General features: G+C 61.6%; 48 protein-coding genes and 2 pseudogenes. 23 read left to right on the forward strand and 27 right to left on the reverse strand.

What is annotated here, in order from left to right:
• The 3 genes and pseudogenes from B9A95_RS34465 to B9A95_RS04870 form a co-directional block, all read right to left on the reverse strand.
• Window positions 1-199: pseudogene (locus B9A95_RS34465) on the reverse strand (IS701 family transposase); the annotation flags it as partial.
• Between the two features lie 19 nt (window positions 200-218).
• A protein-coding gene (locus B9A95_RS04865; RefSeq protein WP_139806462.1) for an IS630 family transposase occupies window positions 219-1,173 on the reverse strand; the annotation gives its coding sequence in 2 pieces (ribosomal slippage) (window positions 219-821 and window positions 823-1,173; 954 coding nt in all).
• Complete coding sequence (locus tag B9A95_RS04870; RefSeq protein WP_084045837.1) at window positions 1,170-1,457, reverse strand: hypothetical protein; 288 nt, start codon at window positions 1,455-1,457, stop codon at window positions 1,170-1,172. Before B9A95_RS04870 ends, B9A95_RS04865 begins: the two co-directional genes overlap by 4 nt.
• 549 nt (window positions 1,458-2,006) lie before the next feature.
• On the opposite strand from B9A95_RS04870, the gene B9A95_RS04875 reads away from it, so the two are divergent.
• Entirely contained in the window at window positions 2,007-4,661 is a 2,655-nt protein-coding gene (locus B9A95_RS04875; RefSeq protein WP_084045838.1) for a DEAD/DEAH box helicase, read from the forward strand.
• Between the two features lie 2 nt (window positions 4,662-4,663).
• Here the strand turns inward: B9A95_RS04875 and B9A95_RS04880 are convergent, their stop codons facing one another.
• The 4 genes from B9A95_RS04880 to B9A95_RS04900 all read right to left on the reverse strand — a co-directional run bounded on the left by B9A95_RS04880 (window position 4,664) and on the right by B9A95_RS04900 (window position 15,251).
• Window positions 4,664-5,983, reverse strand: coding sequence for an McrC family protein (locus B9A95_RS04880; RefSeq protein WP_084045839.1), 1,320 nt, complete (start codon window positions 5,981-5,983; stop codon window positions 4,664-4,666).
• Window positions 5,980-8,325, reverse strand: coding sequence for an AAA family ATPase (locus B9A95_RS04885; RefSeq protein WP_245808146.1), 2,346 nt, complete (start codon window positions 8,323-8,325; stop codon window positions 5,980-5,982). Before B9A95_RS04885 ends, B9A95_RS04880 begins: the two co-directional genes overlap by 4 nt.
• A gap of 441 nt (window positions 8,326-8,766) precedes the next feature.
• On the reverse strand, window positions 8,767-13,608 hold the full coding sequence (locus B9A95_RS04890; RefSeq protein ID WP_139806463.1) for a RecQ family ATP-dependent DNA helicase: 4,842 nt from the start codon (window positions 13,606-13,608) through the stop codon (window positions 8,767-8,769).
• Between the two features lie 353 nt (window positions 13,609-13,961).
• On the reverse strand, window positions 13,962-15,251 hold the full coding sequence (locus tag B9A95_RS04900) for a hypothetical protein (RefSeq protein ID WP_245808147.1): 1,290 nt from the start codon (window positions 15,249-15,251) through the stop codon (window positions 13,962-13,964).
• Window positions 15,252-15,633: 382 nt separating this feature from the next.
• On the opposite strand from B9A95_RS04900, the gene B9A95_RS04905 reads away from it, so the two are divergent.
• From B9A95_RS04905 to B9A95_RS04925, 5 genes are all read left to right on the forward strand, one after another.
• On the forward strand, window positions 15,634-15,903 hold the full coding sequence (locus B9A95_RS04905) for a hypothetical protein (RefSeq protein WP_084045844.1): 270 nt from the start codon (window positions 15,634-15,636) through the stop codon (window positions 15,901-15,903).
• A gap of 349 nt (window positions 15,904-16,252) precedes the next feature.
• The gene (locus B9A95_RS04910) at window positions 16,253-17,041 is read left to right on the forward strand and encodes a hypothetical protein (RefSeq protein WP_139806464.1); all 789 of its coding nucleotides are present in this window, start codon (window positions 16,253-16,255) and stop codon (window positions 17,039-17,041) included.
• Window positions 17,038-18,342, forward strand: a complete 1,305-nt coding sequence (locus B9A95_RS04915) for a hypothetical protein (protein WP_084045846.1) — start codon at window positions 17,038-17,040, stop codon at window positions 18,340-18,342. The genes B9A95_RS04910 and B9A95_RS04915 overlap by 4 nt, the downstream gene beginning before the upstream one ends.
• A gap of 358 nt (window positions 18,343-18,700) precedes the next feature.
• Complete coding sequence (locus B9A95_RS04920) at window positions 18,701-19,270, forward strand: hypothetical protein (protein ID WP_084045847.1); 570 nt, start codon at window positions 18,701-18,703, stop codon at window positions 19,268-19,270.
• A gap of 328 nt (window positions 19,271-19,598) precedes the next feature.
• On the forward strand, window positions 19,599-19,856 hold the full coding sequence (locus tag B9A95_RS04925; RefSeq protein WP_084045848.1) for a helix-turn-helix domain-containing protein: 258 nt from the start codon (window positions 19,599-19,601) through the stop codon (window positions 19,854-19,856).
• Window positions 19,857-20,479: 623 nt separating this feature from the next.
• Here the strand turns inward: B9A95_RS04925 and B9A95_RS36745 are convergent.
• From B9A95_RS36745 to B9A95_RS31560, 3 genes are all read right to left on the reverse strand, one after another.
• Window positions 20,480-20,629: an MbcA/ParS/Xre antitoxin family protein gene (locus B9A95_RS36745; protein WP_084045849.1), complete on the reverse strand. Its 150-nt coding sequence runs from the start codon at window positions 20,627-20,629 to the stop codon at window positions 20,480-20,482.
• 431 nt (window positions 20,630-21,060) lie between these two features.
• The gene (locus B9A95_RS04935) at window positions 21,061-21,621 is read right to left on the reverse strand and encodes a hypothetical protein (RefSeq protein ID WP_212648251.1); all 561 of its coding nucleotides are present in this window, start codon (window positions 21,619-21,621) and stop codon (window positions 21,061-21,063) included.
• A 1,097-nt stretch (window positions 21,622-22,718) separates the two neighbouring features.
• Entirely contained in the window at window positions 22,719-22,919 is a 201-nt protein-coding gene (locus tag B9A95_RS31560) for a hypothetical protein (RefSeq protein WP_139806466.1), read from the reverse strand.
• A gap of 109 nt (window positions 22,920-23,028) precedes the next feature.
• On the opposite strand from B9A95_RS31560, the gene B9A95_RS04940 reads away from it, so the two are divergent.
• Window positions 23,029-23,983 (forward strand): IS630 family transposase gene (locus B9A95_RS04940; RefSeq protein ID WP_139806467.1). Its coding sequence is split into 2 segments (ribosomal slippage): window positions 23,029-23,379 and window positions 23,381-23,983, totalling 954 coding nucleotides; the frame shifts between segments, so codons are not numbered across the junction.
• On the opposite strand, the gene B9A95_RS33220 is transcribed toward B9A95_RS04940, so the two are convergent.
• The gene (locus tag B9A95_RS33220; RefSeq protein WP_170928424.1) at window positions 23,940-24,455 is read right to left on the reverse strand and encodes a hypothetical protein; all 516 of its coding nucleotides are present in this window, start codon (window positions 24,453-24,455) and stop codon (window positions 23,940-23,942) included. The two genes, B9A95_RS04940 and B9A95_RS33220, sit on opposite strands and share 44 nt — an antisense overlap.
• Window positions 24,456-24,484: 29 nt before the next feature.
• Here B9A95_RS33220 and B9A95_RS33225 point away from each other — a divergent pair, with 29 nt between their 5' ends.
• From B9A95_RS33225 to B9A95_RS34470, 3 genes are all read left to right on the forward strand, one after another.
• Complete coding sequence (locus tag B9A95_RS33225) at window positions 24,485-25,171, forward strand: UvrD-helicase domain-containing protein (RefSeq protein ID WP_084045851.1); 687 nt, start codon at window positions 24,485-24,487, stop codon at window positions 25,169-25,171.
• Window positions 25,172-25,487: 316 nt separating this feature from the next.
• Window positions 25,488-26,930 carry a TROVE domain-containing protein gene (locus B9A95_RS04960; RefSeq protein ID WP_212648252.1) on the forward strand — a complete coding sequence of 481 codons (1,443 nt, stop codon included), beginning with the start codon at window positions 25,488-25,490 and terminating at the stop codon, window positions 26,928-26,930.
• Entirely contained in the window at window positions 26,894-27,079 is a 186-nt protein-coding gene (locus B9A95_RS34470; RefSeq protein ID WP_212648253.1) for a hypothetical protein, read from the forward strand. The genes B9A95_RS04960 and B9A95_RS34470 overlap by 37 nt, the downstream gene beginning before the upstream one ends.
• A 478-nt stretch (window positions 27,080-27,557) precedes the next feature.
• Here B9A95_RS34470 and B9A95_RS04965 read toward each other — a convergent pair whose 3' ends face one another.
• On the reverse strand, window positions 27,558-27,920 hold the full coding sequence (locus tag B9A95_RS04965) for a hypothetical protein (protein ID WP_084045852.1): 363 nt from the start codon (window positions 27,918-27,920) through the stop codon (window positions 27,558-27,560).
• Window positions 27,921-28,379: 459 nt separating this feature from the next.
• On the opposite strand from B9A95_RS04965, the pseudogene B9A95_RS36750 reads away from it, so the two are divergent.
• Window positions 28,380-29,136: pseudogene (locus B9A95_RS36750) on the forward strand (IS5 family transposase); the annotation flags it as partial.
• A gap of 154 nt (window positions 29,137-29,290) precedes the next feature.
• Here B9A95_RS36750 and B9A95_RS04975 read toward each other — a convergent pair.
• Together B9A95_RS04975 and B9A95_RS04980 are read right to left on the reverse strand one after the other, a co-directional pair.
• Window positions 29,291-32,455 (reverse strand): glycoside hydrolase family 38 N-terminal domain-containing protein, encoded by a 3,165-nt coding sequence (locus B9A95_RS04975; protein WP_170928427.1) that lies wholly within the window; start codon window positions 32,453-32,455, stop codon window positions 29,291-29,293.
• A gap of 1,607 nt (window positions 32,456-34,062) precedes the next feature.
• Window positions 34,063-34,650: a TetR/AcrR family transcriptional regulator gene (locus B9A95_RS04980; RefSeq protein WP_084045855.1), complete on the reverse strand. Its 588-nt coding sequence runs from the start codon at window positions 34,648-34,650 to the stop codon at window positions 34,063-34,065.
• Between the two features lie 201 nt (window positions 34,651-34,851).
• On the opposite strand from B9A95_RS04980, the gene B9A95_RS04985 reads away from it, so the two are divergent.
• Together B9A95_RS04985 and B9A95_RS04990 are read left to right on the forward strand one after the other, a co-directional pair.
• Window positions 34,852-36,021: a zinc-binding alcohol dehydrogenase family protein gene (locus tag B9A95_RS04985; protein WP_084045856.1), complete on the forward strand. Its 1,170-nt coding sequence runs from the start codon at window positions 34,852-34,854 to the stop codon at window positions 36,019-36,021.
• Between the two features lie 50 nt (window positions 36,022-36,071).
• Window positions 36,072-36,386 carry a hypothetical protein gene (locus tag B9A95_RS04990; RefSeq protein WP_084045857.1) on the forward strand — a complete coding sequence of 105 codons (315 nt, stop codon included), beginning with the start codon at window positions 36,072-36,074 and terminating at the stop codon, window positions 36,384-36,386.
• Window positions 36,387-36,390: 4 nt separating this feature from the next.
• On the opposite strand, the gene B9A95_RS36755 is transcribed toward B9A95_RS04990, so the two are convergent.
• Window positions 36,391-36,702, reverse strand: coding sequence for a poly(ADP-ribose) glycohydrolase domain-containing protein (locus B9A95_RS36755; RefSeq protein WP_084045858.1), 312 nt, complete (start codon window positions 36,700-36,702; stop codon window positions 36,391-36,393).
• 165 nt (window positions 36,703-36,867) lie between these two features.
• Here B9A95_RS36755 and B9A95_RS05000 point away from each other — a divergent pair, with 165 nt between their 5' ends.
• Window positions 36,868-37,692: a MerR family transcriptional regulator gene (locus tag B9A95_RS05000; protein WP_084045859.1), complete on the forward strand. Its 825-nt coding sequence runs from the start codon at window positions 36,868-36,870 to the stop codon at window positions 37,690-37,692.
• Window positions 37,693-38,073: 381 nt separating this feature from the next.
• Here the strand turns inward: B9A95_RS05000 and B9A95_RS05005 are convergent, their stop codons facing one another.
• A complete protein-coding gene (locus tag B9A95_RS05005; RefSeq protein ID WP_342744562.1) occupies window positions 38,074-38,517 on the reverse strand; it encodes a hypothetical protein in 444 nt (147 codons plus the stop codon).
• A gap of 307 nt (window positions 38,518-38,824) precedes the next feature.
• On the opposite strand from B9A95_RS05005, the gene B9A95_RS05010 reads away from it, so the two are divergent.
• The 3 genes from B9A95_RS05010 to B9A95_RS05020 all read left to right on the forward strand — a co-directional run bounded on the left by B9A95_RS05010 (window position 38,825) and on the right by B9A95_RS05020 (window position 40,134).
• A complete protein-coding gene (locus B9A95_RS05010; RefSeq protein ID WP_084045069.1) occupies window positions 38,825-39,235 on the forward strand; it encodes a transposase family protein in 411 nt (136 codons plus the stop codon).
• Between the two features lie 8 nt (window positions 39,236-39,243).
• Entirely contained in the window at window positions 39,244-39,630 is a 387-nt protein-coding gene (locus B9A95_RS05015) for a transposase family protein (protein WP_245808063.1), read from the forward strand.
• 255 nt (window positions 39,631-39,885) lie between these two features.
• A complete protein-coding gene (locus tag B9A95_RS05020; RefSeq protein ID WP_084045861.1) occupies window positions 39,886-40,134 on the forward strand; it encodes a hypothetical protein in 249 nt (82 codons plus the stop codon).
• Here the strand turns inward: B9A95_RS05020 and B9A95_RS05025 are convergent.
• From B9A95_RS05025 to B9A95_RS05040, 4 genes are all read right to left on the reverse strand, one after another.
• The gene (locus B9A95_RS05025; protein WP_084045862.1) at window positions 40,131-40,934 is read right to left on the reverse strand and encodes a DUF421 domain-containing protein; all 804 of its coding nucleotides are present in this window, start codon (window positions 40,932-40,934) and stop codon (window positions 40,131-40,133) included. The two genes, B9A95_RS05020 and B9A95_RS05025, sit on opposite strands and share 4 nt — an antisense overlap.
• 1,157 nt (window positions 40,935-42,091) lie before the next feature.
• On the reverse strand, window positions 42,092-42,268 hold the full coding sequence (locus B9A95_RS31575; RefSeq protein WP_170928428.1) for an antitoxin Xre/MbcA/ParS toxin-binding domain-containing protein: 177 nt from the start codon (window positions 42,266-42,268) through the stop codon (window positions 42,092-42,094).
• Between the two features lie 359 nt (window positions 42,269-42,627).
• The gene (locus tag B9A95_RS05035; protein ID WP_139806470.1) at window positions 42,628-42,930 is read right to left on the reverse strand and encodes an antitoxin Xre/MbcA/ParS toxin-binding domain-containing protein; all 303 of its coding nucleotides are present in this window, start codon (window positions 42,928-42,930) and stop codon (window positions 42,628-42,630) included.
• A 142-nt stretch (window positions 42,931-43,072) separates the two neighbouring features.
• Window positions 43,073-43,381 (reverse strand): hypothetical protein, encoded by a 309-nt coding sequence (locus B9A95_RS05040; protein WP_084045865.1) that lies wholly within the window; start codon window positions 43,379-43,381, stop codon window positions 43,073-43,075.
• A gap of 70 nt (window positions 43,382-43,451) precedes the next feature.
• On the opposite strand from B9A95_RS05040, the gene B9A95_RS05045 reads away from it, so the two are divergent.
• The gene (locus B9A95_RS05045; RefSeq protein ID WP_084045866.1) at window positions 43,452-43,997 is read left to right on the forward strand and encodes a hypothetical protein; all 546 of its coding nucleotides are present in this window, start codon (window positions 43,452-43,454) and stop codon (window positions 43,995-43,997) included.
• A gap of 455 nt (window positions 43,998-44,452) precedes the next feature.
• On the forward strand, window positions 44,453-44,812 hold the full coding sequence (locus tag B9A95_RS31580) for a hypothetical protein (protein WP_139806471.1): 360 nt from the start codon (window positions 44,453-44,455) through the stop codon (window positions 44,810-44,812).
• Window positions 44,813-46,071: 1,259 nt separating this feature from the next.
• Here the strand turns inward: B9A95_RS31580 and B9A95_RS05050 are convergent.
• Window positions 46,072-46,824, reverse strand: coding sequence for an SDR family NAD(P)-dependent oxidoreductase (locus tag B9A95_RS05050; RefSeq protein WP_084045867.1), 753 nt, complete (start codon window positions 46,822-46,824; stop codon window positions 46,072-46,074).
• Window positions 46,825-47,196: 372 nt separating this feature from the next.
• Here B9A95_RS05050 and B9A95_RS05055 point away from each other — a divergent pair, with 372 nt between their 5' ends.
• Both B9A95_RS05055 and B9A95_RS05060 read left to right on the forward strand, forming a co-directional pair.
• Window positions 47,197-48,057: a helix-turn-helix transcriptional regulator gene (locus B9A95_RS05055; RefSeq protein WP_084046175.1), complete on the forward strand. Its 861-nt coding sequence runs from the start codon at window positions 47,197-47,199 to the stop codon at window positions 48,055-48,057.
• A gap of 395 nt (window positions 48,058-48,452) precedes the next feature.
• Complete coding sequence (locus B9A95_RS05060) at window positions 48,453-49,007, forward strand: hypothetical protein (RefSeq protein ID WP_084045868.1); 555 nt, start codon at window positions 48,453-48,455, stop codon at window positions 49,005-49,007.
• 728 nt (window positions 49,008-49,735) lie between these two features.
• Here the strand turns inward: B9A95_RS05060 and B9A95_RS05065 are convergent.
• From B9A95_RS05065 to B9A95_RS34475, 5 genes are read right to left on the reverse strand one after another with little or no spacing between them, the layout of a single operon-like run.
• Window positions 49,736-50,956: an ABC transporter permease gene (locus B9A95_RS05065; RefSeq protein ID WP_212648254.1), complete on the reverse strand. Its 1,221-nt coding sequence runs from the start codon at window positions 50,954-50,956 to the stop codon at window positions 49,736-49,738.
• Window positions 50,953-51,696, reverse strand: a complete 744-nt coding sequence (locus tag B9A95_RS05070; RefSeq protein ID WP_084045870.1) for an ABC transporter ATP-binding protein — start codon at window positions 51,694-51,696, stop codon at window positions 50,953-50,955. Before B9A95_RS05070 ends, B9A95_RS05065 begins: the two co-directional genes overlap by 4 nt.
• Window positions 51,693-52,769, reverse strand: a complete 1,077-nt coding sequence (locus B9A95_RS05075) for a peptidoglycan-binding protein (RefSeq protein ID WP_084045871.1) — start codon at window positions 52,767-52,769, stop codon at window positions 51,693-51,695. Before B9A95_RS05075 ends, B9A95_RS05070 begins: the two co-directional genes overlap by 4 nt.
• Window positions 52,769-53,287, reverse strand: a complete 519-nt coding sequence (locus tag B9A95_RS33235; RefSeq protein ID WP_084045872.1) for a hypothetical protein — start codon at window positions 53,285-53,287, stop codon at window positions 52,769-52,771. The genes B9A95_RS05075 and B9A95_RS33235 overlap by 1 nt, the downstream gene beginning before the upstream one ends.
• Before the next feature lie 56 nt (window positions 53,288-53,343).
• The gene (locus B9A95_RS34475; protein ID WP_212648255.1) at window positions 53,344-53,733 is read right to left on the reverse strand and encodes a M15 family metallopeptidase; all 390 of its coding nucleotides are present in this window, start codon (window positions 53,731-53,733) and stop codon (window positions 53,344-53,346) included.
• A gap of 407 nt (window positions 53,734-54,140) precedes the next feature.
• Between B9A95_RS34475 and B9A95_RS05090 the strand changes: the two genes are divergently transcribed.
• Both B9A95_RS05090 and B9A95_RS05095 read left to right on the forward strand, forming a co-directional pair.
• Window positions 54,141-54,836, forward strand: a complete 696-nt coding sequence (locus tag B9A95_RS05090) for a response regulator transcription factor (protein ID WP_084045873.1) — start codon at window positions 54,141-54,143, stop codon at window positions 54,834-54,836.
• Between the two features lie 55 nt (window positions 54,837-54,891).
• Window positions 54,892-55,932, forward strand: a complete 1,041-nt coding sequence (locus tag B9A95_RS05095; protein ID WP_281255814.1) for a sensor histidine kinase — start codon at window positions 54,892-54,894, stop codon at window positions 55,930-55,932.
• Window positions 55,933-56,816: 884 nt separating this feature from the next.
• Here B9A95_RS05095 and B9A95_RS05105 read toward each other — a convergent pair.
• Window positions 56,817-57,488: a response regulator transcription factor gene (locus B9A95_RS05105; protein ID WP_084045875.1), complete on the reverse strand. Its 672-nt coding sequence runs from the start codon at window positions 57,486-57,488 to the stop codon at window positions 56,817-56,819.
• Window positions 57,489-57,671 lie beyond the last annotated feature (183 nt).

Genomic DNA, 57,671 nt, shown 5'->3' on the forward strand with positions numbered 1-57,671 from the left:
TGGATCGTCGGGGAATACACCCGGCGATCTCCCTTCGAATCGCTGGTAGGGTCTCTCCGAACAGATCATCGGGTTGCGACAGGCGCAGCCATTGCAGGAAGAGGAGCGCCACCAGGCAGAGCACCGCATGATGATGGAGACCCTGCCAACTTCGGCCTTTGAAGTGATCCAGTCCCACCTCCTGTTTGAGCTCGCGGTGTCCCAACTTAGAGCATTTGTCATAAAGGCGCCGAAGGGTAGGCATGCCGGAACCAGGCAGTAATGTCCTGCGCGCGAACCGCCTGCAAAGCAGTTCCAAGAGTAGAGATGAGACTGTCGATGGTTCGGCAAGCCCTTGCTCTTACGACGGCTTTGATCTTGGAGAACATCATTTCAATGGGACCCAAGTCGGGACTATAGGGGGGAAGGAACAAGAGCTGACACCCCCGTGCCTCAATGAGCACGCGAACGGAGGCTCGATGATGAGAAGACAGATTGCCCATGACAACGACCTGTCCTGGCTGTAAGGCAGGACAGAGCAGGTGGCGGACGTACCATTCGAACGCTGAACCATGGACCGCCCCAGTCAGGACGAACGGGACCATGGGTCCCGTAAGTTGTCGGGCGCAAATCAACGTCTGATTGCGTCCGTGATCCCTGGGAACATGGCCCTGAGCGCGCTCAGAACGGTGAGCACGGGCGTACCCACGTGTCATTGCTGTATGAAAACCACGCTTGTCCAGGAAGACCAATTGTTCCGGATGCGTGAGATAGGGAGCCAGATCATTTAGAAACTGCTGTCTGTGCTCTTCACTTCGTTCGCTCGCGACCAGCGTTTTTTTTATGGGTGATGTGGTGCTTGCGAAACACCCGGTCCACTGTTTTAAAACTGACCTTTAATCCTGTCGCTTCTTCGAGCATGCGAGCATGCTCGACCAAGGTCGCGTCCCGATGCGTTTCGAGTTGCTTCAACAGTTGCTGTTCGTGGAGGAGGGTGACACGTGGAGGACGTCCAGAAGACCGACCCACTTCGTGGAGTGTTCCCAAGCGCTGCTTTTCCAGATATGTATCAACGGTTTCGACGCGCATTCGGTACAACCGGGCGACTTCTTGCCGGCTCTGTCCGCCTTCTACCGCCGCCACCACTCGTTCTCGCAAATCCAGACTGTATCCTCGACCCCCGACTGGCTTCATTCCTTTATGATGACAAATGCTCTAAGGGCACGAGCTCTTGCCAAAACCTTGTGCAGGTGCAGGCCTTCATCCACCAGGCCTTTGAGGCCCACGGCATCGCGCTGCCAGAAGTTGAATTCCAGGCGGTGGGTGCGGAGCGGCCAAGCCCTTTTCAAGTCTGGTTGCGGACCCCTGATCAGCGCTGCATCACCACGGCGCATTTCTCGAGATCCGCCCAGGAACTGCAGCTTGAGGGCATTGAGCCTGTCTGGCGGTACCGCTGCTGCCCCTATGGCTGCGTCCATTGGCGGCCCTGTTCAGGAGCAGCGCCTTCGCTGAGCTCGAGAGCCACTACAGGAGCGTGATACGGAATCAAAGTGATTCCTGTATACGGTTGGATTTATGATTAAAATACAGATTACGTCTGGGAAGGCATGGAGAGATATGACCTCATAACCGTATAATCGAGAATCATCCTTATTCCGTATGATTCAGCGGAGGAACTCATGATGCGGGCGGCAGGAGATTAGGGCCGAGGCCTTGACCGACGACAAGCTGAAGGAGATGGGGACGAACCCCCACAGGGAAACGAGAAAGGCTCAGCCAACGGGCAGGTAGGTTTCAGGTTGGCCTGGGAGCTGTACGCTTCGCGTCGATAGTGCGCCATGCTGCCCAGCGGGAGCACGCCCGTAAGGCAGATGTCATACGAAAACGCAAACACTTGCAGTATCCGCCAGCGCTGCGTCATCGACTGACACGGCGGCTGACACTTCGTCCGCGTCATTCGATGTCGCGGCTCTATCCCACACTGCGGGCACAACGGGAGCGGCCAGCGCCCCACAGGAGGTTCACCCATGACCACGATGCCCCAGCTTCCCCCCTATAACGGTGCTCAGACCTCCTCCTGGTCCGAAACCCACGTTCTTGAATTGCCAGAGCGCGAGGCCCGCACCGTGCCTCTGGGCGACCTGCCGAGCAGTGAAGTGGTAAAGCGTTACTTGCGTAGTGCCTTTCCAGGCGGCATCTATACCCACCAGGCCGACGCCGCGACCTGCGCTGCCAGCTACGAGGACTTCGCGGTCACCACCGGCACCGCCAGCGGAAAGACGCTGTGCTTCCACCTCGCCGCGCTCGAGGCCCTATCCACCCTTCCGGAAACGAAGGTGGTCGTCCTCTATCCTCAGAAAGCACTCGGAGCCGAGCAGGAAGGACGGTGGAAGGAGACGCTTCAGGCAGCAGGCGTTGATGCCCGAGTGGGCCGCATTGACGGTGCCGTGCCGGTCAGCCAGCGGGAGCTGATCCTCGACACCTGCCGCGTCGTCATCCTCACGCCGGACGTCTTGCACGCCTGGCTGCTCAGCAACCTCGCCCGCAAGTCTGTCCGCAACTTCATCCGTGCCACCCGCCTGATGATCATCGATGAGGTGCACACGTTCACCGGCGTGTTCGGGAGCAACGCCGCATTCCTGTTCAGGCGCTACGAGCACGCCCTGAAGACGTTGACCCGCAAACGGCTGCAGTACGTGTGCGCCTCGGCCACCATCCAGGATCCCGCCGAGCACCTCATGCTCCTGACCGGGCGAACCTTCACGCTGATCGGTCCGGACCGCGACGGCTCGCCCCGGCAGCCGGTCAGCCTTCACTTCCTGCGGCCCACTGAACCTGGCCGGGACCTGCTCACCGGAGCGGCGAGCCTACTGCACGACCTCGCGGCAGATGGCCAGAAGTTCCTGTGCTTCAGCGACTCGCGCAAGCAAACCGAGAACCTGGCGAGCATCATGGCCCGCCGCCCGGATGTGGACGACGCCGAGGACTCGGACGACCATCCGCTGGACAGCTCGCCCCTCGCCAAGCTGCGTGTCCTGCCGTACCGCAGCGGCTACGAGTCCCGGGACCGGACGGAGATCCAGGCGCGTCTTACCCGCGGCGACCTGGACGGCATCATCTCCACCAGTGCCCTGGAACTCGGCATGGACATTCCGCACCTCGACGCAGTCGTGCTGCTCGGCGTCCCAGCTTCCAGCACGTCGTTGCATCAGCGGATTGGCCGCGTGGGCCGCCGCCGGCCCGGCCGGGTGCTGATCCTCGATTCGGGTTCCGCCAGCGACGCCCTGCTGTTTGAACGGCCGGAAGAGGTGCTCACTCGGCCCCTCGCGGACGGCGCGCTGTACCTCGAGAACCAGAACATTCAGTGCATCCATGCCATCTGCCTTGCGCGCGCTGGCGGGGAACACGACGCCCTGATGACTGCTCTGGACCGTGAAACCGACTCGGAAATCGACACGCCGGTTACCTGGCCTGATGGATTCCTCGATCTGGTTGCCCGTGAGCGGTCGGGTACCCTGCCTCCAGCGCTTCACGTGCTGCGCGCCCAGGCAGGTGACCGGCCCAATCACGCCTTCCCACTCCGGGACGTGGAAACCAGCTATAAGGTTGAGCTGCGGCAGGGCAACGGCCCACAGGAACTCGGCACACTCTCTTACGGTCAGGTGATGCGCGAGGCCTACCCAGGTGCTGTGTATCTGTATGCCACCCGGGCATACCGGGTGACCCGCATCAATCCGCTGTCCCGCACCGTGCACGTCCGCCCTGAGAAACGCTTCTCCACCAAGCCCAGCTGCCTGCCCACCCTGGCTTTCCCGAACTTCGATGCCGGCAGTGTCTACCAGGCAGCCCAGCACGGACAGCTTCAGGCAGTGGACTGCGACGTCATGATTTCGGAGAACGTGGTTGGCTTCGATGAGCGCCGTGGACCGAATACCTTTCATAGCGCGTACCCACTTGATCCCCACCAGACCGGCATCTATTTCCAGCAACCGCGCTTCTCCCGCAACATGTACACCACCGGGATCGTCCTGCACCACGGTCTCCTGCAGGGAGACGTGCCTCGGGGCCGCCTTGCTGAGATCGTTCTCGACGCCTTCCAGCTCACGGTGCCCTTTGAGAGCCGCGATATTGGCGTCACCACGGATAAGCTCCGTGTGGAGCGCCCTGGCCTGCCCAAAGGAGACGGCGTGGTCGTTATCTATGACCAGACGTACGGTAGCCTGCGGCTTTCCGGCCGGCTGCTGGGTGACGACGTTCTTCCGCGTGTGCTGGAGACGGCCGCGAGCCTCGCCGCTTATGACCTTGAGATGGCTCCAGACGATGAAGGCCTCATGCGCGTTCACACCGCCTTACAGCAGCTTGCCCTGGAAGCTACGCGCACGCGGCGGACGCCCGCATGGGCCGAAACCGCTCCGCCCATTCCCGAGGACGGCGAGCGTGTCCAGGTCCTTTTGGAGGGCACGACCGGCATCTGCCTGCTGCACGACCACCGGGAGATGAAGATCGCGCAGGTGTACTACAGTCCTCGTTCCGGCCTGCAGTACAAGGGCAGGCTCTGCACGGACAATGCCTGGGATACCCACCTCACGGTCGTTCCCGTGGGAGGAGTGCAGGCGATTCCTGGGGTCAGCGAGCTCGGGTGGTATGACCTGGACCTCGGAGAGATCGTCGCAGATGGGTGAGTCTACCGTGCTTGAGCATCAAGCCCCGCTTCGCATGGAATCGAGGGAGAATCAGATTCAAGGTCAACGGTCAGCAGCGTGAGCTCCCGACCATCCCCGAGGATGATGGGGGCAGACAACCGGGGGAGGCCGTCGAGGTGCGGGTAAATCAACCAGAGCGGTTTCCGTGACTCTGATGACTGCTGATGGAACACATGGCTATACGCCAACATCTGATAAGCATCGGCGTTGGTGATGTCATAGGTGGGCCCGCCACCTGGTTTAAGCCTCTTCCACTTCGTATCGGCAATGACGACTTGCTTGTCGGGCATTGTGATGCGTAGATCAGGACGAAGGGGGAAGGCCCGTTGGCCATTCACTCGTCCCAACGCGTGGTCTGTCACCTGCGTCTCGATAAGCCAGTTCGGGTACTGCACGCGCAACAGGTGAGCGACATACCCTTCGTACACCTTGTTCATATCGAAGAGGACGGCGTGAGCCCTGGCTGTGATGCCGCCCACCAGCGGGTTGAGCTCGTACAACACCAAGCGGCAGAGGGCCTCCAGAGCAGCGAAGTGCGCGTGCCCACGCTCCAGCCGCCACGCCGAAAAATCACGCTGAATATCCTGGCTTGGGGACACACGCTCAAGCGCCACCAGGAGTTCTCGAGCCAGGTGCCGGGTGGGCTGCAGCCGCGTCATACGAGAGACCCGTTCCACAGTCAGGCGAGTCAGGCGGGTTTCCGGTCTGTCGGGCAAAAACTCGTCGTACACCACGTTCAGTCGATGCGCATGTTGAGGCGGCTGCCGCATCTGCCGGGGCAGGTCCAGCCGGCCCCGCAACGAAGCGCGTTCCTCATACACCGGCACGTAGGTGTGAGGAAGACCGCGCCTCACGGCGACTTTGATTCCCTCCAGAACAGAGCGGAGCAGGACTTCAAACAGGGGCATCCGCGTGGCGTCCAGGTCAGCAGGAGGGGCGACAAGAAAGCGCTCGTCCGTCGCCACCAGCATGCGCAAAAGAAGAGTGCGGCTGCGCCCAGGAGACGCCAGTGGGTCCGAGTGCCGAGTGCCCGGACGCTCATGGGTCTTTGGAAGGATCTCCACGGTGGTTCCGTCCGGAGTGCGGACCAGTCCAACCCATTGGGTGAGTTTCAAAGACGTCTGCCCGCCCACCCTCGTGGGGACAGCGACGGGATTCAGCTCCTGGGTTTTCTCGAGCACAAGAGCTTCGACAGCGTCGAAGGCCTCCTCGCTGAGGACGGTTATATTCCCGTCGCCCTGACTGCTGACCTTCCCCCGGACCAAAAAGTCATGTTCTCGGACGCTCAGGTGCACACTCACGCCCCAAATGGGAAGACGTCCGGCGACATGCGGCTGTAGACGAGGGTGAAGGCCTCCAGTTCTCCAAACGCAGCCTCATTGACGCGGTACCGGACCTCATCACCCACCTTGTCCTGGTGCACAAATTGAAGGTGCCGTTCTTTCCCTTGATCTGCGAGCACCTCGCGAATCCTGGCCCAATCATCGAAGAAGTACTCCTCGAGTTGTGGCAGGATGCGTTCCCGCAAGGCACTTGCGACGCCCTCGAGTGTGGCGGGCAGGCCCAGCAGATAGGCATGACCAATCACCTGTTCACGGCTGAGCAACTGCTGGATCCGGTCGTTGATGGCGTACAGGAACTTTCTCAGGTCAAGTTCGCGTCCATCAAGGTTGAGCACTGGTAGGACCGCAGGTTCAGGCCAGACGGGATGGAACACGAATCGCCGGCGCAGGGCCGTATCCAGCTGGGTCAGGCTCCGGTCGGCCGTATTCATGGTGCCGATGATGTAGAGCGAGTCTGGCACACTCAATTGCCGCCGGCTGAGAGGCAGCTTAACGGTTAATGCTTCTGGTCGCCCCGCGCGCTTCTCGGGCTCCAGCAAGGTAATGAGTTCACCGAAAATTTTAGCGACGTTGCCCCGGTTGATTTCGTCAATGATCAGGACGTGGCGAGATGCAGGACGGTTTGTGCGACTGGGCGAAGCTGTAGAGCCAAGGTGAAGGCGCTGCAGCACCTCCAGGGCAGTGGCCCCTGCAACGCGTTGCAGGGTAGGAGGCGCGAATTTCCGACCAGTGATGTCCTGAGCAGCAACGTCCAACTCCGTGGCCAGCCAGTGGACTGGTCTCGCGTGAGCGTAATCATCAGCGAACAGCGGGTCGCTGTTCGGGTCAAAGTGATAATCACCGTCAACGAGGCCTACAGCGCCAATACTGTCAGCACTCTTCGCCAGCAGAACCATATCCCCGAAGCGCATGGCATCCCGGAACAGCATCTGCGAGGGATTGGGTTCCTCCTCGCTCAGGGTGTTTAAATCCTGCGGACTCTTCTTCCAGCTACCGACGCGTATCTCTCCTCGTTCCAGACAGCGATCGCGTACAGGGCTGACCGTATTCGTACCGTCTATGTAAATCCGCCACACCTGGGCGTCGTGCCGCATGGCCTGATGGGCCTGTATAACTGGCTGTCTGGCTGCTGTGGGCCCAGCAGGAAGTAGAGTTCCGCCTGCGGCGCGAACAGCTTCCAAAAAGAGGCCGTCTTCCAGCTGGTAGTTTAGCTGCCCGTCATGCATGACTGGCTTGATGCCTTCGATAAAGTCTTCGTAGCCGAAGGACTGATGAAAAGTTACAAACGAAATAGCGCCTGCAGCGAACCATTTATCGTAACGGGCTTTAAGAGCTGCACGGTCGGCGAGTGTGGACGCCAGAAAGTCTGGGTCCAGGATGGCCAGAGCTCGCTCGATGACTTGATAGGTTTTGCCAGTTCCAGGAGGGCCATACAAAATCTGGTTTCGTTGTACGGAGTCGCTGTTTACAACATCTCCGAGAATTTCCTCACGGTGGCCGTGCGCCTCAAGCATCTCGGTCCCCTTTGCCTCTTGCTCTGTGGTCTGCGTTAAGCCGAGTCTTGCTTGCCTGACCTCAGAGGGGATCTTTGAGAGCATGCCCATCCATTGACCAAAGACAACTTCTCTCCCTTGTTGATCTTGGAAGATCCATCCTGAGGAGCCCCCACCTTTTCGCAGCAGAATCACGCTTGACGCGGCAGTTGCAGACTCAAAAGCAGTGTCTGTTGTAAACTCGAATAAATGCGAATCCGGCTTTTCTCTTAAGACGTCTTTATCGATCAGCTGCTGCTTGATTTCCCTTTTCTCGGAGTCCATTGATTTCACGGCCTCGCTGCCTGCCAGAACAACAAATCTCCCTTTGCGCATTTGGGCGTAGGCGGTGAGAAGATCAGTCTTCAGAGTAAATACTGGCGTATCTTTATCTCCCCAGAACCAAGTAAGCCATTGCCCATGCGTTTGCTTTTTTCCTTCTGAATCGCGAACAAACCATTCGCGAATTCCATTGACCATTCGCCCTGCCACAATGCAGCCTGCTTCTGTGCTGCCATTGAAATCTTCATCGCGCACAAAACGCAATTCACCACTTGAGGGATCTGGCTGTAGTACGCCTTCATCCAAAAGGCGCCGACGATGATCTTTATAGCCAGCTGGAACATAACGTTCATAGCTATCCGTCACTTGTGCCCGTGCCTGACTTCCGGCAAGAACAGTGAAGCGGCTGCCGTGTGGTCGCCCCTTGGCCTTCACGCCTACGGTTTCCAACTCAAAAGTGGGAAATTGATCTTCTGTGCCTGGCAACTTGGAACTCCTCTTGGAAAAACTTCTGCGCGGAAGTTCAAAAAATTTAGGATTTGTAGGGGTGGTTATCTGGAGCGAAAGTGGCTCTCATGCCGAATAATCGTACGGAAAGAACTTTTGCTGTATTCATAGCTGCCTCTCGATGCTTCAGGACCAGGGCCTCCCTGCCTACAGCGTGCCGGTCAGTATCTTCCGGAACGGGGTATTTCCTCCTCAAGTCGGGTAATCCCGGGAGTTGTCTCCTCATAATTCGGTGTCGAATCGAAGCGGTCATCGCAAGTACGAACCATCTTACTGAAGTTTGCCCTGAAGCCACATTCCTCCCCAGCTTTCCCAGCACGTGCTGTTGGTCTGGCTCCGCATCGTCAGAATTAAGGACAAGCACTTCCTCCCTGGTCAGGCTGAGGCTGAGCAACTCGCCGCTGCCCAGCAGTGGCACCCTTAGGGTTTGAGAGGTTCCTCCACCTCGAAGGTGGGCAGCACGTGGTAATGGTGGGTTTCCGTGCCCATGTACCGCGCGATGGTGTACCACTCTTCGTCACGTTCGCAGCGCAGGACGGTAGCTCCTGCGGCGCGAACTGTTCCGCTCGCTCGGCTGAGCCGCTGATTGAGCCTGCCGTTGCGGCTGAGGCGAGCGACGGGGCCGTGGACGCTGTAAAGCCGCTGATTTTGCAGGCGTAAAGCGCCCCATTGGCTGGCATACACCTGAACAGCTGCACGGCCTGGCGCTTCCAGCACTTCGGGCGCACTGACGTACAGGTCGCCTGGGTCACCGTCCAGGCTGTAGCGAATCCGGGAGGGGAGACGCTCCCCTGTAGGCAATGGGAAAGGCTGGACGCCCAGGTCCTTCAACGCGGTCTGGTAGTCGCGGTTGAGGAGGGTGGGATGGCAATCCTCTTCCTTACGGAGCAGGGTGACGCTTTGTCGGGCGCGCGTGAGGGCCACGTAGAGCGCCCGGGTATCGTCCGGTGGCGTGTCCAGCCCATGGCGCCGCAACCCCTCGTTGAGAATGAAGACATGGTCGAACTCACTGCCTTTGGCACTGTGGTAGGTGCTGAGGATCACGCCTCCCCGGGCGAGGGGTTTGGCTGCGTCAATCCGGAGGGCCAGTGCACCCCAGGTGGTGTCCTTCAGATCCTGGGTAGCGTTGAGAATGGCAGGCCAGGCCCGGTCCTGGGCGCTGAGCCCCAATTGGATGCGGAGGGCTTCCAGCGTGCCGTGCGCGTTTGAAGTGGGCGCGTCAGGTTGAGCCGTCAGGGCGTCACGGAGGGCTGCACCGATGAGGCTGCTCGCGGGGCGGAGCTGATCGTGCACGTTGTACAGCTGGTACAGCACGCCAGCTTCCCGCAGGGTGTGCTGCACCTCGTGGAGGTGCGTCCACTCCCGAGCAAGCACGGCGATTTCGTGCGGGAGCGTGCCCTGTTGAATGAGTCGGGCGAGCTCTCGCGCCAGGCCCAGGGCCGCATGGTAGCGGTGCCGGTACCGGCCGATACGCACGTCCCCCTCTCCGTCCCGAACGCTCACGACCCGCCCGGCGGTGCCTTTCAGGCGGGCTTCCTCGGGAAGGGCGGCTTCGATAAAGGCATTGGCGGCCTGGACGATTCTTGGGCGACTGCGGTAGTTCGCGAGGAGGGGGACGACCTTCTCGTCGGCAATGTCGTAGTCCTGCCGGAACCGCCGAATGAACTCGATGCTCGCGCCCTGGAAGGAGTAGAGATTCTGATCGTCGTCGCCTACAGCGACGAGATAGCCGGGCTGCTCGCGTTCATCCTCGTCGGCACCTTCCGGACCTCCCAGCCGGTCAAAGGAGGCGAGCAGGGTGACCAGGTCGTACTCTGCGCCCTTGATGTCCTGGTACTCGTCGACGAGGACATACTGGTACGGAGCGGGCTGCTCACGCAGGTGAATGACCGCTTGAGAGATCAGCCAGGTGAAGCGGTCTCCGGCGGGCAGCTCCCGGGGCGCGTCACGTTCACTCAGACCCGTGAGTTTGCGCGCCAAGCCGTGAAAGGTCAGCACGTCCACGTGTAGGCCACTGCCACCCAGCAGGGCCGCGAGGCGCTCACGCACCTCAGCGACCGCTGTCCGGTTGTAGGCAAGAACCAAGACCCGCTCGGGGTTCACGTCCCGCAGAGCAACCAGATTGGCCACGCGGTGCACGATCGTGCGCGTCTTGCCACTGCCGGGCCCAGCGAGGACCAGGATCGCGCGGCTTTCGTCGTCCGTGACCACCCGAAGCTGCGCTTCGCTCAGTCCCCCGAGGATTCGCTCGCGTTGCTCCGGAATTTGCGGAGTCGCAGCTGCTTCTGGGTGGGGCAGGTGGCGCTGACAGAACGTTTCGAGCGGCACTGTGAAGTAGTCGCGGAGCAGGTCGACGCGGACCGCTTCGTCCGGCTGCTGAAGCAGGTGCCTCATCACGTGGAGGCGCCGGGCCCGGTCCGCGTAATGCAATTCCAAAGGTCGGAACGCCGCCTTGTTGTAGGCGCGGCGGTCGCCGCGCTGAAGGTAGAAGACGCTGCCCGTCTCACTCTCCCCTCGGGCGACATTTGCGAGTCCCAGGTACTGAACCGCATACAGGGCCTCCAGGGCGTCCAGACCGCCGAGTTCTGCCTCGTACTGCGCGTCGAGGTCCGCGGCGTTCAGCTCCAATGCCTCCCCGCCCAGTAAGTCACTCAAGCGCTTGATGAGGCCGTCCGCCAGTGCGCGAACACCCACCCACCGCTCTTCGGCGTCCGCCAGCCACTGCGGGGGACTCACGCCTTCCTGCACGGGTTGCAGGTGAACGTGGAAGGTATCCCGGCGACTGCGGACGATGTCCAGGGCCTGCAGGACCCGCAGGGCCGTGAGGAGGTTCGCCTGACGGTGTCGGCGGCGCACGTCCTCCCCCACAGGCTGCAGGTTCAGGCGGGTGAGGTCTGCGTCTGGATGTTCCCGCAGGTGGGCCGCGAACGCCCGCAGACTGGCGCTGCAGGCGTCAAGCTGGGTCCTGGCTCCACGGCGCGCGCGAAGGGCCACTGGGTAGCTCCACCGGGCGTGCCCACTGCGCACGAGTTGCCGCGCGGCCGTCACGATCTTGGAGAGGCGCAGTCCAGCCAGCAGAGCGGTCTCACGCACGTCCAGTGAAACTTCGTCCCCAGCACGGTGGCCACGGGCCCGCAGCAGGGTCAGGAGCGGCAGTGCGTCCACTCCGGGCGCGGCACTGCTTTCCAGCAGGCGGAGTTGTAAGCGGGCCGGTTGCTTCTCGCCTTCCCGCACGAGGCTGTAAGCCTCCAGGGCGAACAGGGCGACCCGCGCTTGGGTGGTGAGCTCCTCGGGGTCATCGCGGGACAGGATGTCCCCGAACTCCAGGCTGGACACCCAACGGGCATTCGGGGGTAACTCCAAGCGCTTCTTGACGAGGTCCCAGCAGTCCTTGAGGGCCTTGGGTCCGCCCAGCCGTCCCTGCGATTCGAGCCGGAACGCCTGCAGGAAGTCCCGTTCGTCCCACAGCATCAGGGCGTGCCCCTGCTCGCCGGGTTGCCGGGCCACGCGCCCAATCTCCTGCAGGTAAGCTTCCGGCGCACTCGGCGGCCCAGCGTGGATGACCGTGTGGATACCGGGTCGGTCGATGCCCATGCCGAAGGCGCTCGTGGCCACCACGACGTCCAGGTCGCCGTCCTTGAAGGCCTGGAGGACCCGGAGTTTCTCCGCTGCGGGAATGCGGGCGTGATAGGGCGCGGCGCGCAGGCCCACGCGTTCCAGCGCCTCCGCGTGACTCTCGCACAGGGCCCGGCTCCGCACGTACACGATGGCGACCCCTTGCCCACGCCGCTCGGTGAGCACCCGAGCGATGACGTTGAGCCGTTCGCTGTGCGGCACAACCTGCAGCTCCGTCTGGATCTCCGAACGCCACTGAAAAGGTGCGGTGTCCGGCACCCGGTGCATCGGGCGGCCGAGCAGCCCCTGCAGTTCGTTCACGAAGCGCGTCTCGAGGTCCTGCACGACCTTCAGGGTGGCCGTGGCCGTCACGAAGCCCACCAGCGGCGCTTCTCCTCCGGCGTGGATCTCCCGAATAACCTGGGGGATGCGGAGAAAGTCCGGGCGGAAGTCCATGCCCCACTGGCTGAGCGTATGCGCCTCGTCGAGTACCCAAAGGGCGGGCTTGCGGTGCTTGAGGAGGCGCTGCACTCCAGCGTTCTGCAGCCGTTCCGGGCTGACGTACAGCAGGTCGGTGCGTCCCTCCCAGACGTCCTCAAGGATGCGGCGTTGCTCAATGGGGCTCTGCGAGGACGCCAAGAAAGCGGCGCGGTCCCCCCAGCCGGGGAGGGCGAGCCGCAGATTCATCACCTGGTCCTCCATCAGGGCCTGGAGCGGGGACACCACGATCGTCAGCGCACGCTGGTACTTGCTGAGCAGCAGCGCCGGGAACTGGAAGCACAGGCTCTTGCCGCCCCCGGTGGGAAGCAGGCCCAGCGGCACCACCTCGCTGCCCAGCAGGGCCCGCACAATCTCCAGCTGACCGTCGCGGAAATCGTACCTGGGGCCGTATAGCGCCTGAAGTTCGGAGCGCAAGGCTTCGCCCGTCCAGCCTCCCGGGAAGGTCGCGCGCTCGGCCGCCAGGAAGGTGGGGAACTCATGCATGATCCACGCGGGGCGCCGCAACGCGGGGTCACCGGAACGCAGCAGCCAATGCAGGAACACCACGGCACCCAGATTTCCCCAGCTCCGCTCCGGGAGGGTGTACATGAACGTTTCGAGTGCGCTCCAATCGCCCTGGAGAGGGAGTGCCCGGAGCACAGCCCAATCCCCTACCCCGTCGGGGATCAGGTCGAGGGTCGCGCCGAGTGGGAGCACCCGGCGGGCAACTGCCCGGACCAGCGGGGGCAGGTCGGGGAGAGCGGCAGCACAGCGCACATAGACGTACGCACTTTCCAGGCAGTCCTCGATGGGGTCACTCAGGTGCGCATGCTCCCGGTACAGCTTGTCGAGTGCCTGGGACGGCTCACCAGGAAAGGTGAGGCTGGCCAGCTCGAGCGTGTCCACCAACCGCTTGTCCATATCAACTTGGAAGGGCGTCCCCGTCAACTGTTCCAGCTGAGGGATGTCAAACCGCCGGATGTTATGACCGATCAACCGTTGGACACGCGGGACCACCTGCTCGACTTGCGGCAGGTGCTTAGCGGTGAACAGCCAAGGTTGCCCCCCACTGACCATCGCGCCCACACGGAGGCCACCTTCCTGGACTTCGAGGTCAAGGAAGACGGCCTCCGCGGGCAGATCCGTGGGCCAAGCGCGACTGGGCATACGAGGAAGATAGAGGCTGGGTGGGCGAAAATCGCGCGAATATGCCCCATCCCTGATTGAGCTCAGGAGGGTGCCTCTGCGGTTGCGCGGCTCAGCTGCAGGGCGGCACGCCTACAGCGTGGGCCACCCGGTCGGCATACCGGTTTTGCCAGCTGAACACCGTCAGTTCCGGAGCATACGGACACGCAGGCACAGAAGTGGCACACGTTGCGGTGAGACGGCTGGACCCCCAGGACTCTAGTACTACAGTTGCAGTTGGCGATTCCGTCTCTAAAACACGGGAATTCTCGGGAGGTGACTGGTGGCAGAAAGCCCTTGAACAACAGGTTCCTGGAGCAACTGCAACTGTAGTACTAGGCCATGAACTGCCCCGGCTCCGTCCCAAGGTCCCGGATCGGGAATCCAGTGGCCGCCCTCGCCTCGCGGTTGAGGTGGTGCATCAGCAATCTGCCGGGCGTCTCGATCCGCTGTCCTTTCATCCGCCACTTCTCCAACCGTTTGGTCCAGTAGCGGACCTTGGGGACGCCCAGGTGGACCAGGGCCTTGTAGTAGCCGATGGCCGCCACCATGTGCGTCTCCTTCTCGTCGTGGTGGACAGCGATCCGTACGGCGATTTCCCAAATGGCCGGGTTACTGTTTCGCAACCTGTCTATACAACCCCCCAGGGTGTCGTCGTCCAGATCAACACGGTCTCCTGCCCGCGAGATCAGGGCCGCACTGTCAATCCAGCCCAGCAGCTCCTGCCTGGCCTCCTCGGCGCTCTGGTGGTCTGCGGAAGCCCCTCCCAGGCGGTCGGTGAGTTTTCCACAAGCTCCCCCTTGTTTTTGAGTAGTTAAGGGGCTTCCTTTAATGGACTCATCTTGATAGTTGCTGTCTAGGACGGAGAAAAATACATCCACCTCTTGGACGTTCTCTGCCCAGAACTCCATTTCCAACTCCACCGGCATCTCCGGCTCGTACAGGGCCACGGTGAACAGGGTGGCGACGTTGCGCCGGGTCTGGGTGCCCTCCTCTTCCCGCTGCACTTTCTGGGTGCGAATGAACAGGTGCGCCAGCGGGTGCTCCAAAGCACGGTAGAAGGTCGCCGGTGACATGCCACACTCGCAGCGCGCGAAACAGTACCGCTCCCCGTCCACAATCTGCACGACCTGTTCGCGGACCTGTGCGGGCCGTCCGGCCTCGTCTACCTTCAGGTAGCAGTGCTTGCGCAGCTCCTCGACGATCCGCTTGAGGTTGCGTCCCTGGGAGGCATAGAGCTTTCCTCCAGTGAGACTGGTGGTGCTGACGGATTCGAGCACCTGGCTCCACTCTCGGCTGACGCTGCGGCTGAGCTTGGTCAGGTGCTGGGTCGGTGCCCAGGGGAACGTGACGGGCTGGTAGGTCTTCTGGGGCCGGTAACCGGTAGGGACAGGGCGAGCGCGGACGCTCTTGCGGTACAGACCCAGGGCCTTGAGGGCTTCCTGCTGGCTGACCGGAGCACGGGTGTTGGTGGGGGCACTCCCAAGCGGACGCTGGGACTTTGGTGCGGCTTCGGGGTGACCGGCCAAAAGGGCCTGTGCCTGAGCGTTGAGCTGCTGCTTGCGCACCGCCTCAGTGATCACCTCCTGATCACTCTGCCGCCGAAGCGCCCTCACAGGGCCCACGCTCCCTTAGCCATCTTGGGGGCGGTCTGCGTTGTGACCCACCAGTATGGCTGTGCAGAAGAGGGAGGGGTAGCGTAGAGAGGGTGGAGTAATGGGTCAATTGCTTGGGATCGCGAAGGTGTTGCTTGCACAACTTAATGGTCACCTACAGGTGGGTGTGTGTGAAAATAGTCACAAGACTTAATAGCCTGAAATTCTTACCCCCAATTGGAGGTATTGACTTCGAAATAATCTGACAAGTGGGTGGATCGGTTGCGGGTCCTGTTCTTTGGAGAGCGAGTATCAATTGAGAGAGGAAGCGTCCAGGACGCCGGGCGACTGAGCCCAGACCGAGAAGGATGGATGGTTTTCCTCCTCTTACTGTGACCGTTGATGTGAACGCATGACCGAGACCGCTTTCCAGGCGCAGGGCGTGGAGGAGGACTTGCGGACCGAGACATCCAGTCAGTTCAACCGTAAGCGTGTGCACGGCTCTGTCTACCCCCTGTACGGCCAGACAGGAGCCATCGGTGCGTCCGCGCTGATCCCGGGCAGCTATCAGGGCTGCTACGCCTACGCTTCGGATATGCGCGTTACCACTGCAGATCGCCGAACCTACTATTCCCCAGATGTGATGGTTATCTCTTCCAGGATAATGCCGTCTTCAAAGTGACACCATGCCTGCTGGTGGAGGTTCTACCCAGCAGCCACTGCCTACGATGACCACAACGCGAAGTACCACGCGCACGCTGCCCAGCCCCGACTTCAAATTGGGAAAGCTGTACTTAGCTCCTGAACACAGCACGTATTGAGGTGAGATGGGGCGAAAGCGAGCGTCGGGAAGGGGCTACGGCCAACAATCTGTGACCCAGCACTGGGCCTCCTGTTGTCTCGCTAAAGTGCGCCGAAGCTGTCACCGCTGCAACTGTGCAGAATCTTTCTGCCGTACCCCCCCCCATACTCCCGGATTCAGAAAAATGGATTTTCTGAATCCGGGTTGAACATAGATGTGGGAGGTTGATATGGACGAAGACACTAACGACGGACTGTTTCCGGATCTACTGGCGGAGATGGGGCAAGGGGACTTGGGGACGACTATCCGGCAGGGCCAAGAGGGTGAGCTCGAAACGACTTCAGAGTCCGCACAAGGAAAAGATGCTGGCCTGGAACGAGGTAACCCCGAGGAGACGAGTCAACCGGAACCCAAGGTGCAGACGGAGAACGAGGGGCGTGAGGGTAAGCCAGTGGGGGAGGGGCAGTCACCTCAGGAGGCTCAAAAAGACCAGGACGGTGCGCCCACTGGGACTTCAGAGACCTCGGCTGCATGTGCCAATGAAGGCAAAAAGGGAGAGGCGAACGGTACAGGGGCTGATTTGGAGGCGTCTGGCGAGGCGTCAGGGGCCGGTCCAAAGGAGGAGGCGTGTAGCCTAGAGGGGAAGTTGCAGAGGTACAGCGAGGTGCTCAGGGCCATTTCCTTGGGGGGGCGGAAGCTGGTCGTTGATGGGTATGGCAAGGCGATCCGGGACGGCATCATTCGGGCAGTGCCACTGAAAGGGGAGAGGTTCACGATTCGCGTCGGTGGCGACGGTGAGGAGAAGGGGCAGCGTCGGACACTCCCCGACGACATGATTAGAATGACGCCTGAGGTCATGCAGTGGTTCAGCGAGCAGGCGCTGGCGTCGCAGTACGCACACATGATGGCCAGTGGGCGCATTGGCAGTACGGCGGAACGGTTGCGCACCGGTAAGGATGATTTTGATCGCCTGGCTGATTTGCACCGGCAAGTGCTTATTAGCAAGGCGCAAAAATGAAACCGAAGGTCGTCCACGTGGACGACAGAGCCCTCGTCATTCGTCCCTCAGACCTCGAAACGCTGCACCGTCTGCACATCGACGGGGCCTGGCGGACGGACGAGGTGGCCAATAACCTCACCAACGCGGAGGCGTTCACGGTAGCTGAGCTGGTCACGGAGACGGCCACCTCAATAGGAGCGATGACGCTCCTCACGTCTGCGGGACAGGACCTGATCGGTGTCCGTGTCAGGGACAGGAGCAGCCCCGCGCGTCAACTTGACCGGGCCTACGTCCGCCTCTGCCTGCGGGATCTCGGGTGGTCTGCCCTGTCTGAGGTCCAGGACCTACGTCAATACGACACGTCAGGCAGGATGACGGCCGTCCGCATGACGGCCGCCAAGATGCCACCTGAGCTGGCGACGCAGATGGCGGAGTTAGAGGGTGGTCGGGCGCTGGTCATTGGTAAACTGCCCGCTGGCTACTCGCCGAGCGGCATAAAAGAGCTGGTTTGGCGCTTGCGTAGTCAGGCACTGTTCCGTGATTTCTGGGTCGTCATTTTTGCACCTCGGCCAAGGCGTGGTCAGGAGATCGCGTCACAACACCAGGCATGGCTCCGGGTCATCCCCTGGGTGCCAAAGGGCGCTCAATCGTCACAACAACTGTCAGTAACCAGGAGTCCCGATGGCCCCATCCGGCGGCCGGGTGAAGAACAGCGGTATCTGGCCCGGGCGGCAGAGGTCAGGCGGCCTTACGGCAAACCCTGGCTGGACGTCCTGGGGCAGCCGCGTGCTGAGCGGATCGAGGCTTTTAGGCAAGCTCTGGAGGTCGATGGGGTGCTGGCCGAACAGCAGCTATGGCGGTATTTCGGTCTAAAACCGGCCGATCTCGAGGCGGTGCCGTCGGTGGAGGCGCAGGTCAGGCCAATCCACTCTCGTCCGGGCTACGTGGTGCGCACGCGGTTTCACTTGCGGCAGTCACGTCTGCAGTACCGGGACTGGAGTACGCTCTCGCATGCAGCTGGGACGGCGGAGATGCGGCTCCTCAAGGGCATCGCACCTAACCCGGCTCATTACCGGAGTAACGGCCTGATGGGGCGCAAAACGTCCAACAAACCGGACGCCATTTACTACGGCGAGTTTGGGCCGGAGGCACTGGAGTACGACACGGGCTCGTACACGATGGGAGTGATTGAAAGTAAATTGTCTGCCTTTCGCGACAGTGGTTATGACTCCGTGATATGGGGTGTGCCTGCGCCTGAGCGGCAGGCGCGGCTGTCTCGCGATTTGGACCTGTATGTGATTAACCCGCGTTGGTTCTGACACCCACCCTGTCCTCAAGATTCTCTGACCTCCACACACCGTGGAGGTCTTTTTGTCATCAGATTCTGGATACCGGATCGCCGGGTTGCACACTCTTAAGCCCATCAGTTCGGGCCGGACCTCATGCTGTAGAGGTGATGGCCTTCCTTTATGCCCCGGCCAGCGGCCCTCTGCCTGGCCCATAGCTCTTCTTTGCTCCCGAGTTACCCAAGGTTCGCTCGCAGGCCCACCTGCCTTCCGGACCGGGGTACCCAACGTCACCACAAAGCATTCACCCTGGCGGGTGCAGGTCCGTTTCGCATCGCGGTCAGCTGGATCAGATCCAGGCCCACTGACCGGGGTTGCAAAGGAGCCTGACATGATGACCATCACCCGCCTGCACCGCTACGTGCTGGGCCTGACCGTTCCCCCCTCTCGCCCCCATCCTGAGGAGGTAGAGAGTCTGGAAGAAATAGTCCTCCATTCGCCCGCCCGGAGTGTCCTCCGGGCCCAGCTTTCCGCGCCGGGAGTCCTGCGGGGTGGTTTGCTGTTCGGCCACATAGAGGGCAGCCGCTTGCACGTCCTATACGCCGCACCACAGGGGTACCGCGGGTGGCCTTCGTTGACTTCACCTCTGGCCATAGACCCCCGCTACGCCCTGGGATGGGCGGATGCCCTGACCGCGATCTCCTCAAGGTCCCTGGAATGGGTGGGGTCATGGCTGATGTACCCCGATAGTGAGCGTGACGTGCCCGAGCAGGACCTGCGCTGGCTTCGCTGGGGGCAGCGGGCGGGCATTCTTGACGATCAGACGGTCCTGCTGTGCGTGGGTTGGCAGGACGGTGCGATGGTCTCGACTGGCTACAGGTTGCTGGACTCGGAGGTCACGTGTCTGCGCGTAGAGGGAGGTAATAAGCACGCTCACCCGGAAGGGGAAGATGGAGCGTGACGGCGAACGGCCTGCTCTGGTGGAGCGGCGAGCCACCATTGGCGCGCGGAGCGCAGATCATCAGGCAGGCGTTGGCCCTGACTGGGACCTATGAGATGGAATTTGAAGCGCAGCCACTTGCCAGAGACAGCACCAAACCGGCAAGTTGGCGCTAAGGCGCCGCTCCTTTACGGCGTCTTGGCCAAGGACAGCAGTACCAGCCATGGACAGGGGGTCGAGGACGGTTAAAACGAGTGCTTCCGCATTTCTTCTCTCGTCTTACTGTACTGAGACGAATAGTACGTAGATTGACTGTACCGGGTGTAGGATGGGGCGGGACGCTGGCAGAATGCCCAGTACCACGCGTCCCCCCAGTCCCGAACGCTTGATGTTCGGGACGCGTCTCCGCACCGAACGCCACAAAAGAGGGCTGACGCTGGAGGACGTCGCGGATGCTGCCGACATGAACTGGAGCTATATCGCTGGGATTGAGCGGGGCGAGCGCAATGTCGCCATTGATAACATGGCTGCCCTCGCCGCCGCAGTTGGCCTGCCCCTCTGGGAACTCCTGCGCCCTGGGGACACGACCGAGTCTTCCAGTACGTGAGAGGGTATCTGCAACCGGATGGGGAGCATTTGGGAGGAGGGCCAGCCTGAAGGACGCGAGGAACGAGCAGCAGAGGGAGGCAAACGAACCACCCTTGTGAGGCGCGAGGACTTGAAGCGGGGTCAACGACGCGAATGGTTACAGCCACTTCCCCATGGGTGGACTCGTATGACGATGTCGATCGAGGGCTTGCAACTATAGCGGCGCGATGGCGAAGACTCCGAGCGCCGGCCTGGTGCCTGTGACGTGCAGCCGTTGTTCCCGTTCGGCGTGCCAGGTGCCTGTGGCACCTGGCACGCCCACTCGGCCGCGGGGTGAGCGCATGGTAAAGCAGCAGGGAGGCCACTCAAAACCTGGCTTCATGGCGATGCGCACGTCAGGACAGGGGGGCAAAGTCGAAGCACAACCGCGCGTAGAAGCTTTGACGCTGAGGGTCCGCGTTTAGCAAGAGCATGAGGCCCTGCTTGGCAGCAGTAGTCACCAGTGCCCTGCCGTAACCCTAAGCATCCTGACGCGCGGTCAGCACCTTAATGTGAAAGGTAGGCACCTCCACTACCTCCTCCGCCAACTCGGGCCAGCGTCAACGCAGCGGTGGCCTAGGCTTTTAGCCAGTCGCTCCAGCTTCATCCGTAGGTGACGTTTTGGAGCGACTTCAAGTAGCGTGAGAGGCGCTTGCCCCCAGTCTCTGTGCGCAACAAATTGGCGGGGGCCTTCCCGTCCAGGTGACTGTTGAGTTGGGTCAGCCAGCCTCGGGTCCGGTCCTCGCCGAGCATGACCGCGACTCAGGCGAACAGTTCAGTGATTTTGCAGCACCGGGTCCACCACATCGAAGGTGGCAGGAGCGCTCGCCCTGGGACCGTGGTTGCTGCCGGGAGTGAGATGCCGACCATACCGTAGAGGGAGGCAGTGTTGAACCCAGTCAGGGCGGCGAGGCGAGGGCTCAAGAGCGAGACGGAGGTCGGCATCAACTCATGTATCCGGGCTTTTTCTCCGTCTCCAATAAGAGGCGCAATTGATCACATGGCACCTCGAACACCATGTGAACGTAGGCACCCAACAGTTGCTGGATTGCGCTTTCTGGGGTCATGTCCTCCTTCTGGCCCAGCGGAAGATCCGGATCAACGCGCAATCCGTTCACATCCTGTCGATGCGAATGACCTTGGGAACGTTCTCCTCCCTGCGGAGCCGAGGAAGGCACTGGCGCTCAGGACCAGATGATCTCTATAGGACGCTGGTGCATCGTCTCGCGTTCCAGTTCCACCGCGTACATTTTTAGTACCCGACGCTCAACCCACGTCAGCAAGACGACCGGGTGAGCCGTGGAGTTCTCGCGGCTGGATACGGTTTGCCACTCCTCACCCAGCAGCACATTTTTGACCTCTACTGGAGTTAAGCCTACCTTAGGGTTAAAAGTCTCTCTTTGATGCAACCACCATCCCACGTGCTCCTGGCGCGCATCACGTAAAGCAGCTCGGTATCCATCCTGCCATCCTATACGGTACTCCAAGGAGTCGATCCCCAGACGGGTGTGGTTTTCATTGAGACGGCGGATCACGGCTATCTGAAAATAGTCGGCCAAGAATGTGTGTTGCCAGGACATCCCCACAATCATTGCAGGTGTCAAATGATAGCCGTAATCCTCGACCAGTTGAGGCATCGATACGACTGCTCGCCGGGTTAGCACGAGCCTGGAATTAATACTGACGTCACTCCCTTGAGGATTCTCGGCTACCATCTGTTCAAGATCTAATGTCATATAAGCCACGCTTGGATGTGAGTAGGAAGCTCGTCTCACCCTTACTGAGCGAGAAGCGGCAGATGAAACGGAATGGCCTGGATTCAAGAGATAGAGCGTTCCTTGCACTCCTCCCAGAACCCTGAACACTGCTTACCTTAAGAACGTTGCAACTTCTGTGTTGTTTGCGGCAAATCATAACGCTAGGCCATCATCTAGTTTGGTGGTCGCCTGACTTTGTTCTGTGACGGTTTTGAGGTCAAAGGAGTAAAATAAGTCAAGCAATTTCTTTAGGAATCCGTCCTTTTCGACTTGCTTTATTTCATATGAGGAGGCAGCAGTGTGTTTGCCCTTGTCTGAAAAATAGATATGTTACCATCCCTGGTCCGTCAGTCAATTTTACAGAGCTAAATTCGAAGGTTCTCTGGCACGAAAAAAGACTGATACTGGGAGCGGACGAACGTGAAACGCCTTCACTATATAAATGTGAACTGCTACGAATATTGGAGATTGGCGTCGCACATGAGAGAAGCTCTACATTAAGTAGTCCGTTGCCGTAGATGGTATATCGTCCGTCATTACCTTTGAGCATTTTTCCCGGTCTCCTATAGCATGTTGTGCCTGGTCACTCAACCTGCAGCGCTGTCCTTAAGGCCGCAGGGGGGACTCGTCGTCGTCACAGCACGGAAGGCTGTGAGGATGAGCGCGCTGATCATTCTCCCTTCTCTCCCACTGTACTACGATTGATAGTACATAGATTCTATTTCCGCCGCAACTGGACGGACAGGACTTTTGCAGAAGGCCCAGCGTCACGGATTCCTCAGTCCCGCGGCTTCACGTCACATCCGGAGAGGATCAGGGCGGCGCTCAGCAGCAGGGTGGTGGAGAACGGGCGCAGTGTTGCGAGCATACGGAGTCCTTCGGTGGGGTGCCGTGCAGTGTTCTGAGGCGAAGCAGCGCGCTGGAGCGATTTCGGGGAGTGGCCGACGTGCTGTAGACCCGAAAGGTGAATCAGGGAGCTTGGTCGAGATTGATGAGCAGAGGTTCTTCACACGAAGTGGCTTCGTTAGGCTCCTATAGCAGGACAACCAGGGCTACCGAAGGTCCCATCTGAAGAGGAGCTTCATTCAAGAGGGTGTGCCAGAAGGAACGCGCCGTGCCCATCCGATCCCCTGAACCAGAAGGTGCTGCAGGTGCCCTCGAACGTTTTGACGAGGGGCGTACTCGACCTCGCGGATATTGAGGATGCGGTCTCCAAAGATCAGGAGAACACGGACAGTTCGAGGTGACCACAAGTCGGGCAGCAGCAGGGGAAGGCGGACAGACATTCCCACCTCCACTGGGTACACTTGTGAGCAAGTCTGTCCATCGCTTCGCACTTCGCGCCGCAGATGACGTGCAGGATCTGTCATTTAGAGCACTTGTCATAATGAGAGCATGAAAGCTGTTGGGGGGCGAGGGTACAGTCTGGATCTGCGGGAACGGGTGGTCGCGGCGGTCGAAGGCGGTCAGACTCGGAAAGAGGTCGCCCGGTTGTACCGAATGCGCATCGAAACCGTAGATACCTACCTGGAAAAGCAGCGCCTGGGAACGTTGCACGAGGTGGGTCGGTCTTCTGGTCGTCCCCCACGGGTCACACCCCTACACGAACAGCAACTGCTGCAACAACTCAAGGCGCATGACGACGCGACATTGATCGAGCATGCTCGCATGCTCGAAGAAGCGACAGGGTTGAAGGTCAGCTTCAAAACTGTGGATCGAGTGTTCCGCAAGCATCACATCACCCGTAAAAAAAACTTTGGTCGCGTTCGAGCGAAGTGAAGAAAGGCGACAGCAGTTTCTCAATGACTTAGCTCCGTATCTCACTCATCCAGAACAGCTGGTGTTCCTGGATGAGAGTGGCTTTCACACCGCCATGACACGAGGATACGCGCGTGCGCACAGGACTGAGCGAGCTCATGGCTATGTTCCCAGGAATCACGGACGCAACCAGACCTTGATTTGTGCTCTACAACTTACGGGACCGATGGTCCCGTTCGTTTTGACTGGTGCCGTCAATGGTCCATCGTTTGAATGGTACATCCGCCATTTGGTTTGTCCTATCCTGCAGCCAGGACAGGTCGTTGTCATGGACAACCTGTCGTCTCATCATCGAGCGTCTGTTCCAACACTTATTGAAGCACAGGGTTGTCGGATCCTGTTCCTTCCGCCTTATAGTCCAGACTTTAATCCTATCGAGCTGATGTTCTCTCAGGTCAAGGCGGCCGTCAGAGCGAAGGCTTGTCGAACAGTCGACGGCCTCATCTCTGCCATTGGAGCCGCTTTGCAGGCGGTTCGTGCACAGGACATCAACGCCTGGTTCCGACATGCTTATCCCTCCGTATCTTTATGACAAATGCTCTAGTCAGCCCACCCGCTTTCAAGGCCCAGGGGAACGCCTCCCGAAAAACCGCATCGCGCCCCACGACAGCTTTTACTGCGTGAAGTGCGGCGGCGAAGTCGGCAAGACGGAAGACGACGTCATCAAAAACGGGTTGCGCTGCAGCTACCATCCGGAGGAAGCCAACCACCCCTTCGGCATACCCTACAGCCCCTTCCCCGGAGCGTAACGGATGCGAGAACTCCTCACGACAATGCTGAAATTGCGGCCGGAAGGCTGGTTGTCGCTCATAGCGATCATGCTTCCGCTCACCGTGGTGTTTGCCGCTGCGCTGGTAAAGGCGGCGAGCGGTCGGCGGCAGGAACGCACGTTCATCAAGTTGGTCCGGGAGCGTCTCGCGCCTGCCCTCGACGCGGAAGACGCCCCGGAATCCGACGAGATGGCGGAGGACGCCCTGGTGATTGCCAAAACGTTCCTGATGCAAGGCGGCACTTCCGGCTCACCACCGACGAAGTGGAGCTGCAGGCCGCTCTCGATGGGCGCTGGGAAGAGTGGACGATCTACCTGCATCCGGCGCAGCGGTACCTCGCGGAGCGCCGACAGAGCGGACAAGCGCGCATTACCGGCAGTGCTGGAATTGGCAAGACGGTGGTGGCCCTACACCGAACAGCGCATCTCGTCCGTGCACATCCGGCGCGTGTGCTGCTCACCTCGTTCAGCCGCACGCTCGCGTCCCGTCTCGAGGAGAAGCTCACCCTGCTGGTGCCGGACGAACGGCAGCGCCAGAAGGTCACCGTAATGAACCTCTACCGCTGGGCGAACCTGCAGGCCCGGGCCTGGGATCCGCCATACCAGCCGATGCCAGACGAGGAATTAACGGCGATTCTTGGGCGAGCGGCGCGGGCCGCAGGATCGGAGTTGCCCCTCGCTTTCCTCCGCGCAGAGTGGCAGGCGGTGATTGAGCCGCGCGGCCTCCGGAACTGGGATGCGTACCGGGTGTCGCCCTGGGAGCGCGGCAAAGCAAGGCTGTCTGGGCCATCTTCGAGGCACTGCAGGCTGAGCTGGTCGCTCGGGGTAGGACCGCCTGCATGCCCGTATGCAGCGCGGCCTCCAGTCCGAATGCTGGAGAGGTGGGTCCTCGGCACGCTGCCGCCCGTCTGCTCGGGCGGTCCACAAGGGTGGCTGCGCCAATGCGCGTAGCAGGGCTTGGGTCAAACGGCGGGTGGAGGAGGGTGGCGTCCCCTGCCATACTGTCCTTCGCTCGGCAGTGAGAGCGGCGGTTCCTTCGACTACGGATCGAGAGGTCGCGGGTTCGAGTCCCGCCACCTGGTTCCAGGTGTAGCTCAGTGGTTAGAGCGCTTTGTGTCCCGCCGCGACATGTTCTCCGGGCATCCAGCCTGGTCAGTGGGCAGTGAGTTCTCCGGTTCCTTCTTTTCCCAAGAAAACCGACACCGGAGTTCAAAGTTCTCCCACTGGCCCTTTTCTTTTCCTTTCCGACACCGTGACGAAGGAGGTCATGCCCATGGGTTTTGTCAACCGCAAAAAGAAGCACAAGGCCGTCTCGCCCCACCTGAACTTCATGGGCGGGCCATCCTACAACATCGCTGATCCCCTCCAGACCCTTCGCGTCACCGCTGCCAGCTGCTTTTTCGGCGAGCCAATGTACTACGCGCGGGACGTGAAGGACGACCGCCCTCAGCGCGTTCACAGGGGTCACCTGAGTGACATGGCCCTGGCCCACCTCCACGCCACCCTGGGGGCTCTGGACCCGCAGGAAAGCCGCAACCTCACGCCTGCCCAGCGGCTGGAGCGGGCCACCGACAACGCCCTGGATGCTGATCCGGAAGGCACCCTGCGCCTGGCCGCCAAGCTGCGCAGCGAGTGGAACATCCGCGTCACGCCGCAGGTCATCTTGGTGCGCGCGGCCAACCACCCCGCTGTCCGAGGCACCGGCCTGGTCCGGGAATATGCACCGGGCATCATCCGCCGCCCGGACGAGTGCGCCACTGGGCTGGCCTACCAGCTCTCCGCCTACGGCAAGCCGGTTCCCAACAGCCTGAAAAAGGCCTGGAAGGTCGCCTTGGAGCGGGTGTCACCCACCGCCCTGGCGAAGTACCGCCTGGAGGGCAAGGGCGTGAAGACGCTCGATGTGGTGAACCTTGTGCACGCTTACAGCCCGGCCATCGACGCCCTGATGCGCGGTGAGCTGAAGCTCGAAGGGGAGACCTGGGAGAGCCTGATCAGCGCGAAGGGCAGTGGCCAGGCCCAGTGGGAGGAGGCCGTGAACGTAATGGGCCATATGGCCCTGCTGCGCAACCTCCGCAACCTCGTGAAACATGGTGTTGCGCCAGCGTTGTTCACCCAGAAGCTGGTCGAGGGCGCTGCCACCGGCAAGCAACTGCCCTTCCGCTACTACAGCGCCTATCGAGCGGTGAAGGAAACCAGCGCGCCGAAAGCAGTGCTGCAGGCGGTGGAAGAGGCGCTGGAAGTCAGCCTGGGCGAACTGCCGCACTTCTCCGGACGCGTGATGAGTCTGTGCGACAACAGCGGGAGCGCGCAGGGCACGGCGACGTCCAGTATGGGTCAGATCCAGGTGAGCACCATCGCCAACCTGAGCGCAGTCCTGACTGCCCGCCGGGCCGACGAAGGGCATGTCGGTGTGTTCGGCGACCGCCTGGAGACCTTCCGCGTGGAGGGCCGGGTCATGCCGAACCTGGAGCGGGCCGAGCGCCTGGCGAAGAACATCGGCATGGGCACGAAAACGGCATCTGGCTGTTCTGGGACCGAGCGATCCGGGAGCGGCAGCATTGGGACCACGTGTTCGTGTACAGCGACATGCAGGCGGGGCACGGCGGGCTGTACGGCACCGACCCCGGCGCCTACCGGGATTACCTGTGGCCGAGTGGTGGACGGTACATCGACGTGCCGAAGCTCATCCAGACCTACCGCCAGCAGGTGAATCCACAGGTGCTCGTGTACCTGGTGCAGGTGGCGGGCTACGGCGACACCATCGTGCCGGAGACGTACCGGGGCACATTTATCCTGGGCGGGTGGGGCGACGGCCTGCTGAGGTACGCCCACGCCATGAGCCAGAACTTCAAGGCCTGAGAAACGCCCCCAGGGGGCGTTTTTTACACGTCGTCCAGTTGCCGCTTCGGTGGGCGGTAGGAGAAGCGCAGCGTGTTGCCGGAAGCGAGGACCCTCTGGAGAAATCCAGCGGGCAGTGCCCGTTCCATTCCCGTTCCGCTCAAAATTGATGGCGTGGTTGTAAGGGAAGGAGCAGGCGAAGGGGCTACTCTTCGCCTGCTCCCTTCTGGTGCTGTTGGGCGAACGGTGGTGCCCGTAAGGCGTGGCGGAGATTGGCCACACCGGTGACGCATCATCAGCACAAGCCATGCCGCTTGGGATCGTTACGGTAGAACTTGCGATAGACCCGGAACTTCTTCACCGACCCGGTGCGTTTTCCACGGCGAGCCTCATCTTGGAAATCTGCCTATTGAACACCCAATCTTCTGCGGACAAGCACCTTCCCTTGGGGCGACTTGACGCGCAACACCCTCTACTTCCTCCTTTCCTCCACGAGCCTTCAGTCGACGCGTTTGCCGTACCGGCGATTTACGATGATGTGCGCGGCATTCCGGGCAAAGGGCTCAGGCGTTCCACTCTGCATGAATGACTCAGTGATGTGCTGAATTTCTGCTGCCGTACTGCTGGAGGCCTTCTCCTGGTGGGCATAGTTCAACCGGGGCCGCTCAGCATCCACCCGGTAGCAGTCCGGCGCAAGGCGTTCAATCTGTCCGAAGCCAGTCAACCTCAGAGTGGAGGTGTCTTCCAGGTCGAGGAGGAACCCATCGGCGGTCACCTTCGCGCTGCCCAGAGACATGCCGCGCTGGATCAAGGTCTGGGTGATGAACCGATGCAGTTCGGCGCGAGTCTGGGTCTGGATCATGGGGTTCTCCTCCGTAGGCCAAACAAGGCATCCAAATATGGGATCAGCGTAACAAACTCCTCCAGGAGCCATTGCTGAGTCAGGACACCATTGTTGTCGGGTGAAACGGCCCTGGACTGTCTGGACCACGAGTTGCTGACGGTCAATTCTTCAGGTTCGGGACGCCTGATGCGCTCCTTTCTGGGGGGAGCTCCACCTGCGTGAGGCATCCCCTCGCGCCCTTATGTCAAATCAACCCAGGTATCAATAGGTCCCGCTATGAGGCTGTGAGCGTAGCCCACGGCCTCACACAAGCGTTCATGCACTTGATGCCCACGAGGCAACCGGATTGCCAAATGTCCTGCGGCATCTTTCCCCGCCCCCTCATCCCCAGATGTCCAAGACCTCGTCTAAGAACCTATTCGGAAGATATTGGTCTACTGAAGGGCAGTGACGACGACGCAACCGCATCAAGATCAGATCAATGACCAGAACACACTATGGGAGGTAGCGGACGAGCTCTGGCTGCGTCTGGCCCCTGTGCTGGTGATCAACAAACCCAGGAAAAAGAGCGGGCGTCCCATGCGGGACGCCCGCTCGATTTTCAATGGGCTGATTTGACTGGCGCGAACCGGGAGCCAGTGGCGCCAGTTGCCCCGCCGGTACGGTCCGAAATCGACTGTTCACGAGCGGTTCTGTGCCTGGGTGGAACACGAATGCTTCCGCACGGGGTGGGCGATGGTGCCCGAAGAGTACGACCAGGAACTCGGCACCCTGTGGGAATGGCAAGCCGCCGACGGGAGCATGGTCAATGCCCCGTTGGGAAAAGGCGCTGGTGTGCCCGAAGCCACAATTCCACTGACCGAGGAAAAGGCGGGTGTAAATGTACCCTGCTCACTGACGCCAAAGGTATTCCGCTCTCGGTCGTGCTCTGTGGAGCGCATCGCTAGGACAGCAAGATGCTGAGCGACATCTGTTGCTCGTGGGTACGACACGCCCGCGTGCCGTTAACGGGCCACGATGAAGGCCTGGTCGCGCCTATCCCCAAGAAGAGGGTGGTAGGCCAGCCCATTCCTGCTCCTGGTAATCCACGACGCCACCCACCACGGCGGTGGGTGCGGGCAGGCGTGCCCAGGCGCGTCCGTTCTGCCCAGGAAGGTTGAGTGTGGACCACAGTCGGTTCAACCGTTTCCGCCGCATCCAGACGCGCTGGGAGAAGCGTCCAGACCTGTATCTGGGCTTTAGCCGAGTTGACCGCTTGCCTCCGCATCTGGTGCACCCTCGCCCCGCCGCACCTCCCAAACAATCTTCTGGCCAGGCCCTTAGCCACAGCTGTGCAGGATCGGGGAAACCCCAGGTGGGATATCCCCAGAAATGCACCGAACTACGTCTTATCCGGGCCCCGTCTGCCCTGTTGTTGGAGATCCAAAGCGGAGGCGCAGCGAGGCGATTTCAAATGGTCGCAGCGTCAGGCGCAGCTGTGACCCTTGGCCTGAAGTCTCCAGCGGCACCTCCCCGATCGGGTCTTCAAGCAGGTTCACTCGCCAGGCGTCTTGCAGCTGAGCGCAGGCCAGCGTGAACTCGGCGTGTGCTCCATAGGGTTCGTACAGGCGCAGGACCAGACCAACCCCGTCCTCAGCGTGTTTTAGCGCTGAGAGCATGACGCCCTCGCCCTGGACGCGTAGGGTGGGTGGCGCAAGTCGCCCGGGGAGAAGCATCAGCGGACTGTTGAGCGCCAGAGCTGCTTGCGCCACGCGGCCCGTGCGGGCGTTCCCGGTATGTGGATACAGGGCATAGGTGAAGCGCTGCTCGCCCTCATCGGCCAACGCATCCGGCCACATGGGGCCGCGTACCAAACTGAGTCCTAGAGTGCTCTCCAGGGTGGAGTGGCCGTATTTGCCATCGTTTAACAGGGCGACGCCCCAGTCTGCCTGCGACAGATCCGCCCAGCGGTGACCGCAGACTTCAAAGCGCGCTGCGTCCCAGCTTGTGTTGCGGTGGGTAGGCCGCACGACGCTCCCAAAGGCTGTTTCAAACGTCGCTTGCCGGGTATGGACCCGCAAAGGAAAGAGCGCGCGCAGCATGGTTCTCCGCTCGTGCCAATCCATCTGGGTCTCGACGTCGAGACGTCCGGACCCGACCTCCAGCCGGTAGGTCTGCACGATACGGCTCGATCTCCAGACGCGCGTCACGCGCACCGCCGCGCGCCAGGGACCTGTTTCAAGGATCTCGATGCGCTGTACGCCCCCGACCTCTTCTCCGGGGTCGCCCACCGCAGTGGCGGTGTCCCAGGCCTCCCACTCACGCGGAAGGTCCACGTAGGCCATGAGCACGTTGCCACGCCCGTCCAGTACCCCCTCTGATCCACACGGTAACTCGGAGCAAATCAAACGGTGTAGGGTACCGTCCGGCCCGATCTGTGCTTCCAGACTGCCATCCTGGGCGCGCAGGACGAACGCCTCGCCCATCTGCATGGCTGTCACGGGAGACAGGCCTGCCGTGTGGTGTCCCAGGCCGTGGTCGTTTGCCTCTACCTGGTGCACACCGAGTGGGGGCAGTTCAACCGGGATGAGCCCACCGCCCTCCACCTTCTGCCCAGCGACTGCCCCCGGGATCAGCACTGGCGCGCAGCGCGGTTCCAGCGATGGGTTGAGGATGCTGAACATCCCCGCTTGCGGCGTCGCGGCTTCCTGACAGATCGTCTCTGCCTCGCGCACAACACCCTCTAGCTCCGGGAGTGCCGCCGCGTACACCTCGGCGATGCTCGACCCCGGCAAAATGTCGTGGAATTGGTTGAGCAACAGCGTCTTCCACGCCTGTTCAAGGCGCTGGCGCAAGGAGGGGCGGCCCACAAGGGAAGTCAGGCAGGTGACGAGTTCAGCCTCGACCAGCCGGTGTTCGGCCTCGCGGTTCAGTTTCTTGACGCGCGACTGCGTGGTCAGGGTCGCGCGGTGCAACTCCAGGTACAATTCGCCCACCCATACGGGCAAGCCCTGAGTCGGTAGACCCCGGAAGAAGTCATCCACCCGCGTCATGCTGAGGCGCGGCAGGGCTGGGAAGTCACGTAGGAACTGGAACCGCTCCAAGTTTTCGCGGCTGGGGCCACCACCGCCATCGCCGTAACCGTGCGAGAACAGGCTGGTGGGTTCTCCGTCTCCCCAAACACGCAGTTGCTTGCCGCGGAAGTTGCGCCAGGTGCTCAGCAAGTCGCGTGGGCGAATCTCGCCGTTGTAACCTCCCGCCGCCACCGCCCCGCTGCCCCAATTGTGGAACATGTGCGTCGTGATGCGCGTGCCGTCCAGGCCTTCCCACGCAAACAGGTCGTGGGGAAAGGTGTTGGTCTCGTTCCAACTCATTTTGGTCGTGAAAAAACCCGTGATGCCAGCCAAGCGCATGATCTGCGGCAGGGCAGGGGCGTAGCCGAACGTGTCCGGCAGCCACAGTACCGTGGAGCGCCGCCCAAAGTGCTGCTCGAAGTAGCGTTGGCCATACAGGAAATGGCGCGCCCATGCCTCGCCTGAGGGCATCTGCCCGTCGGGCTCGACCCAAGTACCGCCCACTGCCTCAATTCGGCCTTCCCGCACACGCGCAGCCACCTGGTCAAACAGGTCTGGCGCGTCGGTTTGCAGCCAGGCGTAGATCTGAGCTGAGGACTGGTTGAAGGTCATTTCCGGGTAGCGCTCCAGCAGCGCCAGTTGTGTCCCGAAGGTGCGCCGTATCTTGCGCCGGGTCTCAGCAACCGGCCACAGCCAGGCCAGGTCGATGTGCGCGTGCCCGCTCAGCGCCAGCCGTCCAACAGGCGGGTAGCGCCGCCGCAGGCGCTCCAACTCGCAATGCAGGTAATCGAGCGCCTGTTCTGCGCTTGCCCGTGCCTGGAACGAGAGCGGCCGGGGCTTAGGAAAGTTGGGGAGCCGCCAGACCCCCGTGGCCCCCCGCCCAATGCCTGGGTGCCCACGCCCCAGGACCTCTTGCGTGTCGCTGGGCCAGGCGAGCAGGGCCACGGCTTCCTCGGCGATGGAAAGCAGTTGCGGCACGACTTCGTGGGTCTCCAACTCTCGGGCGGCCTCCAGCAAGGCGTGCAGTTCTAGAGTGAAACGGTCGACTCCAGGCTCACGCTCGGTGAGGACGGCCCGTGCCAACCTGGGCTGTTGCGGCTCGCCGAAGAAGCCGCGCGCCACAGCCTCGACCCGCACGTGCAAGGCTTCCCCCGCTGTAAGCGTGCCGAGCCGCACGGCCTGATGGTAGGCGTTGAGGCCCAGGTGCGCGACCTCTCGCCCCTCGTGCCACACCCAGGCCTCGCCCTCACCACCAAAATCGAGTTCCAGTTCAGCCTCCCCCAGATCTGCGGGTACCCTGGTCTCTAGGGAGAACTTGACGGGCAGGTCATCCTCGGTTGGCGTCCAGGCGGCCCCCAGGGCGATGGACTGGGCCGACTCACCCGTGCGCTGGATGGTCCAGCCGTCAAGTGGAAGCTCGCGGCGAAGTCGCCACGCATGGAGGATCTCAGCGTGTCGAAACAGAGCGTGCAGGCGTTGGGTCAGGGTCTGATGGGTCATGGCACCTCGGAGGGGGATGGACCGCGGCCTGCTCATACCGCGTCCACAGGAAGCGTCAGGGGTTCCTCGCGGCAACAGGTGTTGCTCGTCCATAAGGGGCTGCCACTGGCAGTGTAGTGGACCAGATTGACGCCGTCTTGCGGGGTGAGGCGAGTGCCCCACGACCCTGGGCATCACCGAAGGACAAAGCCTTCTCCAGGGTGTGTCCGGGAGGTGGTGATCGGTCAACCCTGTAAGGAAGGAGAATCGCCGCGCATCCGCTGCTTCAAGGTGAGGGGGTTGACCGATCACCACCTTGGTTTCACATGTCGGAACGCCACCCCTTTTACGGCGCAATGGGGGCACCCCACAGCGACATGCCCTTCACCGCTTACCGTATTTCCCCTTCTGCCAGCAGCGCCGCCTCAACCAAGTGCCCTGCCAGAATGCGGGCTTCCTGCGCGTCCATTCCCTCCTGGTACACGGTCGGGCGAATGGGGGCCAGAGAGGATCAGGACTGCGCATCAAGCAGGATGCTCGCCATGGAGCTACTGCCGCACTGGTTATGCAGGGTGACCTGCTGCGACACGGTGGGGGAGAGGACGGTCTTTTCAGGGGGATCACCGCTGACTGGCCGGGGACGGGTGCAGGGCACCGGCTCCCGCCAGGAACAGCCCCGCTTCGGCGGGGTTTTTCGTTTGTGTGCGTCTGGTTTAGGTACGGCTGTAATAGTCTTGTTACCGGTAACAGTTATATTGAAACTGTCTCCACAACAACCCCAGCCGAGTGAAGCTGGTTTCCTGCCCCACCCTGCCGTGGGGCTTTTCGTTAGCGTGTCACGCTTCCTCGGAAACTACGGGCATGACCAAGTGAAGCCGCACTCCCTTGAGCGTTTCCCAAATGCTACCCAGCGCGTCACCTTGCCCATGACAGGGGTAGAGGTGCTGATTCGCCGTCTGGACGTGGAGGCCTTCACTTCAGAGGGGGTGCGAACGGCACTGAACATGCCTGCACTGCGCTGAGCGGAGTGGGGGCCTTGTGCACGATGGGCTGATAAGGGAGGCGGATCGAACCCTCGGCCTGCCCTCACTGCCAAACGCTCGCAGCCCAACTCCAGGCGATGACGGCTGAATACGGCACCCTGACAGCACAGGCTCGAGAATTGAAGGCCCAACTTAGCCCGGACAGCACCACCTCAAGCGTGCCCCCCAACCTGAATATGCTCTGGGAACCACGACCTCCTTGCCGGACACCCTCGCTCAGCGCTGGACCCGGTACCTAAACCTGGAACGCACTGGTCAACGAAGGCAAGCTCCAGCTGTGCTCGGACCGTTCTCGCGCTGAATTGTTACAACTCTCCACCAGTGGCGCGATTGCCTCTTCAGGACACTTCTTTCAGCACACCAAACCACGTGTGGTCCGAGGAGACGATGTCGTATAGGGTAATGATGGTTCCCGCTTATATGTTTGTAAGGGTCATAGTTTTTTAAGTCCTTCTGAACGTAATCTACCTCCTCATTATAAATTTAACCATATACGAGAACTGCTTTGGCTCCGTATCAGCGCCTTCTTCACCTTCTCAAGCATCTCCAGGGTGACATCCTCATTGTCCGGAAACGGTTGATAAATCACGGCACCGACTTGATCTCCAGCTCCGAAGCAAGTTGTCTAAAGGCGGCCAGCACCTGGGCCACGACTGCCGAAAGCGGCGTGGACTCGTCCAAGGTGAGCCAGCGGGTCAGGGCCGTGCCCAGCACCATCATGGCGAGGTCGGCAGCGAGGCCAGCCGTCAGCTCGTCGGTATGTCTGTGCATGAAGCCATTGACGATGGCCGCCCTGAGTGTGGCCATCTTCTGGAGTTTCCGCTCCTCGAGTCCCTGATCCAGGCTGATAATCCGGTGACGCAGCATCAGGACGTCACGGCGATGTCCGAATACCGTTTCGGCAAAAGGAGCAAGCTGGGAGAGAATCAGCGGCACTGGACGCACGTCCGGAGGGACCTGCGCCATGAAGCGCTGCACGAGCGCGGGCACCGCGTCGTCCCCAGCAAAGAGCACCTCGCGCTTATCGGCAAAGTGCCGAAAGAAGGTCCGGGTGGTCAGGCCAGCCTGGGCCGCAATCTGCGGCACGGTGGTCTCGGCGAAACCCTGCTCCAGAAACAGAGCCAATGCCGCGCGTTCCAGTCGATCCTGCGCTCCTCCCTCCCATCTGGCCATGGTTCAAGTATAAGTGATGACATGGCGTGCCGTCCTATGCTACGTTGATGTCATACAGTGTCATCAGAGGTGTCAGCTGTCAGGAAGGCACAAGCGTACGAATCTCAGGAACTGAAGTCCGCAACGGCAGATCAAGGAGCAGTTCCAGCCAGGCAGTCACCCTCCAAACATTCAGCTTCCTCCATTTACAGGAGTCCCGGTATGGCCCTTTCTGTTCGATCTGGCACGCCTCCGTTCAGCAACACCGCCGCCTGGTTCGTTCAAGGTCGTCTCACGCTGGAGGTCGGCCCCGCCTCTTACACGCCGCCCCGCTCGGAGGAGGTGGTGATTCGCACTCACGCTGTCGCTGTTAACCCAGTCGACTGGCTGATTCCCTTTATCGGGAGATTCGCCTACCCCTGGTTGAAGTCCCCGGCCGTGCTGGGTTTTGACCTTGCCGGAGAGGTGGTGGAGGTTGGGCCGGGCGTCACCCGGTTTCAGGTGGGCGACCGGGTGTTGGCACTGGCAGTCGGCACCGAGAAAAACCGCAACACGTCTGCCGAGGGTGCCTTCCAACAGTACGCCGTCGTCCTCGAACGGCTGACTTGTCCTCTTCCCGATCACCTCACGTATGAACAGGGGGCGGTGCTCCCACTCGGCCTGTCCACCGCCGCCTGCGGCCTGTTCCAGAAAGATCAGCTGGCCCTCCAGTACCCGTCCGCCACTCCGGTCTCGACCGGCCAGACGCTGCTTGTCTGGGGCGGCGCGACCAGCGTCGGCGGCAATGCCATCCAGCTCGCGGTTGCCGCTGGATACGAAGTCGTCACGACGGCCTCGCCCCATAACTTCGACTACGTGCGGGCGCTCGGAGCCAAGCAGGTGTTCGACTACCGCAGCGCGACCGTCGTGCAAGACATGATTGAGGCACTCCAGGGAAGGACGCTCGCTGGAGCGTTATCAATCGCCAGCGGGTCTGCCGGTGCCTGCATGGACGTGCTGCGGGCATGCGAAGGCCGGAAATTCGTCTCCCTGGCGAGCACGCCCGTCTCTTTCGAGCCGCTGGCCCAGCAGCCGCGCGCGCTCCTGTTGCTGCCGCGCCTGCTGGGCCGGATGCTCGGGGCGACCGCCGCCCTCCAGCTGAGGGCTTGGCGCGCCGGTATTCGTACGAAGTCCATCTGGGGCAGCTCGCTGATGAACGACGAGGTCGGTCCCCTGATCTTCGGCGGGTTTCTCCCGGCGGCGCTGGCCGAGGGGCGCTACCTCGCTGTTCCGGAGCCGGTGGTGGTCGGGCGGGGTCTGGAGTCCATTCAGCAAGGTTTCGAGGCGCAGCAGCGCGGAGTCTCCGCCAAAAAGGTGGTCATCTCGAGCATAGGCGAGAGCCTGAAGCCTTGAGTTCCGCCACTTTAACCGGTCAGTGAAGTGATCCGACGTTCAACGGAGTGATGGATAAGTCAAGCAGAATGGTCTGGGCCTGGCGGCCGGAGGGCCAGTACATCATCAAGAACCTGGTCCTGATAGCGGGAGCGTTGGTCGTGGGGGCAATGTGGCGTGGAGGAGCCCTGATTGCCGATCCGAAAGCGGAGTGGATGCAGGCGTTGCACGCCAGTTTCACCGCGAGCCTTGAAGGCGAGTTCGCGGCAACAGTGGACGGACTCAACGTCTTGAACCGCTGTATGGCGATGCCTGCGAGCCAGGCATGGGCAGGAACGCTTGACTTCTCCCGGAACCGACGGGTCACCATGGTGACGGACTGGTGACACCTCAGGTACCTGACGCAAGGCATGCAAACCGTTTACAGAACCCTACACCGTTCTCGAGAAGGTGTGCCGGAAATTCCTCCCCAACCCTATAGAACACGAAAACACGTACATGTCTTTGATCATCACTCTTCTCGTTGGTGCCCTCTGCGTTCAAAACTGATACGGGCTCCGGCCGCTTCTGAACAAGCCTGCGCGCAGCGGCGAGCGTGGTTTCGCGGGTGACGCTGATGTGCGTCTCCCACCGGTCAGGCGCGGCGAAGTGCCCCAGTGTCTGGGTCTCCAACGGTGTGTACAGGCGGGTGCCTGCCTTCATTCTGGTCGGGGACGGGTGCAGGGCACCGGCTCCAGGTTGAGGGTGGGAAGGCCTTTACCGCTCTCCCTGACCGGTGTTCCAGCTGAAGAGCTTCGTGGGAGCCACTTGACTCTCTTGCCGCAAGAGAGTCCACCATAGAGGCATCTGTGCGCACAGGGACCCACCATGATCAAGATCGGAGATTTTGCCCGCCTCAGCCAAGTCACTGTTGCCGCCCTCCGTCATTACGATGAACGTGGGCTCCTGAGTCCTCTCAAAGTTGACCAGGACAGCAACTACCGGTATTACTCCGTCGCCCAGCTGCCTCGGCTGAACCGCATTCTCGCCCTCAAAGACCTCGGTTTCTCTCTCGAACAGATCCTCGAAGTGCTCCAAGACGACGTTTCTCCTGAGCAGTTGCGGGGCATGCTCAAGCTCAGACAAGTCGAAGCAGCCGAGAGGCTCGTTGAAGAACAGCGCCGTCTGGAACGTCTCGAGGTCCGCTTGAGATGGATCGAACAGGAGAACTGTATGCCAACGTTTGAGATCGTCCTCAAAACGGTGCCGTCCATGCTGGTGGCCGCTCGCCGCATCAGCATCCCAACGAACGATCAGGTTCCTGCGTACCTGAACCCTGCATTCCAGGAAGTCTACGAGCATGCCGGTCGCCACGGTGCAAAGAAGCATGCGCCACACCTGGCGGTCTGGTACACATCAGCGTCCACATTGGCGGATGAGGATGCAGAAGCCGTGCTCCCCATTGACCGTCCCATCCCTTCTTCGGATAGGGTGACCGTACATACCCTTCCGCAAGTTGAGGTTGCTTCCGTGGTACATCACGGAGATTTCCAGGAGTTTACGCAAGGGCATACCGCGCTTCTCCAGTGGATAGAGCAGCACAACTATGAGATCACTGGACCGTTCCGGGAGATCTATCTCAAGCACAACCCGGATGACCTGGCTGACTCAACGACAGAAATACAATATCCTGTTCAAAAACTCCTAGGCTGAGACCTTAAGCGGCCAAAAAACCGTATGCGCCTGCTCGGCATGAAGTTCAACCTCATGCCGAGCAGTTACTTTCTGGCAAGGCTTGGTCAGCATCTTCCGCAATGCTGTCCTTATGCCGAGCTTCTTGTGCCAACAAGGCTCTGGAAGCCCAAGGGCTGAAAACCGCCCTTGATCAACTCCATGTTGTCCTCTTCCTACAGAAGGCCCGCGACAGTGAGCGTTTAAGCGTCCTGTACGAGCGTGACCAGTGCGTCCCCCTCGAGGACAAGAAAGAAGCCTCTTCCACCCCGGTTGGGAGCTGATACAGAAGCGGCGCTGTCGCCACTTACGCAAAACCCCCTGCACATCCGGCGGGGGGTTTTGCACGTCAGAAGAGGGCGGTTACTTCTTGGTGGTGCGCTTGGCCCTGGGCTTGGGCGCTGCGGCCTTGCTCTTGCGCGAGTTGCCGAGGTTCTGGCCCTTCGCGTAGCTGTTCTGCAGCTTGCGGCGGGTTTCTTCCGCGAGAGCCTTGAAATCGAGGACGCCCTCTTCGAGGTTCTCCAGCGTGAGCCTCGGCTTGCCACGGCTACGGGTAGGTGCTGCGGCCAGTTCCTTCTCCACGCCTTCAAACCACTTGTCGAACTTGGAGGAGGTTTCAAACACCATGTCCTTCATGTCCTTCTCGTAGGTCTCGTCACTGCCACGACGCTTGAACTTCTTCGGCAACGTGAAGCGCTCGGGAAGATCGATGGCGTCAAACTCGCCTTCTCGCACCGCGTCGCGGAAACGCTTGACGAAGGCATCGCTCTGCTGGGGGGTGGACAATTTTTGAACCTGCTCGCTCAATCTGGAATAAGGCACGGGACAAGCGTACTACATGTTCGCCAGAGAAGGACTGCCCCTGGATTTTACCATCCTTTATTTGGTTCGTGCGGGCTGTCTTTGGTGGCACACCGTGCTCTTGCCACGTGTATCTGTGCTTGCACCCGGAATGAGGGGTAGGCGTTGTGCCAGAAGCTGGTTTGCTGGCGATCCGCTCTGTGAAACGTCACGCTCTTTCCCTGGAACTCACAAAGGAAAGAATAGACCTCTTGCGAAAGTCGTAGGCTAAGCTGGGAGGGTGGAGCGAGACCGTCTGACACGCACGCTGAAGATGAATCGCAAGCAGTTCCGTCGACGCACCGGGGTCTACCCGGAAACGTTTGCTGAGATGGAAGAGGTGCTGACCCTACGCGAAGGACAGAAAAAGAAATCAGGCCGCCCCGCCGCGCTCAGCGTGGCGGAACAACTGCTGATGACCCTGGAATTCTGGCGCGAGTACCGGACCTTCGCCCACCTGGGTGACGACTGGGGTGTGCACGAAGCCACCGTGCATCGCACGGTGGAACGCGTGGAAGCGGCTCTGATTGCCAGTGCACGGTTCCAGCTGCCCAAGAAACGCGTGTTTCAGGAAGCACAACTCGTGTACAGCATCGTCGCGGTCGATGCTTCCGAAGTGCCCTGTGAACGGCCCAAAAAAAGCAGCGCGCGTGGTACAGCGGCAAGAAAAAGCGGCACACCCTGAAATTTCAGGTGCTGATGTGCACAGTGACGCAGCGCATCCTGGGCACCGCCACGAGCGCTGGGGCGGTTCATGACCTAAAGCTGTTTCGTCAGTCAGGCGTTCGTTTTCCTCACCAAACGGCGCTTATTGGAGATGCAGGGTATCAGGGCCTGTGGAGAAGCCACAGGCACGCCCTTACCCCCCATAAGGCGACGCAGGCGTCGCCTCTGTCCGCGGAGCAGCGCCAGGACAACCGTGTCCTCGCGCATACCAGGCAGGCAATCGAGCATATGATCCGTCGCATGAAGATCTTCCGTGTGCTGAAGGGCGTGTACCGACATCGGCGGCGTCGGTTTGCACTCCGGGTTCAGCTCATCGCAGCGCTGTGCAACCTCACCCAAGCCTGCCGATCGTGACTTTCGCAAGAGGTCTATTGCTGCTGTGTTGGGGGAGCGCCCATGGCGTGGCCCTCCATGCGGATTTCCCGGCAGAGAGCGCCGGGAAATCAGAAATCCAAAGACGCGCCATTCCTCGCGTCATGGCGCTGGATTTCCTACCGCATTCCAGTCCCATCGCCGGAGGCGCTTCGGGTGCTGGCGGAGCGTCTTGCAGGCCGGGCCGTCCGGAGTGGGCCCGACGGGAGACTTCAGCTGGTCCCGTATGCTCTGCGCATGGCCGTTCTGGGGAAGGTGCTGCTGTCGCTGCTGGTGACCTTCGCTGCTCTGCTGGCCGTGTACATGAGCGCGTATGCCTTCTCCGTGCCGAGCAGTCTCCTGCAAGCAGGTCAGGTGGCGCTGCTCCTGGTTGCCGCTCTTGTGATCGGGCTGGTGTGGCGCCTTCCACCACAGTGGTTGCTGCCGTTGCTGCTGATCGTGGGTGGACTGGCGCTGCTGCTTCTCAAGCAGGGCGGCGGCTTCTAGCTCTTGTGCCCCGGCCCGCTCCCACCCCCCTGCGGTTGATGGGAACGGTCTCCGCTCTGCCCGCCCCTCTTTCCCTTCCCTGTTCCCCCCAGCGGATCCGTCGTCGCAGGCGTCCAGATGGCGTGTTCGCAAGATGGACAGGCCCGAACCTCTGCCTCCATACGCTGGGTCGTGCCGCACTGCAAGCAGGCGAGTGCTCCCACGTAGGCGGCCCCAGCCAGCACGGGAGGAGGCAATTCCAGGTCCCAGGGCGGCACGATGGCCAGGCCTGCAGGCGGGTCTTCCTCCAGGGAGAAGACGCTCAGGTTCCCGTCCTGCTCAAAGTACACGCGCTGCACCTCACCCAGTTGCCGAACGCCCTGTGCCCGTAGACGCTCGAACAGGTCCTCTCGGCTGAGGTTCGCCTGCGCCAGGGCTGAAAGGAAGATCACCCCGTCGCGTACCAGCTCCACCGGCTTGCCCTCGACAAAGGTCTCGACGCGTTCGCTGCGGATCACCAGGAAGGACAGGAGACGTTGGAACACCACGACCAGGGCCAGGACCAGCATGGCGTGCAGGAGGGGGACTTCCGGGTAGAACATCGGGTCCCCGGCAGCGGAACCCAGCCCAATGACGATGGCGAGTTCGAGGGGGCTGAGCTGGGCCAGGCCGCGCTTGCCGGTGACGCGGAGCAGGAAGACCAGCCACAGGAACATCAGGGCGGTGCGGAAGGCGATCTCCAGCAGGAAGAGGGGCGAGGTGTCGCCCAGGAACATGCGGGCAAGATCGAAGGGAATTACCTCTGGGCTGCCCTGACTCATTCGGCACGTGCGGAAGGGAGAGGCAGGTGGGACCTGGGCATGAGAGAGTGTAAGGGCTTTCGCTCAAGGGGCCGAGGCGAATGGGGATGGCCTCAGGGTGAGGGGGTGGAGCAGGGTGGCCACGGTACAGCAGGTTTGGAACGCTTCAACGCGTCAAAGTCAGAGGATCACGCCAGGGATCTCATGGCATACCCCCTACCACGGACCGTACGGAGGAGGCTATATCCACCCTCGTCACGCAACTTGTTTCGTAAATTCCCACTCAGGATGGCGGATTGAGGCGTACGGAAGGGGAGAAGGGACGGGGGTGTACGCACGGCGCAAGATCACCACCTCCCCCGCACTTGCTGGAGGCATGACGCTCAAGAGCACTGTGCCCCCTCGCCGTCGTCTCACCCCATCCTTGAACGCCGCGCACCTCACCCCTCCTCAACGCCAGCTGCTGCACCACATCGCGACGTGAGGCACCCTGACCACGCGGGAGGCCCTCCAGACCCACGGTCCTGGTGGTCTGATTCAGAAAAACGTTGACAATTGGGGAGAATGCCAGGAGGGCACGGGCTGGGCCATTCTCCTCTGCAGAAATGTCAAAGGACCTCTGAATCAGACCACCAGGTTCAAGCCGCCGTCATTGAACAGTCCACTTTCAGTCCTCAGTCCAGGGTCTTGGGGTCAGTGACTGAGGGCCGAGATGCAGCCCAGAGCAGCGAAGGGCGTCTGTTGCCCGGCGTTTAGTTGGTGGTCGCTCAGACCACGCCGTTTGTAGCGAGTTCTGGAGCATGGCCCGAACTATTCGGCAACTCGCGTTGTAAATTGATGGTCAGGGGGTCGAGATGCGCACAATTTTTCTGTCTACGGCCGATCTGGAACGTGTCTTTGCTCCGGAACACTGTCCTCCCGACGTGGAGGAACGTCGGCAGACGACGCTTCGACGTGTTGCACGTCTTGGACGGGAGCTTGGGCCGCTGACCACGGAGCGTCTGCGTGCGGGTGTGCCCTTCCCCGTACTTCCAGTCCCAACACGAGACGCGCCATAAAAGGAGAAGCTCTGTCCCCGGAACTCCACCCTCGGCCCCTACTGCTCCTCAGGCCGTCCACCAGCCTGTTAACGGCGGTGAAGTCATCCGTGTTTATGGCGCCAACAGCGGAACGGAACATCAGCCCGGCATGCCCTCCAATACGTGCGAGAGGGTCTCGATCAGCTCCTCGTTCTGCCCTTCCCGGAGCATGTCCAGCGGCACGCGGTCACCTAGGGCCGAAATCGGACTGGGAAACCAGGTGCGAATCGCTTCGGGCGGCGATCCTGTACTCCCGCTTAGGTCCAGCACGATCACGACCTGACGGAGATCGGCCTGCAGTCCCTCATGTTGTGGATCAGGACGCCGACGTTGCGCCTCATGAGCCGCGCGAGTTCACGCAGGCTCAAACCGAGAGAATCGGCGATCTTGCGCGCGTCATACCGGCCCTCGTTGGACAGGGCTCTCTGCAGAGGCGGTGTAAGTTCATGGGGCAAAGGCATCACCGCACCAGCTCCAACCAGGGAGCATTGAATGCAACACAAGCGCAACACGCTTGACACCAGAACGCCACTGTATAGAAGCCGACTTCTCATCCCCTCATTCCATTTTTGACCTCTGAGGCAGGCGCACAAGAGCGGCGGCCATAAGGACTGCTTGGAGGTCAGCGCCGCGTTTCACAAGGCGAGAAAGGACCTCAAGATGTTGGCGGCTCTCTGACCTTGGCCGACCTCGACCGCTTCGCGGGGCGTGAGGTTGCTCAGTCCGGGGTTCGGCCGCTCCATCCAGGCCTGAGCGACATCCTGGCTATCGGTGATGAATGTAGCCAGGCGCAACAGCTCTTCCACGCTGACCAGTGCCTGAGAATCTGGGTTAGCGTAGACCGGTCGACCGTTCACCGTCATCATGACGTGTCCTTCTGCCTTCAGGCTCAGGTCACCACCGCCCAGTTCAATCCTATCAACGCTGTTGGCCGTCATGAGGATCACCTCTTCCGAGACGAGAATACGCTGTGCTGGCACCACAATCAGTGGGTGGAATCACCACCGCTCGGCAATGCGTAGACTTCCAACGAGAAGTCCCCTCTGTCGGCCAAGGCAAAGGGCTGGGTGGGCAGTGAGATCACCGAACAGGAGTACACACACCTTGATACCTAGGATCGATCTCAACCAGAGGTAGGATTTCCGTGTTCCAGAAGATTGCGAAGGATTCCGTGATCAGAGCTTTCTCTAAGAGGTGACTGTTGATGGATAGAAGTATTTGATTGAACTCTTCTATATACAACTCGTAGCACCACTCGCTGAAAACTTCCTCCCTGTCGAGATGGGGAAGACGATCAAGGCCTGCTTTGATGCCGTCCAACATGACATCGAAGCACCCCCAGCCAATCAGTCCAGGCTGATCACCACTGATGTGTACGAAGGCCTTCATGTCGGGAACGTAACACAGCTCTCTTCCGGCCCTGCCTCACGGTGGGGCCGCGCCTTTTGAGGAGCAACCCATGACCCCTCCCGCTGGCTCTGACCTCGTGAAGGCCATCCTCGAAGCCCGCCGCAAGGCGGGCACTGTCATTCTCTCCGCATCCCCTGCGCCGATCACGCCTCAGCGGACGCCTGAGGGCATCCCAACCCTACCCAAACTCGTGCCCCCACCCACACCTCCCCCGCCTGCACCGCTGGATGACGTGGCGCTGGCCGCGCTGCTCACGCGCCTGCTGCCCCAGGTGCTGGGCGGCATCGATCAGGTCAAGGCCGCACTCGGAGACCGGAAGCTGAGCTTCCCCGAGGCCCTGTCCCTCGCGACAACGGTGGCCGGAGTGGTGAGCCTCGCTGTGCGCGATGGGGCGCCGCTGGTCAAAGGCAAGAGCGCCGACGCCCTGGTGGTTCTGATCTTCGGCGTGGTGTTTGCCGGTACGCCGTGCCGCCGCTGCCCGTCTGGGTCCAGCCGTTCGCCCCAGCGCTCAAGGCTGGCGCCGTGGCTGGACTGGATGCCCTGTACCGGGCGGTCGTCAAGAAGCGGTAAGGTTCAGCAAAAGGTTTGTTGTTGAAGGATTTCATACCTACTGGAATCGGGTAAGTACGCTGTTTTTATGAGACAGTTCGCCCGCAGGAGAGGAGTTCGTCTAGGGCCAAACGACGTTCTGTGGCTACTCTTAGCGGTGTTTATCCTTGCGGATGCCGCCCTGCTTGCCCTCTCATTTCTGAGAGGTTGAGAGCCTAAGCAGGACGAAGGCCCCACCTTGCCTCGCGGCGGGTGGGGCCTTTCCCGTGGCTGAGCTAGAGGCGCTGTACCGGGCAGTGGTGAAGAGAGGCGGGTGACACATTTGTCAGTCAACGAGGCATAGCTTCTGGACATGCCACGTCCCTTCTCAACTCGAATTCTGGTCCTTCTCCTGGTCGCGGGGGCCCTCCTCACGTTGGACGCTGTGAGTTCTGGACTGCTCTCCATCTGAGGCTGCTGCTTTCAATAACTGGATGCGGCATTATGCTCTCTTTTGTCCCCATGAAGAAACCCAATCCTTTTAGGCTGGAAGGTGGGCCAGCCGCAGTAGAAGTTTGGAGTGCTCCTCATGTAGATATAGACGAAGAAAGTTGGAGTGGCATATGGCCTATAAAAAAATCAGCCGGGCGACTCGTTTGTCTGCACGGTGCAATACTGTTCCACGCTGTAAATTTTAAAGACCTTCCCATGCGACCGGATGCATATGGAACCCACCCTAAAGCGGATGCTGTTCAAAGTCAATGGAAGGTATATGCTCTAGATGATAGAGCGATTCGACAAGGTTATCTTTCCATCAAGCTGATTCAAAAGCCCGGAGAGAGTATCAAGGGCCTGTTGCAAGAAGGTTCGCGTCAGTGTTGATCTGACTCGCTCATAAACAGAAGGCCCCACCCGCCGTGAGGCAAGGTGGGGCCTTCTGCTGGGTTGCAGGCGCTTGACGCCCTGAATTGACAACCGCTGATTTATGCCGCCTTGGGGGACGGGGGCTTTAGCTGTCACTTCTGCCAAGGCACCTTCACTCTTGAATCGCCAAACAGGGGTGAGCGGTAACAACTAGGGGATGCGATTTCTACGATGTATAACCAAGTCCCGTCTTTATATTTGGTGCCTTTATAGCACAACTCATTATATCTTGCGTCGTATTCAGTTAAAGTCTCGCTCTTGTACTCGTATACATATCCCCGCCACTTGGCATGATTCTTGGTGTATTGTGATACACCTTTGGCAAAATCTTCCATACTATCTATATCGTCTACATAGCAGGAATAGTATTTTTGCGAACCCCCACAACTTATTGGAGTCCCTAATAATTCTGCAACAGGCTTAGAAGCTGCCAAGATCACGATCCAACTTGAATGACCTGATTTTGGTATTTGCGTAAACACCCGACCCAGAGCCTGTTTTCTTGCTGGTCAGCGGAGAGACCTTTGATCAACTTCGAGCACCCTTCCCAGCTCTCTGCTGCCAGGCTGGATCTGGAATCTCGGAACTGGGGATGCGGCTACCTCGTCATCAATAAACGTCCCACACGTACTTCTTCAGCCTGTTTGTTCGCTCGCCACAGAACCAGACCTTCTATTTTGGATGGGCATCTTTTCACCCTCTAACTTTCTGTTCACTCGAAGCAAAAGTTGAACATGAAGTTAGAGACGCTATGCAGATAACCAGTGCAATTGGAATTCGTAGGGTTTGAATCACCTTGGCAGCATATAGGATTAAAGTCTGAACCGCTGTAGAATATTTGTGCGGTGAGGCAGGCGGGGGCTTGAATGGTGTGGTGGCCACCGCAGTAGGTGACGCTTACAGCCTGGCGTTGAAATGGGATGGCACGGTCGTGGCCTGGGGGTATAACTGCCCTTGGCAGACGAACGTTCCTGTGGAACTAAGCAGTGTGGTCGTCGTTGCGGGAGGGTGCGTTCACATTTTGGCTTTGAAGTGGGATAGCACGGTTACCGCTTGGGGGGAACCGCTTCGGTCTGACGAATGTTCCTGGGGCGCTGGTGCCTTGATTGCGCAGACGTGAGGGAGATTCAAGCGCAGTACGCCCCCAAGTCCGTGCCAGAACGGTGGGAGTGATCGGGCGACGGCGTGGCGGAGGTTTGCGCGTGACGCAGCACCAACTAGATTTGAGCCACACCGCCGTCCACAAACAGCTCAATGCCCGTAATAAAGCTGCTGTCGTCGGAGGCCAGGAAAACGGCCGCTTTCGCCGTCTCCTCCGGCTGCCCCAACCGGCCCAGCGGCACGTTGGCGACGATGTAGTCTTTGACGAACTGCTTTTGCGCCGGCGTATCGCCCAACCGGGTGACGCCAGGCGTTTCCGTAGGCCCGGGGCTCAGCGCATTCACCCGAATCTTACGGGCCTGCAAATCCACCGTCCAGGTGCGGGCAAATGAGCGCACGGCGGCCTTCGAGGCGCTGTACACACTAAAGGCCGCCGCCCCCTTGGAGCCGGTCGTGGATGCCGTGAGGATGATGGAGCTCCCGTCGCGCAGCAGGGGGAGCGCTTTTTGCACGGTAAACAACAATCCCCTCACATTGATGTTGAACACCTGATCAAAGTGTTCTTCCGTAATGGCGCCCAGCGGCACCATACCATTGCTCCCGCCGGCATTGGCGAACACAATGTCGAGGTGGCCTTTCTGCTGGCGCACCTGCTCGTAGAGACGGTCGAGGTCAGCCAGATTGGCCACGTCACCCTGCACGCCGGTCACCTGCTGGCCGATAAGCCTTACGGCGGCGTCCAGCTCTTCCTGCCGACGGCCGGTAATAAAGACGTACGCGCCTTCCGCCACGAAACGTTGCGCGGTTGCCAGGCCGATGCCCGAACTGCCGCCCGTGATGAGCGCGATTTTGCCTTCCAGTTTTTTCATGATTCAGTTCTCGCTTTAAGAATTTTCAAGGGTGAAGTCAGGGAACGTCTGGGTGGTTTTTGGAAGAGGGCGGCAAGAGGCCCAGTCACTGCGGCGTGGTTGATCAGCACGCCGAGGTGGCCCTCGTGCGCCGCGATGTCGGCAGCGGCTGACCGCGCTGGGCATCGCGGGCGCCGAGGATGACGGTCTGGCCGATGTCCTTAGAGGCGATGGGCGGTTTCGAACCCCACGCCCTTGTTTGCTCTGGTGACGAAAGTCGTGGTCATGGGGACAGTCTGGGTGATCGGCGCGGTGCTGCACAGAGAGTGTCACGCCGTAGGACTGTCATTCCTACCCTCCCGCTCGTTCGGCGGTGGCAGTACCATCCAGTCCATGCTGAAGGAAACCAGCCTGGCGGCGACCCTGCGCGTCTGGCGTGAACGGCTCACCCCTGCCCAGGCCGGCCTGCCTGACCGAGCCTCACGTCAGACGCCAGGACTGCGGCGTGAGGAACTGGCCGAGCTGGCGGGCCTCTCGGTGGATTACCTCGTGCGGCTGGAACAAGGAAGGTCGACCGCGCCGTCCGGCCCTGCCGTGGCGTCCCTGGCCACGGCCCTGCGGCTCACCCAGGCGGAGCGCGATCACCTCTACGTCCTGGCTGGTCTGCGGCCACCCGCCGATCAGCTGATCAGCGACGAGATCTCTCCTGCCGTGATGCGGCTGCTCACCCGGCTGGGAGACGTCCCCGTGTCCGTCTTCGCGGCGGACTGGCGGCAAATCTGGTGGAGTCAGAGCTGGGCCGCGCTGGTCGGTGACCCCTCCAGCGTCGCGCCGGAGGACCGCAACTTCGTGGGCGCGTGCTTCCCCGTGCCGGGTGGACGTAGCCGCGTGAGCGGGTGGCCAGTCCTCGGCGACCACCCGGGAAAGGCCAAGCGGGCGAGGGTGGCCGACCTCAGGCTGGCCAGCGCGCAGTATCCCAACGACCCGCGCCTGATGGACCTTCTGCACAACTTAATCGGGGGGAACCCAGAATTCGCGGAGATGTGGCGCGCGGGTGTGGTCGGCAACCATTCGCAGGACCACATGGTCGTTCAGCATCCCGTCGTCGGCGACGTGTGGGTGGACTGTGACGTGCTCACCGTCGGCGACACGAACCTCAAAATCGTTACCATGACCGCAGAAGCAGACAGCGAGGACGCCCGCAGGATTGAGCGGGCGCGTCAGGCTCTACTCTCGGTGGTGGGTGAGCGCTAAGGAAGGCAGTCCACTTCACGGCGCACCGCGCCTGTACTCACCGCCGAGGGTGTGGCGAAGAGGGTAGAGCGGCCAGAGAGAGGCCGCCAGTGTTATCTGGCCAGCGCCTGCGCTGAGTGACCGGGGGCAGCAGTCCGTCCACCACTGGGGGCGGCCCGGCGTGGAGGCCTGCGCTGCCGATTCGACAAAGGCACGAAGAGGGGAGATCAAGGGCAAGGCGACAGGAAGCAGGCTGCAAGCGGCCTGTGGGCGAAGCGTTCATTGACTCCCCGAAGGAACACAGCGAACAGGACCGTTCTGAAAGAGAGGCTTTGCTGGGTCCCACATATGCGGCCTCTTGCTCGGGCAGAAGGCGTTACTCTGCACGCCGCGAACATTCATCAAAGGAGTCCTGCATGCGTAAACCCACTATCCTGCTGCCCCTGTTTCTCGCGTCCCTCGCCCTTGGTTCCGCTCACGCCGTTCAGCCCAAAGCCCAGCAGCTCGCCACGTTCAAGGTGGCGGCTCTGGCACGCGTCAACGTCAGTGACGTGGCTTTTCGTGCGGCGGACCTCCAGCCGGAGACCGTGACCATCGCGGGCGATTACCTGTACAAGCGGGACCTCCAGGCGAAGGCCTATGACCTCGACGCCTTCCTGAAAGCCCGCATTCCGAATGTCGAGGAACTCGCAGCGGAGGGCGCGCAGATCATGTTCTGGTGCATCGACGGTTACGCGCCCATGGCCAGGCTGAGTGACGTGCTGGGCAAGGGCGGGCTGATCGCGGTGGCAGACGCTCAGGCTCCAGCAGACGTCAGGTGGCCGGACGCGCCTTACAAGGACACCGTGCTCAAGGCCGACGCCATCGGCAACTACGTGGTATGGCGCACGGCCCAGTTTCCTGCCAAGCCGCAACCCTGGGGTTTGGAGACCATCTACATCCTCCCAAAAGACGCCAGTATCAAGAAGTAAACCGGCCTGCTCCAGCCCTACTCAAGCAGCGGGGCCTTGTTCGCAGCCTGCACACCCCCTTGTTTCCATGGGTGTCAGGAAGAGAGGCCTAAGCTCGACTTTGGCCATTGTTGGGGGCAACAGCACGCTGTTGCCCCCTGTCAGACTTGACCATGTCACCTCTGCCGCGTTGGTTCACCCGCAGTGTGAATGCCTTTGCACCCGTGTTCTCTCGCAGAACCTGGCCGCGGGTCCAACGGGTGATTATCGGCACCCTCCCGGCACCCGGAAAGCGAACGGTCACGGCTGCCTTGAGCGTCATGGGTATGGCTGACGATTCCAGATGCCTCAGTCTGGTCGTCACCACCGAGTAGGCGCTGCACGAGGGCGAAGAGCACTGTGCGATCAAGCGGTTGGGCCATTTCCCCAGGCAGGGTTTTCGCTTTATACAGACCTGACTGTTCGGCTTCAGGTCATGTGCCATTCCCAGGTCACTCCGCGGGCAGGTGCTGACAGGTTATGCAAGTAGACAACGACGTTCCTGCCGCGTTGCCTGAAGTTCAGGTGACCCACTGTACGGTCTCATTCCAGATTTGCAATGTCTCCTTCGTGTGCCGGTGAGCGAAAGCAGGAGGTTGAGGATGGCATCATGCCCATTCACGACCCGCTGGTGACAGGCATTCCGTGCTCCCGCACGAGGGTGAAAGTGGATAGAGGCGTCGTCAACGGGAAGCGCACCTTGGTGCGGCTCATCCCGTGCGTAAGGCCGTGGTCGGCGACATCCGGGACGCTTGAACGGCGGGTAGCAGGCCAGCGATGGCTCCGATCACGATGGCCGACGCGATGCCGCCTGCCCACGCCTCGGGGGGGATAACGACGGCCCAGCCTTTCGAGCTGGCGTAGACGGCTGTTGCCGCGGCCCCGGCCAGCACGCCAGCACCACCGCCGGTAACGCACAGCAGGACCGACTCCGCGAGGAACTGCGTCTGGATCTGACCCTGCGTTGCCCCCAGGGCGCGGCGCAGCCCGATTTCCGAACGGCGTTCGAGCACCGAGATGACCATGATGTTGGCGACCCCTACGGCGCCCACGATCAGGGCCACCACGCCGAGCCCGAGAAAGAGGCTGTCGAACGCTCCCGCCGCTGCGGCCCGGGCAGTCAGCACGTCAGACGGCTGACTGACGCTCACCTCGCTCGGTGCCCCGGGACTGGCCGTCCGCCCGAGCAGCAACTGGACCCCCGCCACAGCATGGATGGCGGCGCGCACGTAGACCGAACTTGGCGGGCCAGCCTGCTGCTCGCCGTGAACTCGGCTGACATAGCCGAGGTACTTCTGAGCCGCCGGGTACCCGATCAGTGCGCTGCTGTCGATGTCGGGTACCAGCGGTGAGGGCTTGAGGATGCCCGCGACGCTGAACCATTGGCCTCCCAGCCAGACGCGCCCACCCGGGTAGACGCGGCCGATCCCCAGCCGCGCCGCAGTGGCCGCGCCGAGCACCGTGACCGGCACCTGGGCCGTGCCCCCGTTCAGCCAGTCGCCGCGTGCAACGCCGGTGCCCAGCACGGACAGCAGGTTGAGGCTGGTGGCCCGCACCTGGAGCCCCCCCGTGTTGCCCACCGGAATCACCGGGTTCCGGTAGACGTACCTGTCCTTGATCAGGCCGGTGTGCGCCACCTGCTCGACGTTGTCCAGGTGGGCGATCCGCGCTGGTGCTTCGCGGGGCAACTTCGCCTCACCTCCCGTGAGGCGCTGCCCGGCCTCAGCGGTCAGCAGGTTCGTACCGAGCCGGTCAATCTCTGCGAGCAGCCCGGCCTGCGAGGAGGAGGAGAGTCCGAGGATCCCCACGACCGCGGCTGTCCCAATCGCGATTCCGAGCGCGGACAGCGCGGCGCGCCGCGGCCTGGACCGCAGCCCGACGCTCGCCACCCGCAACCCGTCCTTCAGCCCCAACCCGCGCCTGGCCCTCACTGCGACTCCCCCGGCATGCATGCACCCACCGTGGGAGTCGCCATGACGGTGTGGCCCTGACCGGTATCAGAGACCACCTGGCCGTCCAACACCCGAATCTGGCGTGGCAACCCACCCCCGAGGGTCCCGTCGTGGGTGATCATGACGATGGTGGCCCCAGTGGCGTTGAGCTCGCGGAGAAGCGCCATGATCGACGCGCCGGTCGCGCTGTCGAGATTCCCGGTCGGTTCGTCCGCGAGGACGATGGAGGGACGCCCGACGAGCGCCCGCGCGATCGCCACCCGCTGCCGCTGCCCGCCAGAAAGCGTTGTGGGCCTGAAGTTCGCACGTTCAGCGAGGCCGACCCGCTCGAGCGCTTCATCCGCGCGCCGGTACCGCTCGGCGGCGGGAACGCCCGCGTAGAGGAGGCCGTCAGCGACATTCTCGCGCACCGTGGCGTGTTCGGCCAGGAAGAACTGCTGGAAGATGAACCCGATCTCCCGGGCGCGCAGCCACGACAACTCGGGGTCACTCAGCCGCGACACATTGACCCCACCGATCCGGACCACGCCGCTGCTCGGCAGTTCCAGCGTCCCCAGGATGTGCAGGAGCGTGGACTTGCCCGACCCAGAGGGTCCGACGATCGCCACCAGTTCGCCCCGCCGCACCGAGAAGGACACGTCCCGGAGGGCGGACACTGGAGGCTGCCCACCGTAGACCTTGTTCACGCCCTCCAGCTCCAGAACCCATTCACTTTTCATAAGGGCGGCACCACCACTTCGTCTCCTTCGTGGAGTTTGCCGTCGACCTGAACCCGTCCGGCTGAGGTGTCGAACAGGCCCAGCTTCACGGCGACCAGTTCGCGTCGACTGCCAGCGCGCACGATTTCGACCGCGAACCCACCACCCGGCGTCCCGACGAGCGCGACCACGGGGACACTCAGGGCGTTCTCCACCCCCTCGGCGGTGACGTCCACCTGGACCGGAGCCTGGTCGAGGCCACCTGCTTTTGTCGGGTCGTCGAGCCGGATGTAGGCCTGGAGGGTCGCGGCCCCAGCATCGCTCTGTCCAGCAGGGACCTGGGCCACCCTCCCGAGCCGGTCCACCCTGCCCGTCACCGACGCGTTGCCAGGCAGGGTGATCCGCGCGAGGTCGCCCTTCTTCACCTCACCCTGCTGCGCCGCGTCGAGATTCACCTGCACCTCCTGCGTGCCCGAGGTGGCGGACAGGACCTGCTCCCCCGGCTGGGCGGAGCCACCGAGTTCGCCCGTCACCCTCGCAATCTGCACGGACTCGGGCAGGAAGACCGCGTCGCCGAGCTCAAGCTTCCCGGTCACGTTGGCGCCCTCGCCCTGCTGGAGCTTTTCAAGCGCTTTCCGGGTCCTCACGGTGAACGTGTTGTCATCCGGCGTGATAGCGGCACCGACGTCATGGCCGAGCGTGTGCAGGTTCCGGTTGAGCTGCCGTACGTCCTGGCCCACATCGCCGCTGTGCAGGGCGCGGTAGACCGGGACGGGACCGCACAGCAGCAGCACCGGATGGTCGTTTACCCGGTAGAACACGTCTCCACAGGCAATCTGGTCGCCAGTCTGGGGCAGCGCGGTGTAGATCCCACGGGTCTGGTTAATCACGGCGTAGGGCGAGCCGTCCGGGCGTGCCCGGTGGGTCAGGAGCCCATTGAGAGAGACCATTGCCGAGAGCTTGCCCTGTTTCACCTTCACGGTGTTGGGCGACGGCTCCTGTGCAGCTGTGGCCGGTGGCCTGGCGCTGGGCATCACGCCCATGCCTCCGGCGAGAAGGGCCGCTGCGCCCAGCACCCAATTCCTGCGCTTCATCACTGGCCCCCCATGGCCTTTTCCACAAAACTGCGGCATTTCTGCATGGCGGCGTTGAGAATGGCCATTCCGCCGCTTCTGTTCGACGACGGAATTCGGTTGGTGTCGACGAGGGGCTCGCCATTGACGGGATCGGGAAAGTCCTTCACGCCGTTGTCGCGGATGCACCGCGCGAACTCGAGGGCCGTCTCCTGCTGCTCGTGATTTCTCCTGCCTCCCGTGAACCCCACTGGCTGCAGGTCCTTGCATGCGCCCATGGCCCGTTTGAACGTCGCGCTCGCCGTATCTGACGGCGAGCCGTTCGCTATCCCATCGATGGTCAACTTGCCCGACGCGTCCGGGTCCGGGAACGCGCGGACGCCGTTCTCCCGCATGCACCCGGCGAACTTCGTCGCCTGCTCCCGCTGGGTGGCGGTGTTGGCGGTGCCCATCCCAGTCCCGGCAGGCGCTCTCCGGCACCCCGTGCCGAGCAGGGCGAGCACGACGAGGGCGGTCAGCGTTCGAAGCTTTTTACTCATTTTTTCTTCCACAGGTGACGAAGACGCTGACACCGGTCCAATGACATACAGGCCCGTCACCGCACCCTCGGGTCCTGCGTGGGGTCGGCATACATGGGCGGGCACCCGCTGGCGGACGCTTTGGGACGCAGCTCGTAGTGCCAGGGCTCATTGCGGTAGATCTGGCATAGCCCGTACCGGGCACCGTGTTCGGACAGCCACGCCGCGGCTTTCGGGGGCCCAATGTCGGCAGCGTCCCCCGACACGTGAGGAGACGTCTCCGGGGTGGCCACCCACCGGGCGGCCTCCTTTGCTGAGCCGTAGTTCGTCACCGCCTCCTGAAGGAGTTGGTTCTGGTACTTCGGGGAGCGCCAGCCACTGTTGACGAAGAACGTGACGTCCTCTTTCGCGGCGTCTCTGGCCGCCTGACGAAGCGCCCTGAGGAGACCGGGGTTGAGGTTGGCCACAGCTGGAAGTTCAGTATCAAAGACCGTCACGCCGTCGGGAACGACGCCATCTGCCCTGCCCGGTATCAACCGAGGTGCCGGTGGAGGTGACGAAGGCCGCGGCATGGCAGGCGGGCGCGGAGGGCCCGGCTCGCGCTGCCTCGGCGCGACGAGGGGAAGAGCTGCGGGGAATACCGCTGAGGATGCCGACGCCAGTGCAGCGCCGACCGACGGGCAACCGACGACGCCGGTCAGCGTGACGCCGCTGCCCACAAGGGCAGCGATTAGGGTCAGTTGCGTGCGGGGGGCGGCTGTTCGTGCCAACGCGCTGTTGAACATGCGGCCAGTCAACACAGTGGGGTGTTGCCTGAGCGTATGTGGTTTTCAATATGCCGGCGATATGCTCCAGTTCGTAGAATCGGGAGTGTATGCGCGTGTTGATCGCCGAGGACGAACCCTACCTGGCACAAGCCATTCAGGGCGGCCTCCGCCTGGAAGCGATCGCGGCCGACATCGCTGGTGACGGCGACACCGCTCTGGAACTGCTGAGCATCAACGCCTACGACATCGCCGTCCTCGACCGTGATATTCCAGGGCCCTCCGGCGACGAGATCGCCAGGCGCATCGTGGCTTCCGGCAGCGGGCTACCGATCCTGATGCTTACCGCTGCCGACCGGATAGACGACAAGGCGTCCGGCTTTGAACTTGGTGCCGACGACTACCTTACCAAGCCCTTTGAGCTGCGGGAACTCGTGCTTCGTCTCCGCGCGCTCGGCCGCAGGTGCCCGCACAGTAGGCCGCCAGTGCGGGAGATCGCCGGGCTGCGGCTGGACCCGTTTCGCCGAGAGGTCTACCGGGACGGCCGCTACGTTGCGCTGACCAGAAAGCAGTTCGCTGTGCTCGAAGTGCTCATCGCCGCCGAGGGGGGTGTGGTCAGCGCTGAAGACCTCCTGAAACGCGCCTGGGACGAGCGCGCGGACCCGTTTACCAACGCCGTGCGCATCACGGTTTCTGCCCTGCGCAAACGGCTTGGCGAACCCTGGATCATCGCCACTGTGGCTGGGGCCGGGTACCGCATCGGCGCGGGAGCAGACGCCGGAGGTGGGGAAAGCGGCGGTGGGTAGGGCACCTGGGTTAAGCGTTCGCCTCAAGCTCACGCTCAGCTACGCTGGCTTCCTCATGCTCGCGGGTGCCTTGCTGCTCGCTGCGGTGTGGGTGTTCCTCCTGCGCGGACGACCGTACAGTTGGTCTGTTCCCGGTCCGTCTGACTTTCTGCGTGCCCTCAACCTCCACAACTTCGGCCCCAATGTTTTCCTTCCAGCAGCACTTATGGTCCTGGCGTTCCTGCTGGTGTTCGGCCTCGTGGGCGGGTGGCTGCTCGCTGGCCGCATGCTCGCTCCGTTGACCCGCATCACCGACGCCACCCGCAGAGCCACAACGGGATCGCTCACCCACCGAATCCAGCTCACAGGCCGCAGAGACGAGTTCCGCGAACTCGCCGACGCCTTCGACGCCATGCTCGCACGCCTCGAAGCCCAGGTCGGCGAACAGCAGAGGTTCGCCGCCAACGCCGCCCACGAACTGCGAACCCCACTGGCGATTACGCAGACCCTGCTCGACGTGGCCCGCGGGGACCCACACCGCGACTCCAGCGAACTCGTCGACCGCCTCCACGCCGTCAATTCCCGGGCTATCCGCCTCACTGAAGCGCTCCTTGTGCTCAGCCACGCGGACGGACGGGCCTTCACCCGAGAGCACGTCGACCTGTCTCTCATCGCGGAAGAAGCTGCGGAAACGCTCCTCCCCTTCGCGGAAAAACGTGGCGTCACCATCAAAACCTCTGGCGACGCCATCCACACCACCGGCTCGCACGCACTTTTGTTGCAGTTGACCACGAATCTCGTCCACAACGCGGTCGTTCACAACCTGCCTGAAGGGGGCAACGTGTGGGTCACGACCAGCGTTTTCCCCACACGTGCGCTGCTCACGGTCGAGAACACAGGCGAGCACCTCTCCCGACAGCTGGTTGCCACGCTCGCCGAGCCGTTTCAACGGGGAGCTGAACGGAGAGTGACCGACCACGCGGGCGTTGGTCTTGGCCTGGCCATCGTCGAGAGCATCACCCGGGCACACGGCGGGGTCCTGACCCTCACCCCCCGGCCCGCTGGGGGACTCTGCGTCACGGTGCAACTCCCCACCGCGTCGCTGCGCGCCTGGTGACCCGACGTCGTGACGATGTAGGGCAGTTGCCCCGAGATGCGCGGGGAGCGCTGGCACGAACACCTGCTGACCAGGCAGTACCCTCGATACCACTGGACGGACGACCAGACCGGTTCGTCGCGCCCTGACTTGTATGGAGATGACACGACTGGAACTCCAGAAAGTTCCATGCGCCTGGGTGGAGAGGGTCAGCGGCACAAGCGCGGTCCGCAGAGGCCAATCGTGCACTTCCCCAAAGGACTTATACGGCCTTCGCCTGCAGCAGGTCGGTGAGGTCAAAGACGGCTTCCTCACGCCGTTTGTCATACAAGTGGTGGCGATGCGTATCGTGAGGGCCACGTCGGTGTGGCCGAGGCGGTCCAAGCCGGCCAGGAAAAGGTAGGCGCGGAAGATGGGCGGGATCTGAAGGCCCAATACCGTCTCGCAGAGGAGAAGCTCTTCCTCCGTGAAGCCCTGCCCAGCGTATCTTTGCTGTATAAGGGCCGTTTCCTAGGCATGACCCGGTTGCACCGCCATACCCGATACTAAATTTATCCATCTGCGGGCTGGAGGATAGGGCAGGGCTGGCTTACGACAGACCACTCTCCTCGGACAACTTGCGCCATTCTGACCGGCTTCTTCTCGAAAGCATGAAACGCTGGATAATGAGCCCCTTGGGAAGAATTGCTGTGCTGGTCGTGAGCAACGGGTCCATTGAGCGGGGGAGAGGCGTCTTCGGCGACTTTGTCGAGGCGTGGGCACTTTGGCCGATGCAGGAGGGGCGGCCCGGCGTCCAGAATCTGGAGCTTAGCGGTGGGTCACTGCTTCGCACAGGTGCCCGGCCAGGCGGCGCATGACGTGGATGGATGCGGATTTGCCGGATCTCTCAGCGGGACGGGGCGGGATCAATCTGGCGGGCGCAGGGCGTAACCGACACCCCGGACGCTCCGCAAGACATTGTGCCCTCCAAATTCGCGGAATTTGTTGCGGAGGTTGCCCATGTGCACGTCTACCACGTTGGAGGAGCGCTGTAGCGTTCCGTTCCAGATGTGCTGGTTGATCTCTGCGCGTGAGTACACGCGGCCCGGTTGCCGGCACAGCAGCAGCAAAAGCGCATACTCTTGTCGGGAGAGTTCGATTTCGCGTCCGCCGTAGGTCACCTGGCGCTTTTGGGTGTGGATTTCAAGCGCACCGAGCGAGACCGTTGCTGTAGCGCCCTGCTCGCTCAGCTGCGCCTTGACGCACGCGACCAGCTCTTCCGGGTGAAAGGGCTTGGTCAGGTAGTCGTCGGCTCCAGCGGCGAGGAGACCGACTTTGCTGTCGATGGCGTCAATCGCCGTCAGGATGATGATGGGAACCCGGGAGGTCTTGCGCAGGCGCTGGGTGATTTCGGCACCGTCAACATCTGGGAGTCCCAGGTCGAGGATCACCAGGTGCGGAGGTTGTTCGCGCGCCCAGGTTAGGCCGGTGATGCCGTCCGGTGCGGTGACGACTGCGCAGCCCGCTCCCTCCAGTTCGTATTGAACGATGCTGGCAACATCGGAGTTGTCCTCGATTACAAGGATATGGGGCTGCATGGGGATCTCCTCAGGTGCGGCGAAGCGTTCTATCAGCGTAGACCCCCAGGGGCGCTGAGCGTGCGCCTGCCCTTCAGCCTTCCTTGGGCGGAAGGTGAGAGCGGTCACCGTGGGTACTCAGGTTGCTCTGGATCTCTGGCTCGCCTTGATGGGCGCCCGGTGACCTGAGTTGGCCCAGTGCAC

This window comes from Deinococcus hopiensis KR-140, from assembly GCF_900176165.1.
GTDB lineage: Bacteria > Deinococcota > Deinococci > Deinococcales > Deinococcaceae > Deinococcus > Deinococcus hopiensis.

Excerpts from the sequence above, each read along its gene's own strand:
- B9A95_RS05045 (WP_084045866.1), top strand. The coding sequence starts at position 43,452 with ATGACCCCTCCCGCTGGCTCTGACCTCGTGAAGGCCATCCTCGAAGCC.
- B9A95_RS05060 (WP_084045868.1), top strand. The coding sequence starts at position 48,453 with ATGCGTAAACCCACTATCCTGCTGCCCCTGTTTCTCGCGTCCCTCGCC.
- B9A95_RS33235 (WP_084045872.1), bottom strand. The coding sequence starts at position 53,287 with ATGAGTAAAAAGCTTCGAACGCTGACCGCCCTCGTCGTGCTCGCCCTG.
- B9A95_RS05105 (WP_084045875.1), bottom strand. The coding sequence starts at position 57,488 with ATGCAGCCCCATATCCTTGTAATCGAGGACAACTCCGATGTTGCCAGC.
- B9A95_RS04875 (WP_084045838.1), top strand. The coding sequence starts at position 2,007 with ATGACCACGATGCCCCAGCTTCCCCCCTATAACGGTGCTCAGACCTCC.
- B9A95_RS04990 (WP_084045857.1), top strand. The coding sequence starts at position 36,072 with ATGGATAAGTCAAGCAGAATGGTCTGGGCCTGGCGGCCGGAGGGCCAG.
- B9A95_RS31560 (WP_139806466.1), bottom strand. The coding sequence starts at position 22,919 with ATGTCTGTCCGCCTTCCCCTGCTGCTGCCCGACTTGTGGTCACCTCGA.
- B9A95_RS04915 (WP_084045846.1), top strand. The coding sequence starts at position 17,038 with ATGAAACCGAAGGTCGTCCACGTGGACGACAGAGCCCTCGTCATTCGT.
- B9A95_RS05010 (WP_084045069.1), top strand. The coding sequence starts at position 38,825 with ATGAATCGCAAGCAGTTCCGTCGACGCACCGGGGTCTACCCGGAAACG.
- B9A95_RS05035 (WP_139806470.1), bottom strand. The coding sequence starts at position 42,930 with ATGACGGCCAACAGCGTTGATAGGATTGAACTGGGCGGTGGTGACCTG.
- B9A95_RS05095 (WP_281255814.1), top strand. The coding sequence starts at position 54,892 with ATGCTCGCGGGTGCCTTGCTGCTCGCTGCGGTGTGGGTGTTCCTCCTG.
- B9A95_RS04910 (WP_139806464.1), top strand. The coding sequence starts at position 16,253 with ATGGACGAAGACACTAACGACGGACTGTTTCCGGATCTACTGGCGGAG.
- B9A95_RS36755 (WP_084045858.1), bottom strand. The coding sequence starts at position 36,702 with ATGAAGGCAGGCACCCGCCTGTACACACCGTTGGAGACCCAGACACTG.
- B9A95_RS05075 (WP_084045871.1), bottom strand. The coding sequence starts at position 52,769 with ATGAAGCGCAGGAATTGGGTGCTGGGCGCAGCGGCCCTTCTCGCCGGA.
- B9A95_RS04980 (WP_084045855.1), bottom strand. The coding sequence starts at position 34,650 with ATGGCCAGATGGGAGGGAGGAGCGCAGGATCGACTGGAACGCGCGGCA.
- B9A95_RS36745 (WP_084045849.1), bottom strand. The coding sequence starts at position 20,629 with ATGCTCGGCGAGGACCGGACCCGAGGCTGGCTGACCCAACTCAACAGT.
- B9A95_RS05020 (WP_084045861.1), top strand. The coding sequence starts at position 39,886 with ATGGCCGTTCTGGGGAAGGTGCTGCTGTCGCTGCTGGTGACCTTCGCT.
- B9A95_RS04920 (WP_084045847.1), top strand. The coding sequence starts at position 18,701 with ATGATGACCATCACCCGCCTGCACCGCTACGTGCTGGGCCTGACCGTT.
- B9A95_RS04985 (WP_084045856.1), top strand. The coding sequence starts at position 34,852 with ATGGCCCTTTCTGTTCGATCTGGCACGCCTCCGTTCAGCAACACCGCC.
- B9A95_RS04870 (WP_084045837.1), bottom strand. The coding sequence starts at position 1,457 with ATGGACGCAGCCATAGGGGCAGCAGCGGTACCGCCAGACAGGCTCAAT.
- B9A95_RS05070 (WP_084045870.1), bottom strand. The coding sequence starts at position 51,696 with ATGAAAAGTGAATGGGTTCTGGAGCTGGAGGGCGTGAACAAGGTCTAC.
- B9A95_RS05055 (WP_084046175.1), top strand. The coding sequence starts at position 47,197 with ATGCTGAAGGAAACCAGCCTGGCGGCGACCCTGCGCGTCTGGCGTGAA.
- B9A95_RS05050 (WP_084045867.1), bottom strand. The coding sequence starts at position 46,824 with ATGAAAAAACTGGAAGGCAAAATCGCGCTCATCACGGGCGGCAGTTCG.
- B9A95_RS04960 (WP_212648252.1), top strand. The coding sequence starts at position 25,488 with ATGCCCATGGGTTTTGTCAACCGCAAAAAGAAGCACAAGGCCGTCTCG.
- B9A95_RS05000 (WP_084045859.1), top strand. The coding sequence starts at position 36,868 with ATGATCAAGATCGGAGATTTTGCCCGCCTCAGCCAAGTCACTGTTGCC.
- B9A95_RS31580 (WP_139806471.1), top strand. The coding sequence starts at position 44,453 with ATGAAGAAACCCAATCCTTTTAGGCTGGAAGGTGGGCCAGCCGCAGTA.
- B9A95_RS04965 (WP_084045852.1), bottom strand. The coding sequence starts at position 27,920 with ATGATCCAGACCCAGACTCGCGCCGAACTGCATCGGTTCATCACCCAG.
- B9A95_RS05025 (WP_084045862.1), bottom strand. The coding sequence starts at position 40,934 with ATGAGTCAGGGCAGCCCAGAGGTAATTCCCTTCGATCTTGCCCGCATG.
- B9A95_RS05090 (WP_084045873.1), top strand. The coding sequence starts at position 54,141 with ATGCGCGTGTTGATCGCCGAGGACGAACCCTACCTGGCACAAGCCATT.
- B9A95_RS04905 (WP_084045844.1), top strand. The coding sequence starts at position 15,634 with ATGACCGAGACCGCTTTCCAGGCGCAGGGCGTGGAGGAGGACTTGCGG.
- B9A95_RS05040 (WP_084045865.1), bottom strand. The coding sequence starts at position 43,381 with ATGAAGGCCTTCGTACACATCAGTGGTGATCAGCCTGGACTGATTGGC.
- B9A95_RS04925 (WP_084045848.1), top strand. The coding sequence starts at position 19,599 with ATGCCCAGTACCACGCGTCCCCCCAGTCCCGAACGCTTGATGTTCGGG.
- B9A95_RS04975 (WP_170928427.1), bottom strand. The coding sequence starts at position 32,455 with ATGACCCATCAGACCCTGACCCAACGCCTGCACGCTCTGTTTCGACAC.
- B9A95_RS04890 (WP_139806463.1), bottom strand. The coding sequence starts at position 13,608 with ATGCCCAGTCGCGCTTGGCCCACGGATCTGCCCGCGGAGGCCGTCTTC.